General features: G+C 56.2%; 51 protein-coding genes (1 of these 51 only partly in view). 28 read left to right on the forward strand and 23 right to left on the reverse strand.

Annotation, left to right across the window (positions count from 1 at the left end):
• Positions 1 to 186, forward strand: partial view of a DNA-binding protein YbiB gene (ybiB, locus tag NR302_RS06385; protein ID WP_258144815.1) — the 3' end only. Its footprint begins 783 nt before the window's first position; 186 of the gene's 969 nt are visible here — the last part of the coding sequence; the start codon falls outside the window, past its left edge; the stop codon is at positions 184 to 186.
• A 56-nt stretch (positions 187 to 242) separates the two neighbouring features.
• Here the strand turns inward: ybiB and NR302_RS06390 are convergent, their stop codons facing one another.
• The 3 genes from NR302_RS06390 to hutH (NR302_RS06400) form a co-directional block, all read right to left on the reverse strand.
• Positions 243 to 1400: a M20 aminoacylase family protein gene (locus NR302_RS06390; protein WP_258144816.1), complete on the reverse strand. Its 1158-nt coding sequence runs from the start codon at positions 1398 to 1400 to the stop codon at positions 243 to 245.
• A gap of 189 nt (positions 1401 to 1589) precedes the next feature.
• Positions 1590 to 3275, reverse strand: a complete 1686-nt coding sequence (hutU, locus tag NR302_RS06395) for a urocanate hydratase (RefSeq protein WP_258145164.1) — start codon at positions 3273 to 3275, stop codon at positions 1590 to 1592.
• 10 nt (positions 3276 to 3285) lie between these two features.
• Positions 3286 to 4839 (reverse strand): histidine ammonia-lyase, encoded by a 1554-nt coding sequence (hutH, locus tag NR302_RS06400; RefSeq protein ID WP_154153185.1) that lies wholly within the window; start codon positions 4837 to 4839, stop codon positions 3286 to 3288.
• A 319-nt stretch (positions 4840 to 5158) separates the two neighbouring features.
• On the opposite strand from hutH (NR302_RS06400), the gene hutC reads away from it, so the two are divergent.
• Positions 5159 to 5914 (forward strand): histidine utilization repressor, encoded by a 756-nt coding sequence (gene hutC, locus NR302_RS06405; RefSeq protein WP_008102577.1) that lies wholly within the window; start codon positions 5159 to 5161, stop codon positions 5912 to 5914.
• Here hutC and NR302_RS06410 read toward each other — a convergent pair.
• Positions 5898 to 6437 (reverse strand): HutD family protein, encoded by a 540-nt coding sequence (locus tag NR302_RS06410; protein WP_258144817.1) that lies wholly within the window; start codon positions 6435 to 6437, stop codon positions 5898 to 5900. The genes hutC and NR302_RS06410 overlap by 17 nt on opposite strands.
• A complete protein-coding gene (locus NR302_RS06415) occupies positions 6434 to 7789 on the reverse strand; it encodes a formimidoylglutamate deiminase (protein ID WP_258144818.1) in 1356 nt (451 codons plus the stop codon). Before NR302_RS06415 ends, NR302_RS06410 begins: the two co-directional genes overlap by 4 nt.
• Positions 7790 to 7874: 85 nt before the next feature.
• On the opposite strand from NR302_RS06415, the gene hutI reads away from it, so the two are divergent.
• The 7 genes from hutI to hutH (NR302_RS06450) all read left to right on the forward strand — a co-directional run bounded on the left by hutI (position 7875) and on the right by hutH (NR302_RS06450) (position 14848).
• Positions 7875 to 9092: an imidazolonepropionase gene (gene hutI / locus NR302_RS06420; RefSeq protein ID WP_258144819.1), complete on the forward strand. Its 1218-nt coding sequence runs from the start codon at positions 7875 to 7877 to the stop codon at positions 9090 to 9092.
• The gene (gene hutG / locus NR302_RS06425) at positions 9089 to 9880 is read left to right on the forward strand and encodes an N-formylglutamate deformylase (RefSeq protein WP_258144820.1); all 792 of its coding nucleotides are present in this window, start codon (positions 9089 to 9091) and stop codon (positions 9878 to 9880) included. The genes hutI and hutG overlap by 4 nt, the downstream gene beginning before the upstream one ends.
• A gap of 370 nt (positions 9881 to 10250) precedes the next feature.
• A complete protein-coding gene (locus NR302_RS06430; protein WP_154192011.1) occupies positions 10251 to 11102 on the forward strand; it encodes a transporter substrate-binding domain-containing protein in 852 nt (283 codons plus the stop codon).
• A gap of 12 nt (positions 11103 to 11114) precedes the next feature.
• Entirely contained in the window at positions 11115 to 11834 is a 720-nt protein-coding gene (locus NR302_RS06435; protein ID WP_036647922.1) for an ABC transporter permease, read from the forward strand.
• 11 nt (positions 11835 to 11845) lie between these two features.
• A complete protein-coding gene (locus NR302_RS06440) occupies positions 11846 to 12574 on the forward strand; it encodes an ABC transporter permease (protein WP_008102563.1) in 729 nt (242 codons plus the stop codon).
• Position 12575: 1 nt separating this feature from the next.
• Positions 12576 to 13370, forward strand: a complete 795-nt coding sequence (locus NR302_RS06445) for an ABC transporter ATP-binding protein (RefSeq protein ID WP_258144821.1) — start codon at positions 12576 to 12578, stop codon at positions 13368 to 13370.
• Entirely contained in the window at positions 13367 to 14848 is a 1482-nt protein-coding gene (gene hutH, locus NR302_RS06450) for a histidine ammonia-lyase (RefSeq protein WP_258144822.1), read from the forward strand. Before NR302_RS06445 ends, hutH (NR302_RS06450) begins: the two co-directional genes overlap by 4 nt.
• Before the next feature lie 80 nt (positions 14849 to 14928).
• Here hutH (NR302_RS06450) and NR302_RS06455 read toward each other — a convergent pair whose 3' ends face one another.
• Entirely contained in the window at positions 14929 to 15558 is a 630-nt protein-coding gene (locus NR302_RS06455; RefSeq protein ID WP_258144823.1) for a flavin reductase family protein, read from the reverse strand.
• A gap of 127 nt (positions 15559 to 15685) precedes the next feature.
• Between NR302_RS06455 and rlmF the strand changes: the two genes are divergently transcribed.
• Positions 15686 to 16612 carry a 23S rRNA (adenine(1618)-N(6))-methyltransferase RlmF gene (gene rlmF / locus NR302_RS06460; protein WP_258144824.1) on the forward strand — a complete coding sequence of 309 codons (927 nt, stop codon included), beginning with the start codon at positions 15686 to 15688 and terminating at the stop codon, positions 16610 to 16612.
• A gap of 2 nt (positions 16613 to 16614) precedes the next feature.
• Here rlmF and ybiO read toward each other — a convergent pair whose 3' ends face one another.
• The 6 genes from ybiO to rhtA all read right to left on the reverse strand — a co-directional run bounded on the left by ybiO (position 16615) and on the right by rhtA (position 23270).
• Positions 16615 to 18891: a mechanosensitive channel protein gene (gene ybiO, locus NR302_RS06465; RefSeq protein ID WP_374990638.1), complete on the reverse strand. Its 2277-nt coding sequence runs from the start codon at positions 18889 to 18891 to the stop codon at positions 16615 to 16617.
• A gap of 137 nt (positions 18892 to 19028) precedes the next feature.
• Entirely contained in the window at positions 19029 to 19751 is a 723-nt protein-coding gene (glnQ, locus tag NR302_RS06470; RefSeq protein ID WP_258144826.1) for a glutamine ABC transporter ATP-binding protein GlnQ, read from the reverse strand.
• The gene (gene glnP, locus NR302_RS06475) at positions 19748 to 20407 is read right to left on the reverse strand and encodes a glutamine ABC transporter permease GlnP (RefSeq protein WP_007887744.1); all 660 of its coding nucleotides are present in this window, start codon (positions 20405 to 20407) and stop codon (positions 19748 to 19750) included. The genes glnQ and glnP overlap by 4 nt, the downstream gene beginning before the upstream one ends.
• A gap of 85 nt (positions 20408 to 20492) precedes the next feature.
• Complete coding sequence (glnH, locus tag NR302_RS06480; RefSeq protein ID WP_036647919.1) at positions 20493 to 21239, reverse strand: glutamine ABC transporter substrate-binding protein GlnH; 747 nt, start codon at positions 21237 to 21239, stop codon at positions 20493 to 20495.
• A gap of 321 nt (positions 21240 to 21560) precedes the next feature.
• Complete coding sequence (dps, locus tag NR302_RS06485; protein ID WP_036647916.1) at positions 21561 to 22064, reverse strand: DNA starvation/stationary phase protection protein Dps; 504 nt, start codon at positions 22062 to 22064, stop codon at positions 21561 to 21563.
• A 297-nt stretch (positions 22065 to 22361) separates the two neighbouring features.
• Positions 22362 to 23270: a threonine/homoserine exporter RhtA gene (gene rhtA, locus NR302_RS06490; protein ID WP_258144827.1), complete on the reverse strand. Its 909-nt coding sequence runs from the start codon at positions 23268 to 23270 to the stop codon at positions 22362 to 22364.
• Positions 23271 to 23648: 378 nt separating this feature from the next.
• Between rhtA and ompX the strand changes: the two genes are divergently transcribed.
• Entirely contained in the window at positions 23649 to 24161 is a 513-nt protein-coding gene (gene ompX / locus NR302_RS06495) for an outer membrane protein OmpX (protein WP_061717221.1), read from the forward strand.
• Between the two features lie 132 nt (positions 24162 to 24293).
• Here the strand turns inward: ompX and NR302_RS06500 are convergent, their stop codons facing one another.
• The gene (locus tag NR302_RS06500; protein ID WP_008102539.1) at positions 24294 to 24488 is read right to left on the reverse strand and encodes a hypothetical protein; all 195 of its coding nucleotides are present in this window, start codon (positions 24486 to 24488) and stop codon (positions 24294 to 24296) included.
• A 202-nt stretch (positions 24489 to 24690) separates the two neighbouring features.
• Between NR302_RS06500 and mntR the strand changes: the two genes are divergently transcribed.
• The 7 genes from mntR to NR302_RS06535 all read left to right on the forward strand — a co-directional run bounded on the left by mntR (position 24691) and on the right by NR302_RS06535 (position 33217).
• Entirely contained in the window at positions 24691 to 25149 is a 459-nt protein-coding gene (gene mntR / locus NR302_RS06505; protein ID WP_008102536.1) for a manganese-binding transcriptional regulator MntR, read from the forward strand.
• 20 nt (positions 25150 to 25169) lie between these two features.
• Positions 25170 to 26279 (forward strand): SLC13 family permease, encoded by a 1110-nt coding sequence (locus NR302_RS06510; protein WP_258144828.1) that lies wholly within the window; start codon positions 25170 to 25172, stop codon positions 26277 to 26279.
• A gap of 115 nt (positions 26280 to 26394) precedes the next feature.
• Positions 26395 to 27522: an HlyD family secretion protein gene (locus NR302_RS06515; RefSeq protein WP_061717217.1), complete on the forward strand. Its 1128-nt coding sequence runs from the start codon at positions 26395 to 26397 to the stop codon at positions 27520 to 27522.
• Positions 27519 to 29087 (forward strand): DHA2 family efflux MFS transporter permease subunit, encoded by a 1569-nt coding sequence (locus NR302_RS06520; RefSeq protein ID WP_154153149.1) that lies wholly within the window; start codon positions 27519 to 27521, stop codon positions 29085 to 29087. Before NR302_RS06515 ends, NR302_RS06520 begins: the two co-directional genes overlap by 4 nt.
• Before the next feature lies 1 nt (position 29088).
• Positions 29089 to 30618: an efflux transporter outer membrane subunit gene (locus tag NR302_RS06525; RefSeq protein ID WP_258144829.1), complete on the forward strand. Its 1530-nt coding sequence runs from the start codon at positions 29089 to 29091 to the stop codon at positions 30616 to 30618.
• 416 nt (positions 30619 to 31034) lie between these two features.
• A complete protein-coding gene (locus tag NR302_RS06530; RefSeq protein WP_008102525.1) occupies positions 31035 to 31436 on the forward strand; it encodes an H-NS family nucleoid-associated regulatory protein in 402 nt (133 codons plus the stop codon).
• 188 nt (positions 31437 to 31624) lie between these two features.
• The gene (locus tag NR302_RS06535; RefSeq protein ID WP_179451434.1) at positions 31625 to 33217 is read left to right on the forward strand and encodes an ABC-F family ATPase; all 1593 of its coding nucleotides are present in this window, start codon (positions 31625 to 31627) and stop codon (positions 33215 to 33217) included.
• A 312-nt stretch (positions 33218 to 33529) separates the two neighbouring features.
• Here the strand turns inward: NR302_RS06535 and NR302_RS06540 are convergent, their stop codons facing one another.
• Genes NR302_RS06540 through NR302_RS06555 form a run of 4 tightly spaced genes read right to left on the reverse strand, consistent with a single transcriptional unit; the run spans position 33530 to position 37906 of the window.
• Entirely contained in the window at positions 33530 to 34972 is a 1443-nt protein-coding gene (locus NR302_RS06540) for an NAD-dependent succinate-semialdehyde dehydrogenase (RefSeq protein WP_258144830.1), read from the reverse strand.
• Positions 34969 to 36015 (reverse strand): aldo/keto reductase, encoded by a 1047-nt coding sequence (locus NR302_RS06545; protein WP_258144831.1) that lies wholly within the window; start codon positions 36013 to 36015, stop codon positions 34969 to 34971. Before NR302_RS06545 ends, NR302_RS06540 begins: the two co-directional genes overlap by 4 nt.
• A gap of 13 nt (positions 36016 to 36028) precedes the next feature.
• Complete coding sequence (gene fae / locus NR302_RS06550; RefSeq protein WP_008102519.1) at positions 36029 to 36529, reverse strand: formaldehyde-activating enzyme; 501 nt, start codon at positions 36527 to 36529, stop codon at positions 36029 to 36031.
• A gap of 12 nt (positions 36530 to 36541) precedes the next feature.
• Positions 36542 to 37906, reverse strand: coding sequence for an MFS transporter (locus NR302_RS06555; protein ID WP_258144832.1), 1365 nt, complete (start codon positions 37904 to 37906; stop codon positions 36542 to 36544).
• 221 nt (positions 37907 to 38127) lie between these two features.
• Here NR302_RS06555 and NR302_RS06560 point away from each other — a divergent pair, with 221 nt between their 5' ends.
• Positions 38128 to 39045, forward strand: a complete 918-nt coding sequence (locus NR302_RS06560; protein ID WP_008102515.1) for a LysR substrate-binding domain-containing protein — start codon at positions 38128 to 38130, stop codon at positions 39043 to 39045.
• Between the two features lie 18 nt (positions 39046 to 39063).
• Positions 39064 to 39639 carry a glycerol-3-phosphate responsive antiterminator gene (locus tag NR302_RS06565; RefSeq protein WP_258144833.1) on the forward strand — a complete coding sequence of 192 codons (576 nt, stop codon included), beginning with the start codon at positions 39064 to 39066 and terminating at the stop codon, positions 39637 to 39639.
• A 26-nt stretch (positions 39640 to 39665) separates the two neighbouring features.
• Here NR302_RS06565 and NR302_RS06570 read toward each other — a convergent pair whose 3' ends face one another.
• Both NR302_RS06570 and NR302_RS06575 read right to left on the reverse strand, forming a co-directional pair.
• Positions 39666 to 41102: an FGGY-family carbohydrate kinase gene (locus NR302_RS06570; protein ID WP_258144834.1), complete on the reverse strand. Its 1437-nt coding sequence runs from the start codon at positions 41100 to 41102 to the stop codon at positions 39666 to 39668.
• A gap of 1 nt (position 41103) precedes the next feature.
• On the reverse strand, positions 41104 to 42375 hold the full coding sequence (locus NR302_RS06575) for a nitrate/nitrite transporter (protein ID WP_258144835.1): 1272 nt from the start codon (positions 42373 to 42375) through the stop codon (positions 41104 to 41106).
• Positions 42376 to 42768: 393 nt separating this feature from the next.
• Here NR302_RS06575 and NR302_RS06580 point away from each other — a divergent pair, with 393 nt between their 5' ends.
• Together NR302_RS06580 and NR302_RS06585 are read left to right on the forward strand one after the other, a co-directional pair.
• Positions 42769 to 43554, forward strand: coding sequence for an SDR family oxidoreductase (locus tag NR302_RS06580; protein WP_154192041.1), 786 nt, complete (start codon positions 42769 to 42771; stop codon positions 43552 to 43554).
• Between the two features lie 17 nt (positions 43555 to 43571).
• A complete protein-coding gene (locus NR302_RS06585) occupies positions 43572 to 45023 on the forward strand; it encodes an FAD-binding oxidoreductase (RefSeq protein ID WP_258144836.1) in 1452 nt (483 codons plus the stop codon).
• 61 nt (positions 45024 to 45084) lie between these two features.
• Here the strand turns inward: NR302_RS06585 and moeB are convergent, their stop codons facing one another.
• Both moeB and moeA read right to left on the reverse strand, forming a co-directional pair.
• Complete coding sequence (gene moeB / locus NR302_RS06590) at positions 45085 to 45837, reverse strand: molybdopterin-synthase adenylyltransferase MoeB (protein ID WP_258144837.1); 753 nt, start codon at positions 45835 to 45837, stop codon at positions 45085 to 45087.
• The gene (gene moeA, locus NR302_RS06595) at positions 45837 to 47072 is read right to left on the reverse strand and encodes a molybdopterin molybdotransferase MoeA (RefSeq protein WP_308713933.1); all 1236 of its coding nucleotides are present in this window, start codon (positions 47070 to 47072) and stop codon (positions 45837 to 45839) included. Before moeA ends, moeB begins: the two co-directional genes overlap by 1 nt.
• 355 nt (positions 47073 to 47427) lie before the next feature.
• On the opposite strand from moeA, the gene NR302_RS06600 reads away from it, so the two are divergent.
• The 5 genes from NR302_RS06600 to gsiD all read left to right on the forward strand — a co-directional run bounded on the left by NR302_RS06600 (position 47428) and on the right by gsiD (position 53744).
• Positions 47428 to 48393, forward strand: coding sequence for an isoaspartyl peptidase/L-asparaginase family protein (locus tag NR302_RS06600; protein ID WP_154153117.1), 966 nt, complete (start codon positions 47428 to 47430; stop codon positions 48391 to 48393).
• Positions 48394 to 48402: 9 nt separating this feature from the next.
• Positions 48403 to 50259: a glutathione ABC transporter ATP-binding protein GsiA gene (gene gsiA, locus NR302_RS06605; RefSeq protein WP_008102501.1), complete on the forward strand. Its 1857-nt coding sequence runs from the start codon at positions 48403 to 48405 to the stop codon at positions 50257 to 50259.
• A 63-nt stretch (positions 50260 to 50322) separates the two neighbouring features.
• Positions 50323 to 51858, forward strand: a complete 1536-nt coding sequence (gene gsiB / locus NR302_RS06610; protein WP_258144839.1) for a glutathione ABC transporter substrate-binding protein GsiB — start codon at positions 50323 to 50325, stop codon at positions 51856 to 51858.
• Positions 51859 to 51907: 49 nt separating this feature from the next.
• Positions 51908 to 52828, forward strand: a complete 921-nt coding sequence (gsiC, locus tag NR302_RS06615; RefSeq protein ID WP_258144840.1) for a glutathione ABC transporter permease GsiC — start codon at positions 51908 to 51910, stop codon at positions 52826 to 52828.
• A gap of 10 nt (positions 52829 to 52838) precedes the next feature.
• On the forward strand, positions 52839 to 53744 hold the full coding sequence (gene gsiD / locus NR302_RS06620; protein ID WP_258144841.1) for a glutathione ABC transporter permease GsiD: 906 nt from the start codon (positions 52839 to 52841) through the stop codon (positions 53742 to 53744).
• 128 nt (positions 53745 to 53872) lie between these two features.
• On the opposite strand, the gene NR302_RS06625 is transcribed toward gsiD, so the two are convergent.
• On the reverse strand, positions 53873 to 55534 hold the full coding sequence (locus NR302_RS06625; RefSeq protein WP_258144842.1) for a methyl-accepting chemotaxis protein: 1662 nt from the start codon (positions 55532 to 55534) through the stop codon (positions 53873 to 53875).
• A 115-nt stretch (positions 55535 to 55649) separates the two neighbouring features.
• On the opposite strand from NR302_RS06625, the gene NR302_RS06630 reads away from it, so the two are divergent.
• Positions 55650 to 56099, forward strand: a complete 450-nt coding sequence (locus NR302_RS06630; RefSeq protein ID WP_008102491.1) for a DUF4385 domain-containing protein — start codon at positions 55650 to 55652, stop codon at positions 56097 to 56099.
• On the opposite strand, the gene rimO is transcribed toward NR302_RS06630, so the two are convergent.
• Positions 56096 to 57421 carry a 30S ribosomal protein S12 methylthiotransferase RimO gene (gene rimO, locus NR302_RS06635; RefSeq protein ID WP_258144843.1) on the reverse strand — a complete coding sequence of 442 codons (1326 nt, stop codon included), beginning with the start codon at positions 57419 to 57421 and terminating at the stop codon, positions 56096 to 56098. The genes NR302_RS06630 and rimO overlap by 4 nt on opposite strands.
• Positions 57422 to 57671: the final 250 nt, after the last annotated feature.

A 57671-nucleotide genomic window follows, 5' to 3' on the forward strand; every position in this document is an offset into this window, starting at 1 on the left:
GTGAGTGTGGAACTGCCGGAAAGCAAAAGCGCGCAGGATACCGCTGTGTGGATCAATCAGGTGTTAGCCGGGGAGCGCGCGGTGCCGCAGGCGCTGCGTTTGCAGCTGGCGTGTTGTTTGGTGGCGACCGGGGAATCTGCCAGCATGGCGGACGCGGAAGGGCGGTTAAAACAGGCGGGAATCTGAGTTCTGCCAGGCGCATCGCAAGGTTTTCGTAGGGTCGCCATTCATGGCGACCGCCATCACGTTTTCGCTAACACGCTCTCCACCAACCGCTGCCAGAAGGTAATACCGATCGGCAGCAGCTCATCATTAAAGTCGTAATGGGCGTTATGCAGCGGGGCGGACGGCGTTGCGCCATCGGCACCGAGCCAGAAATAGGCGCCGGGACAGGCTTCCATCATGCAGGCAAAATCTTCCGAAGCCATTGAAGGGTTCACCTGCCAGTGCACCTGCGACTCGCCGAGCACATCAACCGCCACCGCACGCACCTGTTCAGCTTGCTCTGCATGGTTGGCGGTGACCGGATAACCGGGATACCAGTGAATCTCGCCGCTGACGCCAAACGGGCGCGGCAACGTAGTGACAAAATCCTCAATCAGACCGCGCACGCGATTGCGCACGTCGGTCTGCAAACATCGCACCGTGCCGCGCAACACAATCTGCTCAGGAATAACGTTAATCGCTTCACCGCCGTGAATCTGCGTCACGCTCACCACCGCCGAAGCCAGCGGCGACAGACGACGCGACGGAATGGTTTGCAGCGCCAGAATCAGCTCGGCAGCGACCACCATTGGATCGGCACCGCTTTCCGGCATCGCCGCATGGCAGCTTTTACCGTGCAGCGTAATTTCGAACGAGTCGAGTGACGCCATCATCGCATCCGGGTTCACCGCCAGCGTGCCCACCGGCATGCCCGGCCAGTTGTGCATGGCGTACACCGCATCCATCGGGAAGCGCTGGAACAGACCTTCTTCTACCATCTTGCGCGCGCCACCCAGATTCTCCTCGGCGGGCTGGAAGATGAAGTGAATGGTGCCGCTGAAGTTGCGCGTGGCCGCCAGCTGACAGGCCGCAGCCAGCAGAATAGAAGTGTGACCATCATGGCCGCAGGCGTGCATGACGCCGGCTTTTTGCGACTTCCACTGCGGTGCGCCTTTTTCGGTGATCGGTAACGCATCCATATCCGCGCGCAGGCCAATAACCGGTCCGGGACCGTTCTCTAAGGTGCCGATCACGCCGGTGCCGGCTAAGCCACGAAACACCTGTAATCCGGCATCGGTGAGTACCTTCGCGACGAGCTCGCTGGTCTGCTGCTCCTGGTAACCCAGTTCAGGATGTTGGTGTAACTGACGACGCCAGTCGAGGGCGTTTTCCAGCAGTGCTGCAGGCAGGCTCATAAAGTAAGGCTCTCCATTAGCAGCATTCGCTGCGAAATAATGCATTTACTGTAGTGGCAAGCGCATGGCGGCGTCTATCGCGGAACGGAATAATTTGGCTATAGGGTATAGCGGAATGGAATATGCGGGTTTTAATAAAAGAGGTCGCCATGAATGGCGACCCTAAGATGATACTGCGCGAGGTGAACGTTATTTCTGCATCGGCAGGTTTAAGCCGTGTTCCTGGGCGCAGTTTTGCGCTAATTCGTAACCGGCATCCGCGTGACGCATTACGCCGGTGGCCGGATCGTTCCACAACACGCGGCCCAGGCGCGCATCGGCTTCTTTAGTACCGTCACACACGATCACTACGCCGGAGTGCTGCGAGAAGCCCATACCGACGCCGCCGCCATGATGCAGACTCACCCAGGTCGCGCCGCCGGCGGTGTTCAGCAGGGCATTCAGCAGCGGCCAATCCGATACCGCATCCGAGCCATCCTTCATCGCTTCGGTTTCACGGTTCGGTGACGCCACGGAACCGCAATCCAGATGATCGCGACCAATGACGATCGGCGCTTTTAGCTCGCCGTTACGCACCATCTCGTTGAACGCCAGCGCCGCTTTGTGACGCTCGCCGAGACCCAGCCAGCAGATACGCGCCGGTAAGCCCTGGAAGGCGATGCGCTCCTGCGCCATGTCGAGCCAGCGGTGCAGATTCTGGTGATCCGGGAACAGCTCTTTCAGCTTGGCATCGGTTTTGTAGATATCTTCCGGATCGCCTGAAAGCGCCACCCAGCGGAACGGGCCTTTGCCTTCGCAGAACAGCGGACGAATATAGGCCGGCACAAAGCCAGGGAAATCAAAGGCATTTTTCACGCCTTCATCCAGCGCCACCTGACGGATGTTGTTGCCGTAATCCACGGTCGGCACGCCCATGTGATGGAAGTCCAGCATCGCCTGCACATGCACCGCCATTGAGGCGCGCGCGGCTTTCTCCACCGCTTTCGGGTTGCTGACACGCTCTGCTTCCCAGCGCGCCACATCCCAACCGACCGGCAGATAACCGTTAATCGGATCGTGCGCCGAAGTTTGATCGGTGACGATGTCCGGTTTCATGCCGCCCGCTTTGGCGCGTTTCACCAGCTCCGGCATGATTTCAGCGGCGTTACCCAGCAAGCCAACAGAAATGGCGCGCTTCTCTTTGTTTGCCTGGTCAATCAGCGCCAGCGCTTCGTCCAGCGTGTAGGCTTTGTGGTCAACGTAGCGAGTACGGATACGGAAATCGATGCGTGATTCCTGGCACTCAATCGCCAGCACGCTGGCACCGGCCAACACGCCAGCCAGCGGTTGTGCGCCGCCCATGCCGCCTAAACCGGCGGTGAGGATCCAGCGGCCGCTGAGGTTGCTGTCGTAATGCTGACGACCGGCTTCGGCGAAGGTTTCAAAAGTGCCTTGTACGATGCCCTGCGCACCGATGTAGATCCATGAACCGGCGGTCATCTGGCCGTACATCATCAGGCCCTTTTGATCCAGCTCGTGGAAGTGATCCCAGTTGGCCCAATGTGGCACCAGATTCGAGTTAGCCAGCAGCACGCGCGGTGCATCGGCATGAGTGCGGAACACACCCACCGGCTTGCCGGACTGGATCAACAGCGTCTCTTCCGGCTGCAACGCGCGCAATGAACGCAGAATTTGCTCGAAGCACTCCCAGTTACGTGCGGCTTTACCGATGCCGCCGTACACCACCAAATCCTCCGGGCGTTCCGCCACGTCAGGATCGAGGTTGTTCTGGATCATGCGGTAAGCCGCTTCAATCAACCAGTTGGCGCAGTGTAATTCATTACCGCGCGGCGCACGGATTTCACGGGCTACAGCCTGAGTCAAAGTTTCGCTCATCATCGATTCCTTAATTAACAGTCTTACGCTGGCTTGGCAGCAGCGCGGTAAGGGATTCAGGCCATGCGGATGCGCTGGCCCACAGACGCATGGATTCGATATCCGGCGCCAGTAAACGGTCGTGATCGAGGAAGGCCACGTTCTCGCGGATGCGGCTCATCTCCTGTTCCAGCGTCGGCGAGCTCTGCAGCGGACGATGGAAATCGATGCCTTGTGCAGCGGCCATCGCTTCAATACCCACTACAGCAGCGGTGTTGAAGCACATGCTGCCGAGGCGGCGGGCTGCGTAGGTCGCCATCGAAACGTGATCTTCCTGGTTAGCGGAGGTCGGCAAGCTATCCACGCTGCCCGGATGCGCCAGCGATTTGTTCTCAGATGCCAACGCCGCTGCGGTAACCTGGGCGATCATAAAGCCGGAGTTAACACCGCCATCATTGACGAGGAACGGCGGCAAACCGGAAAGACCGGTATCCAGCAGTAGCGCCAGACGACGCTCGGAGATCGCGCCGATTTCGGCAATCGCCAGCGCCAGAATATCGGCGGCGAAAGCCACCGGCTCGGCGTGGAAGTTACCGCCAGAAATCACATCGCCGCTGTCGCTGAACACCAGCGGATTATCGGAGGCGGCGTTGGCTTCAATCTGTAATACGCGCGCGGCGTGCGTCAGGTTATCCAGGCAGGCGCCCATCACCTGTGGCACGCAGCGAATCGAGTAGGGATCCTGCACGCGGCCACAGTTGGTGTGCGAGCCGAGGATTTCACTGCCGGATAATAAAGAGGAGACGGCAGCGGCAACGTTAATCTGTCCAACCTGACCACGCGCTTCGTGAATACGCGCATCGTAAGGTTTCACCGAACCTTTAATGGCTTCCAGCGACAGCGCGCCGGCCATCAGGCCCGCCGCGAACAGGTTTTCCGCTTCGAACAGACCGCGCAGCGCCAGCGCGTTAGAGACCTGCGTGCCGTTGAGCAACGCCAGGCCTTCTTTAGGGCCCAACACAATCGGCTGCAGGCCAACGCGCGCTAAGCCTTCAGTTGCAGGAATTAATTCGCCATCGACGCGTACCTGACCTTCGCCCAGCAGCATCAGCGACATATGCGCCAGCGGCGCCAGATCGCCTGACGCGCCAACCGATCCTTTCTCCGGAATGCACGGCATCACGCCCGCGTTGAACAGCGCCAGCAGCGCTTCAATCAGTTCGATGCGCACGCCAGAGTGACCGCGCGCCAGGCTGATAATTTTGGTGGCAACCACCAGCCGCGCCACGTTGTCCGGCAGCAAATCGCCCAGGCCAACGCTGTGCGACAGCACCAGATTGCGCTGCAGCTCTGCCAGCCGCGCCGAAGGGATCTGCGTCTGCGCCAGCTTGCCGAAACCGGTGTTGATGCCGTAAACCACTTTGCCGGATGCGACGATGGCATCAACGGTTTCATGGGCACGGGCAATCGCTGCGCGCGCTTCATCGGCCAACGTGAGCGTTACCTTGCTTTGATAAATGCAGCGCAAGGTCGCGAGGTCCACTTCACCGGGAACGAGGCGAATTTCCTGAACCGAACCTGACATAGTCTACTCCTGTCTATACAAGTGATCTGGCATGAATCGGACGCCGATATTTTGCGATGTGGCTGTCCGATTTGCCGTGGATTGCGATGAGTGAAGCATAAGTGTCTAATCTTGTCTATACAAGTAGCAAGCGCTATGCCAGATTGTTCTTGTTCTGTGAAATGCGGCGCAAAGCGGTGAAACAGGCGCAACCGCAGCGTGATTGCACCGCAATGGCACGAAAGCTGCACCAATGCTGGGCGGATTGCACAATTAGATGTATATACATTTACCGGCTGAGACAGTAAACTTTGGGCATTATTCTTTAAAGGAACAGGAAATGGCGGAGCAAACAGCAGTAGCACAGCTGGCTGCGGCGATGGGCGATGAGCCTGCGCCGATTTACCAGCGGGTGAAGCAGGCAATCGTTAGCCAGATCCGTGAAGGCCACTGGAAAGCCAATCAGCGCGTGCCGTCTGAAAGTGAACTGGTGAACGAGCTGGGCGTCAGTCGCATGACCATTAACCGCGCGCTGCGTGAGCTCACCAGCGAAGGTTTTCTGGTGCGCATGCAGGGCGTAGGCACCTTTGTCGCTGAGATGAAGGGCTACACCGCGATGCTGGAAGTGCACAACATCGCCGATGAAATTGCGCAGCGCGGTCATCGTCACAGCTGCAAGATTTTGTCGATTGGGCAGATGAAGGCCGATCCCGAACAGGCGGCGGTGTTGGGATTATCTACCGGGCAAACGCTGTTCCATTCGCTGATTGTGCATTACGAAAACGATCTGCCGGTGCAGCTGGAAGATCGTTTGGTCAATCCGCTGGTGGCACCGGATTATCTCAGTCAGGATTATCATCAGCTGACGCCGTACACCTATTTGATGCGCGTCGCCCCGCTGACCGCCGGTGAGCATATTGTTGAAGCGGTGCTGCCGGATCTGCGCCAGCGTAAGCATCTGGCACTGGATGAACATGAGCCGTGCTTGCTGATTCGTCGTCAGACGTGGAGCGACAACAAGATTGTGACCTACGCGCGCCTGCTTTATCCAGGATCGCGCTATAAGTTGCTGGGTCGCTTTAGAGGACACGGTTAAGCGTGACAAATAATAGTCTGGCATCCGACGTTTGTGGTGCCAGCTGTAGCTTTTCATCCAGCCACCACATCCCCTGATCCACCGCCAGCTTTTCTCCGGTCGATGTTTGCCATGTGCCCGCTACCACCCACGCCATGCCGTTTTCACTGCTGACCGTTTCCTGGGCGATGCTCACCGCAGAACGCCAGCTGTCGCGCCGCGTCATGATATTGAAATCCTGACAGCTGCCCGAAATTTTAGCTTCAATTGCCCATTCACCGGGAAACGCCCACGGCTGCAGCGGAGTTAAGTGCTGCTGAGCCTGTTCACTCTCAAGTAAAACGCTGTCGCCATGCAGCAAGGTAATCACCCGATCGATGCCGGGGAAGGGCGAAAACGGCCCGTCGGCGGAGATGGTGGCGATGCTGGCGCGCCAGGCAAACTGTGCGTCGCCCGGCGGATAGCTGACGATTTCCCGCGTTTCACCGCCGCCGTTGCGCCAGCGGCTGACCGGAAGCTGGTCATAGGCAAAACGGGTTCTCATTGTAATGCCCTCATCGCCTCAGCGAAGTGGATCGCTGCGTGCTCTTCTGCCGCATGATGGCCTGCGCTAATCACCTGTTTACCCGCCACGAACACGTCGCGGATCTGTTCGCGCTGTCCGCCAAACAGCCAGCGGTTTAACAGTGATGTGCTGCTGACGCTGCTGAGGAACGCGTCTTCTGCCAGCACCAGCCAGTCGCCACGTTTGCCAATCGCCAGTTCACCAGCCGATAAGCCACACGCCTGCGCACCACCCTGTGCGGCTTGCTGCCACAGCAGATCGCCGACGGAAGGTTGATTGGGCAAGGTGATGCGGTTGCGACGACGGTCGCGCAGTCGCTGACCGTACTCCAGCCAGCGCAGCTCTTCCAATGCGCTGAGCGACACGTGGCTGTCGGAGCCAATGCCCCAGCGGCCGCCACGCGCGATGTATTCCACCGCCGGGAAAATGCCGTCGCCGAGGTTGGCTTCGGTGGTCGGACACAAGCCCGCCACCGCGCCGCTCGCCGCCATGCGCTGAATTTCATCGTCATCAAGATGGGTAGCGTGAATCAAACACCAACGCTGATCGACCTTGAAGCGGTTGAGCAGCCAGGCCACCGGACGTTCGCCACTCCACGCCAGGCTGTCGTTAACCTCTTTCTCCTGCTCGGCGACGTGAATGTGCACCGGCACATCCTGCGGGCAGGCGGCTAAGACCTCATGCATCTGCGCTTCATTCACCGCGCGCAGCGAATGGAAGCAGATGCCATGATTAAGCAGCGGCTTATCCGCGCTCCAGCTTGCCACGCGCTGCTGCTGTTGCAGATAGGCGTCAGTTTGCTGGATGAAACGGCGCTGGCCGTCGCTGGCCGGTTGCGAACCAAAACCGCTGTAGCTGTAGAGCACCGGCAGCAAGGTTTGGCCGATGCCTGCGTTATCTGCCGCCGCCATCAGTGCTAACTGCATGGCATCATCGGCATAGGGTTTACCCTGCGCATCGTGGTGCAAATAGTGGAATTCCGCCACCTGGCTGTAGCCGCCTTTCAGCATATCGATGTAGAGATGCGTGGCGATGGCGCCAACCTGTTCGGGCGACAGGCGCTGCACCATGCGATACATCAGATCGCGCCATGTCCAGAAGCTGTCCTGCGGATCGCCCGCCACTTCGGCCAGTCCTGCCATCGCGCGCTGGAAGGCGTGTGAATGCAGATTCGCTATCGCTGGAATCACCGGTCCGGCAAGACGCGTGGCCTCGCCGGGCTCGCTGTTGGGCGCGAGTTGTGTAATCTGTCCGGCTGCGTTGGTGGTAATCAGCACGCGCTCATGCCAGCCGTCGGCCAGCAGCGCGCGTGGGGCAAAATAGGTTGTCATGGTTGATCCTGCATGGCGAAAGGTTGTATATACATATACATACTTTGAAGCCTGGTGTAAATCGCCGAACGCGAAGGGGAGTGGGATGGCAGAAGCAGAGCAGATCGACAGCCTATGGCTGGGGGCCGACATCGTTACGATGCGTGACGGACACTACAATCTGATTGCCGACGGCGCGCTGGCGGTCGATCAGGGAAAACTGATTTGGGTGGGGCCGCGCAGCGAATGCCCGGCTTTTGCCGCGCGTGAACAGCACCAATTTTCCGGCGGCATCATCACGCCTGGTTTGGTGGATTGCCATACGCATCTGGTGTTTGGCGGCGATCGCAGCCAGGAGTTTGAGCAGCGTCTCAATGGCGTGAGCTATGCAGAAATCGCTGCGCAGGGCGGCGGCATTCTCTCCACGGTGCGTGCCACCCGCGCCGCTTCCCAGCAAGAGCTGGTGGCGAGTGCGCGCTGGCGGCTGGAGCGCCTGCTGGCAGAAGGCGTCACCACGGTGGAGATAAAATCCGGTTACGGCCTTGATGAAGCCAGCGAGCTGACCATGCTGCGTGCCATTCGTGAGCTGGCGGAAACGGTACCCGCCGATGTGCAAGCTACTTGCCTGGCCGCGCACGGCTTCCCGCCGGAGTTTAAAGACAATCCGCAAGGCTGGATCGATATCATCTGCCAGCGCCTGCTGCCGCAGGTGAAAGCCGAAGGTTTGGCGGATGCGGTAGATGCGTTTTGCGAGCATTTGGCCTTTTCTCCTGAGCAAGTTCGCATGGTATTTGATGCAGCCGAAGCATTGGGCATGCCGGTGAAACTGCATGCCGAGCAGCTTTCGGCGCTCGGCGGCGCGGCGCTGGCGGCGGGTTACGGTGCGCTCTCCGCCGATCATCTGGAATACGCTACCGAAGCCGACGCGCAGGCGATGGCGCAGCACGGCACCGTTGCAGTGTTGCTGCCGGGCGCGTTTTATCTGCTGCGCGAAACTCAGCGTCCGCCGGTGGCGCTGTTCCGTGAACACGGCGTGCCGATGGCGCTGGCCAGCGATGCCAATCCGGGCACGTCACCGGCGCTTTCGCTGCGTCTGATGCTGAATATGGGCTGCACGCTATTTGGTTTGACGCCGGAAGAGGCGTTGGCGGGCGTGACCTTGTGGGGCGCCAAAGCGCTGGGATTACAGCACTCGCACGGTTCGCTGGAAGCGGGCAAGGTCGCGAATTTTGTTCACTGGCCGCTGGCGCGTCCGGCAGAGCTGGTTTACTGGCTGGGCGGCGAATTGCCGTGCCAGGTTATTTATCGTGGAGAAGCGCAATGACACCTTTTCATTTCACCGCCGGTAAGATTCCGCTGCTGGTCAGCATTCCGCACGCCGGTACGCAATTAACGCCGGAAGTGGATGCCGGTTTGAGCGACGCAGCGCGCGGCCTGCCGGATACCGATTGGCACTTGCCGCTGCTGTACGATTTTGTGCGCGATCTTGGTGCCAGCGTGTTGATTGGTCACTATTCGCGTTTTGTTATCGATCTCAATCGCCCGGCGGATAATCAGCCTCTCTACACCACGGCGACCACCGGTTTATATCCGGAAACCTTGTTCGACGGCAGCCCAACTTTTGCTGCGGGTAAAACGCCGAGCGCCGAGGTGCGTCAGGGTTATCTGGACACCATCTGGCAACCGTATCACCAGCAGCTGCAACAGGAGCTGGCGCGGCTGAAAGCGCAGCACGGTTACGCGCTGCTGTTTGATGCGCACTCAATCGCCTCGGTGATCCCACGCCTGTTTGAGGGACGATTGCCGGATCTCAACATCGGGACCAACGATGGTGCCAGCTGTTCAACGGCGGTGATCGAGGCGATTAAGCAAGTTTGCAGCGAGCAGCAAGATTACAGCTGGATCGCGAATGGGCGCTTTAAAGGTGGCTACATTACCCGCGCCTACGGCCAGCCGGAGCAGGGCGTGCAGGCGGTGCAGCTGGAGCTGGCGCAGCTCAATTATATGGATGAAACCCCGCCGTTTGCCTGGCAGCAGGATCGCGCTTCGCAGCTGCAGAAGGTGCTGAAACCGCTGATGCAGGCGTTTCTTGCAGCGGGTAAACCTCAATAAAAACCACATTCGTAGGGTCGCCATTCATGGCGACCAATTAACGCTGTGAGTACATTTAGGCGGTCGCCATGAATGGCGACCCTACTGCACCATCGCAATGCATTCTCTGCTGCATCACAGTGCAACATTACGTCCATCCCGTGACAATCCCCCTGATTTTGCGGCTTTGCCGATTTGGCATAGCGCTTGCTAGGTTGTATGTACAAGTAAAGACCACGCAGCGATTATCAATTTTTATACTGGCTGGCTCACAAAAAGCTTATGCCGACAATGATCTGCCGCACGCTAACTTGTATATACATGAAAGGTCATCTGCAAATATTGCACAAGCAGAGACTGACAAACTCGATTAATAGCCAGGAGAAGCCGCATGACGCACCGTGTTCAGATTCGCCGTTTTTGCCTCACGACCCTGTTTGCCAGCCTGATGATGAGCGGCATTGCCGTACAGGCGAAAGAGTGGAAATCGATCACCATCGCTACCGAAGGCAGCTATGAACCCTGGAACCTGACGCTGCCGGGCGGCAAGTTAGGCGGCTTTGAACCTGAACTGATGGAAGACCTGTGCAAGCGCATGGGCATTCAGTGCAAGCTGGTGGTGCAGAACTGGGACGGCATGATCGCTGGCCTCAACGCCGGTAAATATGACGTGATCATGGATGCGATTGTCATCACGCCGGACCGCAAAAAAGTGGTCAACTTCACCACGCCATACGCTTCAACGCCCGCCACCTTTATCACCACCAAAGACAATCCGCTGCTGCCGGCCGACCACAACATCATCAAGCTGCATGACGATGAGAAAGAGATCAACGCGGCAATTGCTCCGCTGAAGGCGGCGCTGAAGGGTAAAACCATTGGTATTGCTTCCGGCACGGTTTACACGCCATTTATCGATAAGTACTTCAAAGGCGATGCCGACGTACGCGAATACACCTCGTCGGCGGACGCGATGCTCGATCTGCAATCGGGCCGTATCGATGCGGTGTTCGATGACGTGACCTTTGCGCAATCGATGCTGGCGCGCAAAGAGAACAACAATCTGATCTTTAGCGGTCCACAGCTCGGCGGCCCAATTTGGGGCGAAGGCGAAGCGATGGGCGTGCGCATGGCGGATAACGACCTGAAGGCCAAGCTGGATGAGGCAATTCATGCCGCGCTGGCTGACGGCACGGTGAAAAAGCTCAGTGAGAAGTGGTTTAAAACTGACGTAACCCCGTAAGTGAGGTGAAAGATGATGAGCCTGCTGAGTTTTGGTGCTGATGGTTGGGGCCGCCTGATCCTGAGTGCCGCCTGCACCACGCTGCTGCTGTCGCTGGTGGCGCTGATGATTGGTGCGGTGGTCGGTTCCGGTGTGGCGGCCGCTAAATTATCGCCTCAGCGCTGGCTGCGCTGGTTGGGTGAAAGCTATTCGGTGGTGTTTCGCGGCATCCCGGAACTGCTGGTGATCTACCTGTTCTATTTCGGGGGATCAGGCCTGATTACGCTGGTTGGGCAGATGTTCGGCGCGGATGGCTTTATCGAAGCGCCGCCGTTCCTGATTGGTGCGCTGGCTATCGGGCTCATCTCTGGTTCCTATCAGGGTGAAGTGTATCGCGCGGCGCGCCTGGCGCTGTCGAAAGGCGAGGTGGAAGCCGCGGTGGCGATTGGCATGCCGCGCTGGCGTATCGCGCAACGCATTCTGCTGCCGCAGGTGGTGCGTTATGCGCTGCCGGGCATGTCGAACGTGTGGCAGATGAGCCTGAAAGATTCGGCGCTGGTGTCGGTCACCGGCATTGTCGAACTGATGCGCGCCAGCCAGGTTGCGGCGGGATCCACGCGCGATTACTTCACTTTCTATCTGATCGGCGGCGCCTGTTATCTGGTGCTGACGCTGGTGTCTAATCATGCGTTTCGTCGGGCGGAATCACGCCTTGGTCGTGCGTGGCAAAGTCGCACTGCGGCACAGCATTAAGGAGCAGCAGCATGATCGACTTCGCTTTTCTCTTTGATACCTTTCTCAAGCTGAGCGCCGCACTGCCGGTGACGCTTGGCCTGTTTATCAGCGCCTTTATCTGCGGCGGCCTACTGGCGATTGGTATTTTGTCCCTGCGCATGAGCCGCTGGCGCGTGCTGAGCGGTTTCGCGCGCGGCTACATTCTGGTGTTTCGCGGCTCGCCGCTGATGATCCAGCTGTTTCTCATCTATTACGGTCTTGGGCAGTTTGGCGTGATCCGCCACAGCTTCGTCTGGCCGTTCCTGCGCGAACCCTTTATCTGCGCGGTACTGGCGCTGTCACTCTGTACAGCAGCTTATACCGCCGAGATCTTGCGCGGGGCGCTGCTCGCGGTGCCAGCTGGACAAGTGGAAGCGGGCCTCGCCTGCGGCATGTCGCGCTGGCTGCTGCTGCGCCGCATTATCGCGCCAATCATGCTGCGCTATGCGCTGCCCGCGTACTCCACCGAAGCGATTTTGCTGGTGAAATCCACCGCGCTCGCCAGCCTCGTCACCGTTTGGGACGTGACCGGCGTGGCGCAGCAGATCATTCAGCGTACCTATCGCACCATGGAAGTGTTTGTCTGTGCGGCGGCGATCTACCTGATTCTCAACTTTATTATCGTCCAGCTGTACGCGCTGTTAGAGCGTCGTCTGACCCCGGCGCATCGTGTCGCAAAAAAGCCGTTGCCCGCCGTTAAACCGCTTGCCGGAGAGTAATATGCATTCCACATCACCCGTTACCTTATCCGCCACCGATATCCATAAATCCTTTGGCGCGATGGAAGTTCTGAAAGGCATTTCGCTGCAGGCGCATAAAGGCGATGTCATCTCGATTCTTGGTGCCAGCGGCTCGGGCAAAAGTACTTTGCTGCGCTGCATCAACCTGCTGGAAACGCCGGACGCTGGCGTAGTTAGCGTCGGCGGTGAAACCATTGAGATGAAACGCCATGCGCGCGGTCATCAGCTGGCGGCCAATCCGAAGCAGATTGAGCGTTTGCGTTCACGCCTCGGCATGGTGTTCCAGAGCTTTAATCTGTGGTCACACATGACGGTGCTGCAAAACGTCATTGAAGGGCCGCACTATGTGCTGAAGCGCGACAAGAAAAGCTGCATCGCCCAGGCGGAGCAGCTGCTGGGTCGCGTCGGCTTACTCAATCGCAAAGATTTCTACCCGGCGCAGCTGTCGGGCGGCCAGCAGCAGCGCGTGGCCATTGCCCGCGCGCTGGCGATGGATCCGGAAGTGATGCTGTTCGATGAACCGACCTCAGCGCTCGATCCGGAGCTGGTGGGCGAAGTGCTGAAAGTGATGCGCAGCCTGGCCGAAGAAGGGCGCACCATGCTGGTGGTGACGCACGAAATGGGCTTTGCGCGTAATGTCTCTAACCGCGTGGTGTTTATGCATCAGGGCACTATTGATTGTCAGGGCGCGCCAGAAGAGATGTTTGGCGACCAGGGATCGCAATGCTTTAAGCAGTTTATCTCCAGCCATCACGGCGCGGAGCAGCCAGCATGACCGTGGTGTGGGGCGATGGCCCATTAACCTGGCAAGAGCTGGTGCAGGTGGCGCGGCACGACGCGGAACTCAGTTTGAGCGTCAGCGCCTGGCAGCGCATTGCGCAAGGGCGCGCGATTGTCGATGAGATTGTCGCCAGCGGCCAGATTGCTTACGGCATCAATACCGGTTTGGGCGCGCTGTGCAATATCACGCTGCCGGAAGATCAGCTCAGCCAGCTGTCGCGCAACACATTGCTGAGCCACGCCTGTGGCGTCGGCCCGCTGCTGACGCGTGAGCAGGCGCGCGCCATTCTGTGTGCGGCAATCGCCAATTACAGCCACGGTAAATCGGGCGTGTCGGTGGCGCTGGTGCAGCATCTGCTGGCGCTGCTCAATCAGCAGATTACACCGCAGGTGCCGTCGCAAGGTTCGGTGGGCTATCTCAGCCATATGGCGCATATCGGTCTGGCGCTGATTGGTGTTGGCGACGTGGAGTATCAAAACCAGATTATGCCTGCCGCGCAGGCGTTAACGCTGGCGGGATTACAGCCCTATCGTCCGGGTGCCAAAGAGGGTTTAAGCCTGGTCAACGGCACGCCGTGCATGACCGGGTTATCCTGTCTGGCGCTGGATGATGCGGCGCGTTTGCTGGATTGGGCGGATGTCACCGGCGCGATGAGTTTCGAGGCGCTGCGCGGACAGCTGGTGGCCTTTGATGCCGAGGTGATCGCGCTGAAAGCCAGTCCGGGCATGCAATTGAGCGGTCAGCGTTTACGCGAACTTCTGAGTGATAGCCCGCTGCTGGCGACCAGCGTCGGCATTCGAACCCAGGATGCATTGAGTTTACGCTCAATGCCGCAGGTGCACGGCGCCAGCCGCGATCAGTTCGATCACGCGGCGCGCCAGATTGAAAACGAACTCAACGCCTGCACCGATAATCCGCTGGTGCTCGGCACGCCGGATAACTGGCGCGTGGTGTCGCAGGCTAATCCGCACGGCGAATCGGTGGCGATGGCGGCGGATCTGCTGGCGATTGCCATGGCGGAAGTCGGCAGCATCGCTGAGCGGCGGCTGGATCGGTTAGTCAATCCATTGGTGAGCGGCTTACCGGCGTTTCTGGTGGCGCAGCCGGGCGTCAATTCCGGCATGATGATTGCGCAGTATGTGGCGGCATCACTCTGTGCGGAGAATCGTCAGCTGGCGCAACCGGCGGTGCTGGATAATTATGTGACCTCGGGTTTGCAGGAGGATCATCTCAGCTTGGGTACCGGCGCGGCACTCAAGCTGCTGAAGCTGGTGGGCAACGTGTGGCAGATTCTGGCGATTGAGTATCTGCTGGCGGCGCAGGCGCTGGATTTCCACGGTGAAGAGCAGCTGGCGCAAGGGACGGCGCAGGCATTACGTCGCCTGCGCGCGGTGGTGGCTAACTGGCAGGAAGATCGCTGGCTGGCGCCAGAGATTGCGCGTGCGGTGCAGGTTTTGAAAAGCGGTTTGTAACGCGGTCGCCATAAATGGCGACCCTACAAAACCCGGTCGTAGGGGCGCCATTTATGGCGACCTGGCCGACGATTAGCTGATCAGCGGCGCGCATCCGGCCGCACCAAATCGAAACGCAGTTCTTCGCTGATGCCGTAATAGGCCGACGGGCCACCGGCACGCAGGATTGGCTGCGCTTTGGCGGTTTGATAGATACCTTCTTCCAGCAGTGATTCATCAATATGAATGGCGACCGCTTCGCCCATCACCAGCCAGCTATCAATCGGCTTGCCTTGCGCATCCTGCAGTTGAATCAGCTGCGTCAACTTACACTCAAAATTCACCGGGCTTTCCGCCACCATGCTGACATTGACGTGTGATGCGGCGAGCGGCGTTAATCCCGCCAGCGCAAACTCATCTTGATCAGACGGCACCGACGCGGAGCTCTCATTCATCGCCTCGGCCAGCGGACGCGTCGCCAGATTCCAGACAAACTCTTTGGTCTCGGAGATATTCCGCACGCTGTCTTTCCAGCCGCTGCTGGCGAAACCGATAATGGGCGGATGATAATTGAAGCAGTTAAAGAAGCTATAGGGCGCTAAATTGCGCACGCCGCTGGCGCTTTGTGAGCTAACCCAACCAATCGGACGTGGGCCCACAATCGCGTTCAACGGATCGTGCGGCAAACCGTGACCAGCGCGAGGCTGATAAGAGTAACGCTGACGAGTCATAACTATCCTTATAAGGGAACCTGAGTGTGGTGCACTAATCTCATCTAATACGGTGAATTCGATTAAGCGCATTGTGCGATGCCGCTAGCCAGAGTATCTTACGCCCGCGCTATTTTCCGGAGAAACTATGAACAAGCCAGCCGCCACGTCACCTTTCCATCCGCGTAACCGCCATCAAGGCCGTTATGATTTTGCTGCTCTGACCGCAGCCCATCCGCCGCTGGCGGTGAAAGTGCGTCCCAACGGCTACGGCGAGTTGTCGGTGGATTTCGCCGATCCTGAAGCGGTGATGCTGCTGAATCAGGCGCTGCTGAAGTTGTTCTATAACCTCAACTGGCAATTGCCTGCAGGTTATCTGACGCCGCCGGTGCCGGGCCGTGCTGATTATGTGCACGCGCTGGCCGATCTGCTGGCAAGCGATAACGGCGGCGTGGTGCCACGCGATCTGGATGTGATGGATATCGGCTGCGGCGCGAACTGCATCTATCCGCTGATTGGCAACGCCGAATATGGCTGGCGCTTCACCGGCACCGATATCACCGCCGAAGCGATTACCGTTGCGGGACAGATTGTGGCGAGCAATCCGGGCTTGCAGCGCGCCGTGCGTCTGCGTCGGCAAAAGGATACCTCGGCGATTTTCGCTGGCGTGGTGCATAAGAATGAGCGCTATCACGCGGTGCTGTGCAATCCGCCGTTCCACGCATCTGCGGAAGAGGCGACCACCGTAGGTCAGCGTAAAACGCGTAACCTCGGCCTGGGCAAAAACGCGCCGCTCAATTTTGGTGGTCATCATAATGAATTGTGGTGTGACGGTGGCGAGCGCAAGTTCGTCGGCCAGATGATCGCTGAAAGCGTGGCGCACTCCGACCATATTATCTGGTTCACCTCGCTGGTCTCGCGCAAAGAGAATTTACCGGCGCTGCGCGACCAGCTGCGCGATCTTGATGCCTATGAAGTACGCATCATCGAAATGGCGCAAGGGCAGAAGCAGAGCCGCTTTATCGCCTGGACGTTCCAGCCGCCGGCAACACGCGCCAAACGGCTGAAACGCTAAGCTTATTGCGCCGGCGGCAACGCCGGTAAGCTGGCAGCAGAGGCAATATCGCTGCCGGTTTGCATCACTTCCACCGTTTGGTGCGGCGCTTTAATGCCGGCCGCATCAAAATGCTTCTTCACCTTATCATCCAGCGCAAAACGTACCGTCCACTGCTTCAGCGGCTGGGTGGTGAATGACACGCGCACGGTAAAGGATTGGTTGGTTAATCCCACTAATCCGGCAAAGCTCGGCTCGCCAATCACCATGCCGCGAATCTCCGGGTTCTCCAGCAGCTCTTTCACTGCGCCCTGCAGCGTTTGGTTAACGCGTTCGGTATCTTCACTGCGATCCACATCGTAGTTCGCCACAAACGATCCGATGCCGCGCACAAAGTTGGCGAAGGTGGTGATCGATGACCACGGAATAATGTGATACGCGCCGGTATCCTGACGCACGCCCACCGAGCGAATCGACATGCGCTCCACCGTGCCGGTGATCGGGCCAATGGTGACTAAATCACCGGTGTTCATGCCGTTCTCAAACTGAATAAAGATGCCGGTGATGATGTCCTTCACCAGCGTTTGTGAACCGAACGACACCGCCAAACCAAGCGCACCGGCACCGGCCAGCAGCGGCGCAATATTCACACCCACTTCCGACAGCAAAATCATAATGGTGATGGTGCTGATCACCACCGCCAGCGCGTTGCGGAACAGCGTCAGCAGCGTGCGGGTGCGCGCACTCGGCATTGGGCGGCCGTGCGAATCCGAGGCGAGGCGGCTTTCGATCAGACTCGCCAGCAGCGTCCAGCCGATTGCCGACAGCAGCACAATCATCACGATGCGAATCAGGACATCCACCATTTTTTGGCCGGTACCAAGAGTAAGCCAGTGCCAGAGATCAAACAGATTCCATGCGTTGAGCAGCAGCAACAGCGTGGCAAATACCGTGACCACGCGCGCCAGTTTCAGCAGCGCTTTCACCCAATCGTTGACGCGCTTTTGCAGCTCGGGATAGTTGCGGCGCATATCGGGCGACAGCGTGACGGTTTTGCCAATCCAGCGCGTCAGCATGCCGGAAATCAGTGCGGCGATGACCACAATCGCCAGGCTGCGCACCGTGGCGGACATCATAAACTTCAGGCTGTCGCCGGGATTGAAGATCGAGAACAGGAACAGCGCGATAAAGTAGGCGCTGGCCAGCCAGTGCCACACCATGCCGAAGGCGCGGATGAACAGCGCAAAGAAGCTCATGCTGCGATCGGCGAGACGCGACAACTCCTGATGGATGTTGTTTTTGTTGCGGAAAATCAGCCACAGCGCCCAGCCGGTCATGATCCCCATAATCAGCATATTGACCAGCGCCGCCACCTGAATGTTGACCTGATTGGAGACAATCGGCACCACCACCAGTAAACCATAACCGATGATGCCGCTTAGCCAGCTCAAACGTGTGTTCCAGTAGCTGGCGCGCGCATCGGTTAAGTGGAAGAAGCGCAGCGTGGGGAAGCGCGGGCAGAAAATCAGACGCAGCACCGCTTTAAAGAATTCAATCAACGCAAAGGCGTTAAGGAACAAACCTTGCTGATAGGCGATGGTGCGGTTGTTGTTGTGATAGTTGTCGCTGATGATCTGCCCGACAAACAGCGTCAGCGCCAGCAGCACAATATCGAGTACAAAGGCCATCAAGATGGTAGCGGGCAGGTGCAGCCACTTGGTGCGCTCAAGGTTTTGATTGCGTCCCCAGCGGCCCATGCGTCGCCAGATCGGCCCCATCATACGGCGTGTCAGCCAGTAAAACGCAAACACCGAGGCGGCGAGGGCGGCAAAGTATTTCAGCGCGTTGAGGAAGGTTTGTTGGTTAAAGGCTTTGTGTGGCGCGTTGGTGATGTTGTCATGCAGTTGGATAAACTGCGCGGCTACCGCGCCGCCATATTCACGCGTCACGCTGGTGACGCTCTCCAGCACCGTGGGATCTTCTTCATTAGCCTGCGGCGGTGCCAGCACCGGCGGTTCGCTGGTGGATTGGCTGTTCGCCGCCTGACGTAACTGATCGATCAGCTCCTGACGCGAGGCATTGTTATCCAGAATATTCGCCAGCGCGGCATAGGCGGCTTTTTTCTCGTCTAAGCTGGGTTCGCTTTCAGCTGTGCTATTCGTTGCCGGGGTTTGTGACTGCTGAGCTGCAACGGCCGCCTGCGGCAGAGTAACCGCCTGCGCCGGGGGAATGAGAAACAGAGTGAACAAACTTAAGAGTAACCACATGGCTAAACGCCATGGTGGGCTGGCAGACGACATCGCTTTTCTCCTTTAGCTTCGCGCAGCGGCACAAGAGAGAAGTATAGTCAGTGATGGAAGGTTAGGATTCTGAAAGGAAAATTGCGTGGGGCAAGGTGGGATAGTAAAAAGGTCGCCATGAATGGCGACCCTACGGATTAGGAGACGTGCTGCAGGAATTCGCGCAGACGATCGCTTGGCGGGTTGGTGATCAGTTCGTCCGGGTTGCCATCTTCTGCAATGGTGCCTTTATCGATAAAGATCAGACGCGAAGCCACTTTCTGGGCGAATCCGACTTCGTGCGTCACGATGACCATCGTCATGCCTTCTTCCGCCAGATCCTGCATCACTTTCAACACTTCGTGACGCAGCTCGGGATCCAGCGCAGAGGTTGGCTCATCAAACAGCATCATCTTCGGCTTCACCGCCAGCGCACGGGCAATCGCCACGCGCTGTTGCTGACCGCCAGAAAGCTCAGACGGGAAGTGGTGTGCACGCTCGGCGAGGCCAACTTTACCCAGCAATTCACGCGCCAGCTTATGCGCTTCCTCTTTCTTCGCACCGCGCACGCGAATCGGGCCAAAGGCGACGTTGTCCAGCGCGCTCATCTGTGGGAACAGATGGAACTGCTGGAACACCATGCCCGCTTCCTGACGAATCAGGCGCTCATCCACTTTCGGATCATTAACCTTCATGCCATCGACAATCAGGTCACCGGTGGTGATCTCTTCCAGCTTGTTGATGCAACGCAGCAGCGTGGATTTACCGGAACCGGACGGCCCGATAATCACCACCACTTCGCCTTGATTAATCTTCAGGTTGATGTCGTGCAGAACCTGAGTCTGGCCGAAATTCTTCGAGACGTTTTTAAATTCAATCACAGAATTTTCATCCTTTTCTCAATACGGCGCAGCACAAAGCTCAACACCAACGTAATAACCAAATAGATAATGGCAACGGCGCTCCAGATCTCCAGCGCGCGGAAGTTACCGGCAATGATCTCCTGACCCTGACGCGTCAGTTCGGCCACGCCAATCACGATAAACAGCGACGTATCTTTGATGCTGACAATCCACTGGTTACCCAGTGGCGGCAGCATGCGGCGCAGCGCCAGCGGCATGATTACGTAACGCAGGGTTTCGCGGCGCGACAGACCCAGCGCCAGACCCGCTTCACGGAAGCCTTTGTTGATCGACAGCACCGCACCGCGGGTGATTTCTGCGATGTAGGCGCCGGAGTTGATCATGATGGTGACCACCGCCGCGCTGAACGGATCGATACGCAGATCCGGGAAAGCCATCGGCAGGGCGAAGTAGATAAACATCACCTGAACCACGATTGGCGTACCGCGAATCAGTTCGATAAACACTAAGGCGATGTTGTTGGTGATCCAGCCGCCGTAGGCGCGGGCAAAACCGGCAACTAAGCCGATAATTAAACCGCCGACCAGGCCGAGGACCGAGATCAGCAGGGTCATTTTGGCACCTTCGATTAAAATCGGCAGGGCAGGCCAAATGACGCTCCAGTCAAACTCCATGGTGTGACTCCAAAATCTGTTGCGTGGAAATGTAAAAAGCAGGGAGTGTTAGACTCCCTGCTGTAAAAATCGGCTTAAGCCGCAATTATTTTGGTTCAGTACCGAACCATTTTTTATAGATGGTGTTGTAAGTGCCGTTGTCGCGCAGGGTTTTCAGTGCGCCGTTCACTTTTTCACGCAGATCGTCGCTGCCTTTCGGGAACGCGATGCCATACTGCTGCGCTTCAATCGACTCGCCAACCGCTTTGAAGCGGCCTTTACCAGCGGTGTTGATGAAGTACAGGATGTTCGGGGTATCGTGCAGCACAGCGTCAGCACGGTTAGTGCCTAACTCCATGTAAGCGTTATCGATGTTCGGGAACTGACGCAGATCTTTCGATTTGATGTGCGCTTTCGCGTAATCAACCGAACCGGTGCCGCTCTTCACCGCGACCACTTTGCCGTTCAGATCGTCAATGCTCTTCACGTCTTTTTCGTTCTCGCGCACCATCACCAGCAGGCCGCTTTTGTAGTAGCCGTCAGAGAACTCAATGGCTTTTTTACGTTCTTCGGTGATGGTGATACCCGCCAGCGCCAGGTCAATGTTTTTGGTTTGCAGCGCAGGAATGATGCCGCTGAAATCCATTGGCTTGAAGGCGTAATCGAGTTTCAATTCTTTCGCGATGGCATCCCACAGATCGATATCAAAACCGACGTATTTATCGCCTTGTTTGAACTCGAAGGGAACGAATGCGGTGTCGGTCGCGACGATCAGTTTTTTGTCTGCTGCGGTGGAAGAAAGCGAGAAGGCCAGCGCTAACGCGGCCACGGAGACTTTAATCAATGACTTCATCATTTTTTTCCTTATTACCCTTCAGGCCTTGTGGCCTGCTGTACGGCGTATCATATGAAAAAATTATGCCAACTTTTCATTTTGCAGGAAATCAGTAGTTTTAAGCACTTGCTGACACGATTTTGCGCAGAAGAAAAGTTTTGCACCTTATTGGTGCTTCATTTTGGTGCATGGTGCTGTTGTGGTGCAGGCACAGTGTGCACCAAGGGCGGGGAGAGCGAAAGAAGGGATTAAGGAATTGTTAACGACGTCAAAAAAAGCACCACAATGTTACAGACGTAAAAAAGGCGGGAATTCCCGCCTTCGTTATAACACTGAAATTTATTCAATATTCGATTCGATAAACCACAGGAATTTATCCAGATCGCGCGATGCCGCAGTGAAGATATCAGCGGTGTCTTCATCGCTCACTTCAGTAATGGCTTTACGCGTGTCATTCGCCACAATCGCATAACGATCAGCCAGCGCTTTCAGGTGATCCTGCACGCTGTGAATGTTCAACGGATAGCTTTTCAGTGGTGTTTTATCGTTAACGATCTGAGTGGTACCCAGCGCTACGCCGCCTAGCTGAACCACACGTTCAGCGATAGTGTCCTGGTGATCAGTAATGGCCGCACGGAAACCATCCAGCATCTCATGTACGCCAATAAAGTTAGCGCCACGCATATTCCAGTGCGCCTGCTTGGTGATCAGCGACAGGTCAATAAACTCCACTACCAGACGGTTGAGCACCTCGATGGTCGCTTTTTTATCGCTGTCAGCGACGTCATTACGGGTGTAAATCAGATCAGACGATTTAGTTTTAACCAGTTTTGCGGTACTCATCATTAATGTCCTCTTATTGATGGTTGTCCTAATCAAGCACGGAAATAAGTATAGCAGCAGTTTTTTAATCTGCAGGATTGATTAAATCAATGACAGGAATAGATAAACCTTAATGTTGCTCAGGGATTGTGCGGTTTAAGTTTTAGTTGAAGTAAAACAGAAGGTTGCGGGTTTTGTTAATTATTTATTAATCGTGTTGCAAAATAATAACGGAGAAATCCTAACGCCACATTAAAAATGAAAATGAGAATGCTTCTATATTTAGCCTGCAGCAAAGCAGGCTAACGTGTTGAATATTTATTGCGGATGATTGATATCCACTTCGCTTATTTTTGCGCTCTTTTGTTTCATGGTCAGCGTTGATCCTGCCGAGGCGATGATGATCGCCAGCAGCGCCATCCACTGCTTCAACGTTAACAGTTCGCCGAGGAACAACATGCCTGAAAGCGCAGCCATCGCCGGTTCCAGACTCATTAAGGTGCCGAAAATGCGCGCCGGCAGTCGCGTCAGCGCCATCATCTCTAAAGAATAGGGAATGGCGCTCGAGAGCAGGGCGATCAGCAGCGCTAACGGCAGCACTTCCCAATGCCAGATGCCCGGCGCGGCGAATGTCAGGCCGAGCGGCACAAAGATCACTGAGGCAATCAGCGAGCCCATCGCCACGGTTGCCGGGCCATGTTCCGCACCCGCCCGCTGACCCGCAAGAATATAGACTGCCCAGCAGGCACCCGCGCCTACCGCTAACAGCGCACCGAGCGGATCGATATGACTCATCCCTTCACCGATTGGCAACAGGAACCACAAACCTACCACCGCCAGCAGCACCCAAATAAAATCAAGCGGACGACGCGCGCCGATCAAGGCCAGCGTCAGTGGACCCAGAAACTCCAATCCAACCGCAACGCCCAGCGGCACGGTGCGAATCGCTAAATAGAAGAGATAGTTCATGCAGCCAAGCGCTAAACCGTACATCAGCAGCGGTTTGCGCTGCTCGCGCGTAAAGCGCAAACGCCAGGGTTTGAAGATGATGCAGAGAATCAGCGTGCCAAGACCAAGACGCAGCGCGGTAATGCCGGGCGCGCCAACGGTGGAAAACAGTGATTTTGCCAACGAAGCGCCGCCTTGCAGCGAAAGCATGGCAATCAGCAGCACGGCAATAGGGAACAACACCGGGGCCATATTTTTGGTCGTTTGAGGCGCAGACATCCTGTAATCCAGTCCTTTATTTATTAACAGCAGGGTAACAAGCGCTCAGTGTAAAGGAATCTTCAGCAAATAAGGAGACGCGAATCGGGGAATTAAAAAGCGCTAACAGGTCAGAATTTGGCCATTTTTAGGGCCATTTCCGTAAAGAAACGTCAGGTTAGTTTAGGAATTTACTTAAAGGCATTTTTTGTGATCGGAATTTATGTTGCAGGAATATGATGGTTTTTATAAGTAAAATGAATGACATAGGAAACTTCATTAACTTTCTGTTACACCAAACAATCTGTTAGACAACAAAATGCGGGCAGAGTTTCTTGCTGTTTTTTGTTATATTTACAGCGTTGTCAGGAGAGAAGTATATTCACATTTGAGGTGGTTATGAAAAAAATTGCATGTCTTTCAGCATTGGCTTGTGTACTTGCAGTTTCTGCAGGTTCTGCCATGGCACAAAGCACCGTTACCGGTGGTTACGCTCAGAGCGATTATCAAGGCGTTGCTAACAAAGCAAACGGCTTCAACCTGAAATATCGTTACGAAGACGGTTCTAACCCACTGGGTTGGATCGGTTCTTTCACCTACACCGAGAAAGATCGTACTGATGCTGGCGCTTATAACAAAGCTCAGTACTACGGCATCACCGGTGGTCCAGCTTACCGTCTGAACGACTGGGCAAGCATCTACGGTGTTGTTGGTGTGGGCTACGGCAAATTCCAGCAGAACGATACCGCAGTACGTTCTAAGTCTGATTCAAGCGACTACGGTTTCTCTTACGGTGCGGGTATGCAGTTCAACCCAATCGAGAACATCGCAGTTGACGTAGGTTACGAGCAGAGCCGTATCCGCAACGTCGACGTTGGCACCTGGATTGCTGGCGTAGGTTACAGCTTCTAAGTTCTTGCTTAGACCAGTTGCACAATAAACGGTCCTTCGGGGCCGTTTTTTTATGGGCGCAAAATATGGTTTACCGGCTACCAGAAACACAAAACCCGCTACGTGAGCGGGTTTTATTGGAAGTCGGGAACGTTAGCCGCGCCAGATCAGGTTTGGGCACGGACGTTCAACCAGCTGTTTGCCGGTGAGCTTTTCAATCAGCATCAAACGCAGCGCAAACGGCGAGCGGGTAAACAGGCACAGCAGTGATTTCAGCTCAAAAGCCGGTTTGCTCTGTTCAGCCTGGAAACATTTGCCACAGTCGAGGCAGTTTTTCATGGTAGTCATGTTCACCTCCCGAGTGAATGACGACAATTTCTTTGTAGCCTTTATAAGCTATTCGCTTACATTATCAACAAAGATAGCACTGGCTATACTCTTTAGCCAACACTATTTAGGAAAAATTTGTGCTTATTTGTGCCTGGTTTACAATGGGCGCAGCCAGCCCGCACCGCAGGTAAAGTGCGGCAGATAATAAAGAGGAAGTTAGATGAGTCGTCGTGCAAAAATCGCCACCAACATGCCCCAGGGCCCGCTAAAAGAGATAGAGGAGCATGTCGAAGGATTTCGTCAGGTGCGCGAGGCGCATCGTCGTGAGCTGATCGATGACTACGTAGAATTAATCTCTGATTTGATTCGCGAATTTGGCGAAGCGCGTCAGGTGGATATGGCCGCACGTTTGGGCGTATCCCAGCCGACCGTGGCGAAAATGTTGAAGCGTCTTGGCACCACCGGCTTAGTTGAGCAAGTGCCGTATCGCGGCGTGTTCCTCACCGCCGAAGGAGAGAAGCTGGCGGAAGCGAGCCGCGTTCGCCACCATATTGTTGAAACCTTCCTGTTGGCGCTGGGCGTTAGCCCGGAAACCGCGCGCCGTGATTCAGAAGGCCTGGAGCATCACGTCAGTGATGAAACCCTGGCCGTGTTCCAGAAATTCTACGAGAGTCGCTAACTACAAGGCCTTCCGCCATCATGCCCAATCTGCTTCGTTCCTTAATGCGCGATCGTATTTTGCATTTGTTATTGCTGTTGGGTGTGATCATGTTGCCGTTGGCGAATTTCCGCTGGTCGCAACTGCCTGCTGCGGTGGACTGGCACACCATCATGACGCTCACCGGCTTATTGATGTTGACCAAAGGGCTAGAGAACAGCGGCTATTTTGATGTGCTCGGTGCGCGCCTGATTCAGCGCTTTCAGCATGAACGCGCACTCGCGCTATTCATGGTGTGCGCCGCCGCGTTGCTCTCTACTTTTCTCACCAACGATGTTGCGCTGTTTATTCTGGTGCCGCTGACGCTAACGTTGCGCAAATTTTCGCGCTTGCCGATTTCCCGCCTGATCATTTTCGAAGCGCTGGCGGTGAACGCAGGTTCCTTACTGACGCCGGTTGGCAACCCGCAAAACATTCTGTTGTGGAGTCACGGTACGCTCAGCGTGCCAGGCTTCATTGCGCAAATGGCGCCGCTGGCGGCATTTTTAATGCTCACGCTAATGGCGCTGACGTGGTGGAGTTTCCCGGCGCGCGTAATCCAGAAACATGACCAAACCGAAAGCCAAACATGGCAGAAGCCGCTCTTCATGATCAGCGTGCTGCTGTACATCGTGTTTATCGTGGCGCTCGAGCTGAAAATGACCGGCTGGGCGTTGCTGCTGGTGGCCGCCTGTTTCCTGATTATGGCGCGCAGCGTGTTGATCAGCATCGACTGGAGTTTGCTGCTGGTGTTCGTGGCGATGTTTATCGATGTCTTCCTGTTGATGCATTTGTCCTGGCTGCAGCCGCATTTTGCCGCTATTGGTCAGCTAGGCGAGGGCGGACTCTATCTACTGGCCATTGGCCTGTCGCAATTCATCAGTAACGTTCCCGCCACCATTCTGCTTTTGCAGAAAGTGCCACCGTCCGACGTGCTGGCGTGGGCGGTGAATATCGGCGGGTTTGGCTTATTACCAGGATCGCTCGCCAACCTGATTGCCTTGCGTATGGCACAGGACGCGCGTGTTTGGTGGCGTTTCCACTTGTTTTCCATCCCGATGCTGGGCTGGTCGATGTTGGGTGGATGGCTGCTGTTACACCTCATACGTTAGCGCCATGCCAATGTCGGCTTGTGTAAAGTTGCATTGGCATTTGTCAGTTTCCCATCTAAGGTTATGTTGACCGTTTTTGCCCGGGAATCGGGACAACCGCCTACGATGAAAAATTATGGAAAACCAGAATCAACCGTCTGAACGCGATCAGCAGGATCCGCAAAACACCTCGAATACCCATCAAGATAACAACGAACCAGAACGTAAACGCCCCGGAAAGAAGCCACTGATTTTTCTCGCCATTGTGGTGGTGATCATGATCGTGGTGGGATTATGGTTCTGGCTCACCACGCGCAATATTGAAAGCACTGACGATGCCTTTACCGAAGGCAATGCGGTGACTATCGCGCCGAAAGCGGCCGGTTACGTGGTCAAGCTGCTGGTGCGCGATAACCAGCGCGTGAAGCAGGGCGATTTGCTGGTGGAGATCGATGCGCGCGACAGCGAAGCGCAGCGCGATCAGGCCAAAGCTCAGCTTGGTCTGGCACAGGCGCAGCTGCATCAGGCGCAGGCGCAGTTAGCCTTATCTCGCGTACAATATCCGGCGCAGCGCGATCAAGCGCTCGCCGATCAGGCCAAAGCGCAGGCCAACTTGCTCAACGCTCAAGCCGATTATCGTCGCCAGCGCGGCGTTGATCCGCGAGCCACTTCACAGCGCAATATTGATACTGCCGCCGCGCAGCTGCGTTCGGCTGAAGCGCAACTGCAAAGCGCTAAAGCGCAGGTTGAAGTGGCTTCTCAGGTGAAGCTGCAAATTCGCCAACAGGAAACCAATGTTGAAGCGCGTGAGCAACAAGTTGAGCAGGCGCAGGCGCAGCTCAACACCGCCGAATTGAATCTCTCTTATACTCAGGTTCGCGCGCCATACGATGGCTTCGTCACCAAGCGTAACGTGCACCTCGGCACGCTGGTGCAGGCCGGCAGCGCGCTATTCTCGCTGGTTTCACCTGAAATCTGGATCAATGCCAACTTCAAAGAGTCGCAGCTGGCGCGCATGAAGCCGGGCGACAAAGTGGAAATCAGTGTCGATGCCTGGCCGGATATGAAGCTGGAAGGGCATGTGGATAGCGTGCAGATGGGATCCGGTTCGCGCTTCTCCACCTTCCCGGCGGAAAACGCCACCGGCAACTACGTGAAAATCGTGCAGCGCGTGCCAGTGAAAATCGTCATCGATAAAGGATTGGATCCTAACCATCCGCTGCCGCTGGGCTTGTCGGTTGAGCCGAAGGTCACAGTGGAATGAGTGCGAGCGAAAGCTGGCGTCCGGCCAGCAATCCGTGGCTGGTCGCTATTACGGTGACGCTGGCGGTGTTTATGGAGATCCTCGACACCACCATCGTTAACGTCGCGCTGCCGCACATTGCCGGCTCGCTCTCCTCCAGTTACGACGAATCGACCTGGGTTCTGACTTCTTATCTGGTCGCCAACGGCATCGTACTGCCGATCTCGGCGTTCTTCAGCCGCCTGTTTGGCCGCAAACAATTCTTCCTGATCTGCATCGTGATGTTCACCATCTGCTCCTTCTTGTGCGGCATCGCCACGGAACTGTGGCAGATCATTCTGTTCCGCGTGCTGCAGGGCTTTTTTGGCGGCGGATTGCAGCCGGTGCAGCAATCGGTGCTGCTCGATTACTTCAAAGCGGAAGATCGCGGCAAAGCTTTTGGCCTGTCGTCGATTGCGATTATCGTCGCGCCGGTAATTGGTCCGACGCTTGGCGGCTGGATCACCGACAACTACAGCTGGCGCTGGGTGTTCTTCATTAATATTCCGGTTGGCATTTTGACGGTGATGGCGATTTATCAGTTGCTGGAAGATCCGCCGTGGGAACGCAAGTGGGATAAAGGCCGCCTGAAGATCGATTACATCGGCATCAGCCTGATCACGCTGGGGCTGGGCTGTTTGCAGGTGTTCCTCGATCGTGGCGAAGATGAAGATTGGTTCGCCTCGCACTTTATCCGCCTGTTCGCCATGCTGGCGGTGATCGGCATTATTGGCGCCATTTATTGGCTGCTGTATGCCCGCAAACCAGTGGTTGATCTCACCGTAATGAAAGATCGCAACTTCTGGGTGGCGGGCTTGCTGATGGCGGGCATGGCGATGATTCTGTACGGCAGTTCGGTGGTGCTTCCCCAACTGGCGCAGCAGGATCTCGGCTACACCGCAACCTGGTCGGGGCTGGTGCTGTCGCCCGGCGCGATATTGATTGTGCTGACGATACCCATCGTGCTGAAGCTGATGCCGATCGTGCAAACGCGCTACATTATTGCGTTCGGCTTCACTTGTCTTGCCAGCGCCTTCTTCTATTCCACCACGTTAACGCCTAACGTCGATTTCACCACGCTGGTGATGATGCGCAGCGCGCAGTCGATCGGCCTTGGCTTCCTGTTTGTGCCGCTGACTACTATTGCGTTTATCACCGTGCCGCAGCGATTAAACGCCGATGCTTCGGCGCTGTTCACCATGTTCCGTAACGTTGCGGGCTCGATCGGCATTTCGCTGTCGACGGCGGGGATTACCGAACGTATGCAGACGCGTTCGGCCAGCATGGTGCACAACATGTCGCCGCTCAACGAGCCTTACAATCTCACGCTGCAACACTGGGCTGATTCGATCCGCAATTTCACCACCGCCGTGGGCGATCCGTTGGTGCTGGCGAGCGGGCAGCTCTATCAGGAGATGATCGCCCAGGCGCGTATTCTGGCGTACATCGACGTATTTATGGGCCTCAGTATTGTGGCGCTGCTATTGATTCCATTCTGTTGGTTGCTTTCGCCGATTAAGAGCGAAGGCGGTGCAGGAGCACATTAAAATGAAAATGATTTCGCGATCTCAGCCGTCACTGACGTTGCTGGCGCTGTCACTGATGCTGGCCGGATGCGCCGTAGGACCTGATTATCAGCCGCCGCAGGCGCACACGCCGGGCGGCTACCACGATTTGCCTTCACAGCAAGCGTCTAAGCCGCTGGCGGCGGCGACCAATCCGCTGTGGTGGAAAAGCTTTAACGACCCGCAGCTCGATAGCCTGATTGAGCGCGCCATTGCCGGCAACTTAACGCTGCAACAATCGGTACTGCGTATTGCCGGTGCGCGTGAGCAGCTGGCGCAGGCGCGCGGTGGCTTATTCCCGTCGCTTAACGGCTCGGCAAAGGTCACGCGTCAGCAGCTGGGTTTGAAAGGCTTGCTGAAATCCAACGGCGTTTATGATCAGGTTGATAGCGATGTCGCCAGCCAGCTCAACGGTTTAGATCATTCCGTTACTCTTTATCAGGGCAGCTTTGACGCCAGTTGGGAGCTGGATCTGTGGGGCAAAGTACGCCGCCAGATGGAAGCCGCGGATGCGCAGCAGCAGGCGGCTATTGAGCAGCGCAACGATGCACTGGTCTCGCTGGAAGCTGAAGTCGCGCGTGCCTACCTGCAACTGCGCGGTTCGCAGGCGGTGCTGGCGACCTTACAGCAGCAGATCGAGGTGGCTCAGCAAACCTGGGAACTGACCAAAAGCCAGCAGCAAAACGGTTTAGCGCCGACCACGGATGTCGAAAACGCCCGCGCGCAGTTGGCCTCACTGAATGCGCAGCTGCCGCAATATCAGGCGCAGCAGCAGCAGGCGATGAACGGTTTGGCGGTGCTGCTGGGTAAAACGCCGGGCGCGCTGGATAATGAACTGATGAACATCAAACCACTGCCCGATTTGCCGAAACTGGTGCCGGTGGGCATTCCGTCCACGCTGGCGCGGCGACGTCCGGATATTCGTCAGGCCGAAGCGACCTTGCATGCGGAAACCGCGAACATTGGCGTTTCGGTTGCCGATCTGTTCCCTAGCTTGTCGCTCACCGGGCAACTGGGTGTGCGAAATACCGATGCCAGCTATCTGGATGACTGGAGCAGCCACTTCTTCAGCGTTGGGCCGTCGCTGTCGATTCCTATTTTTCAGGGCGGCCGTTTAGTCTCCAGCGTAAAACTGGCGCGCGCGCAGCAAGCCAGCGCGGCGCTTGATTATCGTCAAACGGTATTAACCGCGCTGCAGGATGTGGAGAACGCGCTGGTTAGTTATCGCGCCGATCAACAGCAGGTTATTGCACTGGATGAAACCACCGGCGCACTGCAACGCGCATTTGATTTAGCCAGCGACAGTTATCGTCAGGGTATTTCTACTTTCCTCGATGTATTAGATGCGCAGCGACAACTGGCGCAAGCTAAAGCGCAATCGACGCAGGCGCGCATGCAAAGTGCACTCGATTTAGTGGCGTTATATAAAGCGCTGGGCGGTGGCTGGGAACCTTATCAAAATGTCAATCTGCCAGACTATTCAGTGTTTGGTCCCGCGACGGAAGTGCATTAATTTCCCTTAGTAGCCGGTTAACCACCGGCTTTTTTATCGGCACGATAAGAAAAAATGAGATTCTTCTCTCATCCTCAGCAATATATTACTCCACAATGAAAATAGGTTTTTCGTTACACCATTAATCCTTGCTTACCTTTATGCTCACTAATGCTGCAGCACGCAATAGCGCCTAAATGGTTGTTTATTACCTGAGAATATCGGACTGAAATCGATTCCAGTTCCTCCATAAGGAACAACCTTGAGTTGTTAATTCAGGGTTAATTAAAGCAACCTTACCCGTTTTAAAGCTCAATGTAAGAATTAGGTAAGCAAGTTCAGATAAATCCGGACAATAAAATTAATTTATTTTTTTATTTGAATTAGGTAATCTTGCCACTACAGTTTATTTAACCCCCTTAAGCAAGGACATTGTGATGAGTGACGCATTTAAAGTTCTGAACAACATTCGCACATTACGTGCGCAGGCTCGTGAACTGCCATTGACCGATCTGGAAGAAATTCTGGAAAAATTAACTGTTGTTGTGACTGAACGTCGTGACGAAGTAAACGCAGAAGAAGCGCAGAACCGCGAAAAAGAAGAGAAGCTGTCTAAATATCGCGAAATGCTGCTGGCTGACGGTATTGACCCGAACGAATTACTGGGTGCTCTGGAAGTTGGTAAAAAACGCGCTAAGCGTGCACCACGTCCAGCAAAATATTCTTACACCGACGAAAACGGTGAAGTAAAATCATGGACCGGTCAGGGCCGTACCCCAGCTGCGATTAAAAAAGCGCTGGATTCAGGTAAAAGCCTCGATACTTTCCTGATCAAATAATCCGCACAATCCTTGTAAGTGGGAGCCGAAGGCCAACGCCTTCGGCTTTTTTATTTATTTTTTTGTATTAGCTCAAGACGTTCAGCCGATTACCCTCTCTGCCTCTGGCGCAGAGGTGGCGTACGGGTGCCCGCTTCTGGCATAATGCCCGCTGTTTTTTCCTCCACTGCGTAACAAAGGTCAATGCCGTGTTAGTTTCCAGCAATATCACCATGCAGTTCGGCAGTAAGCCGCTGTTCGAAAATATCTCCGTTAAATTTGGCGGCGGTAATCGTTACGGTTTAATCGGTGCGAACGGCAGCGGTAAATCTACCTTTATGAAAATACTGGGCGGCGACCTGGTGCCGACGGGTGGAAATGTTTCCCTCGACCCTAATGAGCGTATCGGTAAGTTACGTCAGGACCAATTTGCCTTTGAGCAATATAGTGTGCTGGACACCGTGATCATGGGCCACAATGAATTGTGGGCAGTGAAGCAAGAGCGTGACCGTATATATGCTTTGCCGGAAATGAGCGAAGAGGAAGGCTATAAAGTCGCCGATCTCGAAGTCGAATACGGCGAGATGGACGGTTACAGTTCAGAATCACGTGCCGGTGAATTATTACTGGGCGTTGGCATTCCGGTGGAGCAGCACTACGGTCCGATGAGCGAAATTGCGCCGGGCTGGAAATTGCGTGTGCTTTTAGCGCAGGCATTATTTGCTAATCCGGATATTTTGTTGCTCGATGAACCGACCAACAACCTGGATATCGATACCATTCGTTGGTTGGAGCAAGTGCTCAACGAACGTAACAGCACCATGATCATCATTTCGCATGACCGTCACTTCCTGAATATGGTGTGTACGCATATGGCGGATCTGGATTACGGCGAACTGCGCGTTTATCCAGGTAATTATGACGAATATATGACCGCGGCTACTCAATCACGCGAACGTTTATTATCGGATAACGCCAAGAAGAAAGCGCAAATTGCCGATCTGCAATCGTTCGTTAGCCGTTTTAGCGCCAATGCCTCTAAATCACGTCAGGCGACTTCGCGTGCCAAGCAGATTGATAAAATTAAGCTGGAAGAAGTTAAAGCCTCCAGCCGTCAAAACCCGTTTATCCGTTTTGACCAGGATAAGAAACTGTTCCGTAATGCGCTGGAAGTTGAAGCGCTGACCAAAGGTTTTGATAACGGTCCGCTGTTTAATAAACTCAACCTGATGTTAGAAGTCGGCGAGAAATTGGCGATCCTCGGTGCCAACGGTATCGGTAAAACCACGCTGCTGAAAACGCTGATCGGTGAACATACGCCGGATAGCGGCACAGTGAAATGGTCCGAGAATGCGCGTATTGGTTATTACGGCCAGGATCACGCGGAAGACTTCGCTGAAGACCTGACGGTATTCGACTGGATGAGCCAATGGAAGCAGGAAGGCGATGACGAACAAGCGGTGCGCAGTATTCTTGGCCGCCTGCTGTTTGGTCACGACGAGATCAATAAGCCAGCCAAAGTGCTGTCGGGTGGTGAGAAGGGCCGCATGCTGTTTGGCAAGCTGATGATGCAGAAGCCGAACATCCTGATCATGGATGAGCCGACTAACCACCTTGATATGGAATCGATCGAGTCGCTCAACATGGCGCTGGAGATGTACGAAGGTACCCTGATTTTCGTCTCGCACGACCGTGAATTTGTCAGCTCGCTGGCTACCCGCGTGATGGAGATGAAAGCCGATCGTATTATCGACTTCACCGGTAACTATGAAGATTACCTGCGCAGCCAGGGGATTGTTTAAGGCTGGTGAGGTTTCGGCGCTGATCAGGCGAAAATACCGGGTCGCTGCGTAAAGACGGCGTAAATACATCCCTGTAGCCTCGTCCGCCGCATCCCTGCGGCGGACGCTTTACTCCGGACCCGGCATTCACGCCTTTATGCTCGTCAGGTGCGGTATTTCAACAACCGCACCTCTGCTTGATGGGTGAGGGTGTGACGCCCGAAGAGCAAAGCGTCCGAGCCATGGATGGCGAGGCCGATCAGCATGGATGCGGTTATCCTTTGCGATCGGGCGTCATTCCCTCAACCTTACTCGGGAGAGCAGCAAATCCTCCTATCCCCCAATCTGCCCAATATTCACATACTGCGTTTCCAGATATTCGTCCAACCCAACATCCGCGCCTTCACGCCCCAAACCTGATGCCTTCACGCCGCCAAACGGTGCCACTTCGGTGGAAATGATCCCTTCGTTCACGCCCACCATGCCGCTTTCAAGCTGTGGCGTGACGCGCAGCGCGCGCGCTAAATCACGCGTCCACAGATAAGCCGCCAATCCATATGGCGTGGCGTTGGCGCGGGCGATCACCTCATCTTCAGTGGTGAAGCGGAAGCAGGCGGCTACCGGGCCGAACGTTTCCTCATGCGCCAGCAGCATCTGCTCATTGGCATCGGCGAGCACTGTAGGCTGATAGAAACTGCCGCCCAGGGCATGACGCTCACCGCCGCACAGCAAACGTGCACCACGCTGCACCGCATCCTTAACATGGGTTTCGACTTTCTCCATGGCGCGCCGATGGATCAGCGGTCCTTGCTGTGCGCCAGGCGTCAAACCCGGCGCCACTTTAAGTGCCCGCGCCGCATCGGCCAGTTTATTGACGAAACGATCGTAAACGCCGTCCTGCACGTAAAAGCGATTCACGCAAATACAGGTTTGCCCGCTGTTACGGAATTTTGCCGCCATTGCGTTTTCTACCGCTGCATCAATATCCGCATCGTCGAACACGATAAAGGGCGCGTTGCCGCCTAATTCCAGCGATAACTTTTTCACCGAGCTGGCGGCATCACGCATCAACAATTTTCCCACCGCCGTTGAGCCGGTGAAGGAGATTTTGCGCACGCGATCGTCGTGCGTCAGCGTATGACCAATCTCCACGGTCGCGCCGCTGACGGCATTCAGCACGCCCGCAGGCACGCCGGCTTGCTCCGCCAGCACCAGCAAGGCAAAAGCCGACAGCGGCGTTTCATTGGCGGGTTTAACGATGGCGGTACAACCCGCCGCCAGTGCTGGGCCCAGTTTGCGCGTCAACATTGCCAGCGGAAAATTCCACGGCGTGATGGCGGCGACCACACCAACCGGCTGTTTCAGCGTCAGGATCAGATTGCCCGCTTTGGTGGACGGAATGGTTTTGCCGTTGGCGCGCTTGCCTTCTTCGGCGAACCATTCAATAAAGCTGGCGGCGTACAGCACTTCGCCACGCGCTTCGGCCAGCACTTTGCCCTGTTCCTGCACCACCAATTGCGCCAGCGCTTCCTGGTTTTCTACTATCAATTGATACCAGCGCTGCAAAATCACCGCGCGCGCTTTGGCGGTCAGGGCGCGCCAGGCGGGCAGGGCAGCAGTAGCCGCCTCAATCGCCCGCGTGGTTTCGGCTTCACCCACGTGAGCAACGCGCGCCACCACGCTATCATCGGCCGGATTATTCACCTCATAGGTGTGTTCACTCTCCAGCCATTGTCCATCGCAGTACCAGCCGGTCCGTAGCAGTGAAGTTGTCATGCAATATTCCTCGCAGGTTGAATCTGATCGGCAAACACCGTGCGTGCCGCGCGGCTGTGGCGGGTAATGCGTTTACCGGCGGTGTAGTCGTTAATTACATCGCATGGCGTGTAATTGCGTTCCAGCTCGAAACGCTCTTCGCTATCCAGCGGTGTATCCAATGCGGCGATCGCGCTATCCAGCTGCGCTACGCTGTCGGCCCCGACCAGCATCGCATCCACGCCTGGATGGGACAGCACCCAGGCTTGCGCGATTTGCGCGCTGGAAAGTCCTCGCGCCGATGCCACGCGGCCCACCGATTCGGCGATCTGCAATGAGGCTTCATCGCCATACATTTCGCGGGTAAAGAAGTCGGTTTGATTGCGCACCGACTGCACATCGCCACTCAGCAAACCGCGCGCTAACGGACTGAACACCGAGACGCCCAAACCCTGATCGCGGCAGAACGGCAGCATTTCACGCTCCTCTTCGCGATAGGCGCAGTTAAGCTGCAACTGCATGTTGATGGGCTTAACAAAACCGTTGCGTTCGCAGCACCACAAAATTTTCGCCAGCTGCCAGCAATACATGGTGGAAACGCCGACATAGCGCGCTTTGCCGCTGCGCACGATGCTGTTCATCGTTTCCCACGTCTCTTCGATCGGCGTATTCACATCGAAATAGTGCAGCATATACATATCGACATAATCGGTGCCGAGGCGGCGCAAGCTGCCGTCAATGCTGTCGAGGATGTGCTTACGCGAATGGCCCTGATTGTTGTGCCCGCCGCCAAGCGGATAACCGACTTTGGTAGTCAGCACCAGTTCGTCACGCTGTGCCACGCGCTTAAGCACGCGGCCTACCACCTCTTCACCGGCTCCGCTGGAGTAGAAATCAGCCAGATCGATAAAGTTAATGCCGTTTTCCAGCGCGTGACGAATGATCGGCTCGCTCTGCGCCTCATCAAAAATCCACGGTTTCCAGCTTTTGCTGCCCATGTTCATGGTGCCGAGACAAAGACGGGATACGCGTAAACCGCTGTGGCCGAGATTGATGTATTCCATGCTGCAACTCCTGTTACTTCGGGGTATAGAACGGATTGCCCAACTGCGACAGCGCCTGCTGCAACTGCTGACGGCCCGGTAATTTTTCCATTGCCGCCTCAATGGCCACCGTGCAGGCGCGATAGTTATTGGCGAACACCTCATCCACATCGGTACAGCCGGGATTCACCCAGTTGGCCGTGACGATGCACCACTCATCTTCGGCTTCGGCGGGCAGCGTACCTTTCAGCAGCGCCTCGGTGACCGCTTTGGCAATCGCCGCTTGCGAAGCGCCCCAGGTGGCGTTGCCGTGCAGTTCGCCATCAATTGCGGCTTTATTCACATACAAGGTCATAGGTTTGGCCGGCACATTGGGTTTAATCACCACCATAAAGGGACAGTGCCCTTGCGATGGCGTGGCCAGGCTGGTGGAGAACGCCTGTCCCACCACGCCGTCACGCGGTCCAATCATGATATTGATGTGCGAGGCATTCACGCCGTCGCCTGCAAAACCTTCACCGATATACATTTCCATTATTGCCTCCCGTTACAGCTGTTGCGTTGAAGTTGAAGCGTGCGGGCTGAGCGATTTGTCAGCCGGCGGTGTGTCTTGTGACGCGTCGGTTAGCGTCAATCCTTTGGTCTCTGGTGCCCAGGCGATGGAAACCAATGCACCCAGCACCAGAATCGCGGCCAGTAACGCCATGGTGCCGCCGATGCCGTAATTCACAATCGCCAGCGGCAGCAATAACGTGCCGACCGCCGATCCAAGGCGGCTCATTGAGGTGGCGAAACCCACGCCGCGTGAGCGCACATCGGTTGGGAAACTTTCGGCGGGGAACACGCCCACCAGGTTGCTCACTGCCGACATCACTAAGGTGAAAGCCGCGAACAGCACAATCAGCCAGACGCCCGCGCTGTTGTGCAGCAGACTCAGCAGTAATAAGCAGGCGGCGAGGAAGATGAACGAGCCAATCAGGAAGCCGCGACGTGAACACATGGCGGTAAGCACAATGCCCAACACCGCACCAACCAATAACAGGCCGCTCAACAGCAAATCGGTGGCGAATCCCTGATCCAAACCCATCTGACGCAGAATCGCCGGCAGGAAGGTGTAAATGGCGAAGTAGGGGATCACCAGACAGACAAAGAACAAGCAGTTAAAGGCGGTGCGACGACGATAGCGTGGGCTGAACAGCGCGCTCAGGCCGCCATCGGGTGCTTGCTGGCGCTCTTCCGGCAAGGTCACATTCGGGCCAAACAGACGCGCGACAATCGCCAGCGCTTCTTCCCTTCGCCCACGACGCAGCAGCCAGCGCGGGGATTCCGGCGTGCCGATGCGCAGCAGCAGAATCGCCAGCGCCGGTAACGCCGAAGAGGCGAGCAGCCAGCGCCAGCCGTCGGCATGTGCGTTGAGCGCCAGATGTCCGGCAAAACTCGCCGCCACGTAGCCAACCGTCCACAACACGCTGAATGCGCCAAGTAGCACGCCGCGATGCTTACGCGGCGCGAACTCCGCCAGAATGGTGTGACCGACCGCGAAGTCGCCGCCGAGGCCGAAGCCAATCAGCACGCGCAGCAGGAACAACTGCTCTGCCGACTGTGCAAAGAACTGCATGCCGGAGGCGAGGGTGATGAGAATAAAGCTGAAGCAGAAGATCTTCTGGCGGCCAACGGAATCGGCGATCCAGCCAAGAATCAAGCTGCCAAGAAACAGGCCGATTAAGGCGGAGCTGCCGATCATCCCCTGCCAGAACGGTGACAGGTTCATCTGCGGCGTCATTTGTGTCAGCGCAAAACCAACGGAGCCGAGAATGTAGCCATCCGTAAGGTGCGCGCCGAAGGTTAAACCGGTGATTTTGAGGTGAAAGCGATTTAAGGGTACGTCATCCATCAGAGTGGTTTGCTTCATATTCCTTCCTTCTGGTTGGAGAGATGATTGTTATTTTATTGTTATCTGGATGCGAAATTACTGTGACATTTGAACCGGGCGCAGGCGAGTGCGAAAAACTCATACCCCTATTCCGCAATTTCCTGTGATTGCTCTCATAAAATTGGCGTTTGATTCTCCCTGGCTGAAAGGGCTGTGGTTACATTGGCGCAACATTTCACCCATGTCTGCCGGAGGCAGAGATGAGAAAGTTACCTTCTCTCAATATGTTGCGGCTGTTCGAAGAGACCTGTCGCACCCTGAGTTTTAGCAAAGCCGCCGATGCGTTATTCATGACGCAGAGCGCCGCCAGTCGTCAGATGCGTCAGCTGGAAACCTTCCTCGGCAAAGATCTGTTCGTGCGTAGCCATAGCGGTTTACTGCTTACACCGGAAGCGATCCAGCTGCTGCCGGTGGTGCGGCAGTCGCTGGATTTGCTGGAAGAGGGCGTGCGCGGCGTGCAACAACACAATCCGCGCCAGCACCTGCGTTTGCAGGTTGCGCCTACTTTTGCCACGCGCTGGTTAGCACCACGGCTGGTCACGCTGCGTCAGCAGCATCGCCATCTGCAAATCATGCTGATCAGTGAAGCGCGCCAGAAATACAGCGACTTTGACTGCGCTATCCGCTTTGGATCGCAGGAAGAGGCGCAGGCGGCGGGCGGCGAAGGGGAATGGCTGTGCCATGAAACCCTGGTGCTGGTGGCCAGTCCGCTGCTGATGCTGGATGGGGCCTGGCCGGATATCAATTTGATGCCGCAGTTGCATATCCTCAATGGCGACAGCCGGCTGGATAACTGGGCGCGCTGGTGTCAGGCTTGCGGTGAAGCTCCGGCGCTGGAAGATAACGGGCTGGCCTTCAGTACTCAGGATCAGGTGATTAACGCCTGTGTGACCGGTGCGGGTTATGCGGTGCTGGATCGTGCGATGGTACGTAATGAACTGAACAATGGCGTGCTGGTGCAGGTGTCATCACAGATGCTCGCCAGCGCGAACGGCTATTGGCTGGAAGTACCGGGCGGCAAACAGACGCTGCCACGTGTTACCGTATTTCGCGATTGGCTGTTGACGGAGATGCAGCGTTTTAACGCTGCCGCGCCGATTGCCACGATGACGCTTTAATGGAAAAGGTGGTGTGCAGTGGATTTAGTTGAGTTGTTAAAGAACGCGCCGGTAGTGGCGGCGGTGAAAGATGCGCAAAGTCTGCAACAGGCGCTGGATTCACCTTGTCAGGTGGTGTCGGTGCTTTACGGCAACATTTGCAACATCGGGCGTATCGTTGGGCAGATCAAACAGGCCGGGAAAATGGCCTTCGTCCATGTCGATCTGCTGGAAGGCAGCTCGCGTCAGGAAGTGGTGATTCAGTTTCTGAAAATCGTCACCCAGGCGGATGGCATCATCAGCACCAAACCGGCGATGCTGAAAGCCGCGCGCCAGCACGGTTTCTGGGCGATTCACCGGCTCTTCGTGCTTGACTCCATCTCCTTCAACAACATTGAGAAGCAAGTAGCGCAGTCAGCGCCGGATATTGTTGAAATCCTGCCGGGCTGTATGCCGAAAGTGCTGGGCTGGATCACCGAACGCATCAGCCAGCCGATCATTGCCGGCGGGCTGGTGTGCGATGAAGAGGATGCGCGTCTGGCGCTGGCAGCCGGCGCGCTGGCGGTGTCCACGACCAATGCGGGAGTCTGGCCATTGGCTGCCGCTATTCCGTAGGGTGCGCATTCATGCGCACCTGGATATCAGGCCAGCGGACTCAAACGCTGTAACAGCGGATCCAGCGCCGCATGCAACTGCTGATAAACCTGCTGGTTGAGCTGCTGATAGTGCGCATGATGCGTGGCGTTGGGCATAAAGGTCTCGCCCGGCTGCACCAGCGCTGCCACCGCATCGGCGTAATCTTTCCACACGCCAACCGCCATGCCCGCGCTGATGGCACAGCCGATCGCCGCTGAACTGCGCATGGCATTACGTCGTGCTGGCACGCCAAAGATGTCGGCAAACAGTTGCATAAACAGATCGCTATTGGCACCGCCACCCGAAATCACCAGCTGCGCCAGCGGGCGCTCCAGCGCCTGCATCATCGGATCCAGATGATTCTTCATCGTGAACACGATGCCCTCCAGCAGCGAGCGGAACAGATGCGCGCGCGTATGGCGGCCATCGAATCCGATGATTGCCCCTTTGCGCCAAGGTGCGTGCGCCGGTGCTGCCCAATCGTGCAGTGTGATCAGCCCGTCGCTGCCTGCGGGTACGCGACTGGCTTCGGCACTCAGCAAGCTCTCAATGTCGATGCCGCGATCCTGCGCATCCTGGACCGCGGCGGCGCCAAACTGATCGCGGAACCAGCTGATGGTCCACATGCCGCGACGCACGCCCATGCATTCATAGAGAAAACGTTGTGGCAGCGCGGCCTGAAACGGCCAGAAGTGATCGCTACTGCGCGGAGTTTCATCACCGTGCACCATCGCACCGATATACGTGCCGAGTGAGATCAGCGCTTCATCGTCGGCTAACGCACCCGCGCCCAAGGCTTCCACCGCTTTATCATGCGCGGTGGCCACAATCGGCAAGCCTTGCGGCAGGCCGCTGGCTTTGGCGGCGGCAGACGTTACCTGACCGAGTACGTCGCCGGGCCGCACCACATCAAACAGCTGTTCGCGGCGCAGATTGCAGGCTGGCATCTGCGCGTTATCCCAATCCTGATGCACATCATCCATCGGCCAGCAGCCAATATAGTTGGCGCTGGTATCACGCGTTTCCCCGGTAAGACGATGGGTGATATAGCCGGATGTAGTGGTGATCCAGCGCACGTCGCCATAAGCCGTTTCGTGCTGATAAGGCTGATTAAGACGCACATCCATCCAGTTGATCACTGGCCATGCCAGTTCACCGTCGGCGCGCATCAGCACACGGCAGCAGCGGATCACGCACAACCCGGCGGCCAGCAGCTGATGCGGTTGCCCGCCCAACTGATGAAAACGCAGCATTGCCGCGCGGCAGGTTTGTTGCACCGATGTCCAGAGATCGTCGTCAGGATGTTCAGCACGGTTTGGCTGCGGAATAGCCAGCGCGCGCAGCGGTTGCTGAGCACTGCACAGCACCTTGCCATCCGTTTGGAAGATCACCACTTTGGCACTTTGCGTGCCCACATCGATGCCCATCAAATAGCCAGACATATCAGACTCCTTTTGCCAGCGCTGTCGCAGCCGCGACGCGCTTGATTTGTCCCATTAATAATGCGGTAAACACCAGCACCAAGACGCTGGCCGTGGCGCCCATCATCCACATATTGCGATAGGCGAGGGCGGGCGGCAGCGTATCCTGCCAGTGGCCAATGATCGGGTAGACGAATACATCCGGCAGAAAACCGATCACCGAGCAGATGCCGATGGTGGTGCCCAGAATTTGTTTTGGCGTATTCACTTCGCCGATGCAGGCAAAGTAGAGCCCGCGCGAGGCGTAGCAGGTAAAGGCCATCAACAGAATCAGGCCAATCGCCAGCACTAAACTCACCGGCTGCCGTGTGACCAGCCACAGCAGAATCAGCGTGGTGAAACTCACGAAAGCAAATACCTGAATCACGCGCGTTGGCGAACGCCAGCGGCTGTAGCTGGTGAGCATGCCGCCCATTGGACCACAAATGGCGCGAAACACTTTGTTGATGATGATGCCCATATAGCTGGCGGCGACCAGCGACATGCCGTAAATCTCGGAGAGATAGTTGGTGGAGTAGCTGAGAATGGCGTAAAGCGTATAGACGCCGAAGATGATCATGCTGCAATACCAGGTGGTGGGCATTTTCAGCACGCGTAGCGCATGCTTCAGACTAAAGGCAGATTGTGCCTCGTCGCCGCTCTGGGCAAAGCCATCGCTGACCAGAAACCAGCAGGCGATCCCCAGCGCAATATAGGTGCCGCTGTAAATCAGGATCACCGCTTTAAGACTGTTGGGATCGTCCGGATGAAAGCGTGAAAACACCCACACGGTAAACAGCGCCAGGCCCATCACGCCGACACCGCGCAGGCCTTCCATCCAGCCCATGATTTTGCCTTGCTCCTCACGTGTGCCGAGCAGCGATGCGGCTTTGATCGATACGGCCCACAGCAGCAAAATAGTGGTGATGGCGAAGGCAACCTGAATCAGCAACATTGCCCACAGCGGCGGATAAGTTGCCATCATCATGCCCAATAAGCCGGTGGCGATCATCGCGCCGGACATCACTTTGCGGTGCGAGAATTTGTCAGAAATGATGCCGCCAGGCGCGTAAAGTAAAATCGCTGTAATACCGAAGGTGCTCATAATGACACCAATTTCGGTATTGGAAAAACCCATAAATTTCGCCATGGGAATTTGATAGATATAGCGTAAATAGGCGAGATCGAAACTAATGCCCCCGCTGATGCTTATTACCGCCAGGGTTAGCCAGCGCGTGGTATTTTTAGCGTGCATCTCAAATCCCCAAAATTAGAAACAAAAAAAAGAGAAAAGCATCCTCTCCGCAATTGCGGAAAGTTACTTTTCTCTTCGTCTCAGACAGTAACGGACGCCATTTTTAACACGCAGCCAGGAGTTTGCGTTGTGAAGAAAATCACAAAAGCCAGTTTCACTGTGCTCTCGGTTTTATCCTATTTAATTTGTGCGCAGTAAATTATATGGCGTGATTAGCGCATACTTTTGTTGCAATAACTTTTGTGATTACGATCGCTTTTTATTTTTAATTCGCCATGCTAGCGTAATTGGCAGTTACTCGAGATTAGGAGAAAAGTAACTTCTTCGCTTCACCGCGAAGGAGCTTGCTTTTCTCCTTTTTTATTGCCCGTTATTTAGCCAGGAGGTGAAATCATGACGACGGAAGCGCTGGAGAGTTTTTCTCTCGACTTCTTTGGGTTGCATGGCAAAAGCGCCATTGTCACCGGCGGCAACAGCGGTCTCGGCCAGGCCTTTGCCGTGGCGTTAGCCAAAGCGGGTGCCAACGTGTTTATTCCGGATCTGGCACCTGCCAATGCCGAAACGCGCCAACTGATTGAAAGCTGTGGCGTTCGGGCGGAGTTCATGCAAGCCGATATCACGCAAGCGGGCGAACCGGCACGCATTATTGCCGAATGTCTGGAACGCTTTGGTCGGCTGGATATTCTGGTGAATAACGCCGGAATCTGTAAGTTAAATGCGGTGCTGGAATTTGATCGACAGGATTGGGATCCGATGATTCAGGTGAATCTCACCGCAGCATTTGAAATGAGTCATCAGGCGGCAAAAATAATGGTGCCGCAAAAGTCGGGCAAGATAATTAATATTTGCTCGCTCTTCTCCTGGCTAGGAGGACAAGGATCGCCCGCCTATGCCGCCACCAAACATGCGATTGCCGGTTTAACCAAAGCCTATTGTGACGAGTTAGGTCAACACAATATTCAGGTCAATGGCATTGCGCCGGGTTATTACGCGACGCCGATTACATTAAATACCCGTAGCAATCCTGAAACCAATCAACGCGTGCTGGATCATATTCCCGCTAATCGCTGGGGAAATACGCAGGATTTAATGGGCGCGATGGTCTATTTAGCCAGCCGCGCATCAGATTATGTTAACGGTCATTTGTTAGTCGTCGATGGCGGCTACCGCGTTCGCTAAAAATTGAGGAATAAATTATGACGCTTTCACGCGAAGCTATTGTTGAACAATTAAAAGAGATCGCCGGTCCGCAGCAGGTGATTACCGATGAAGCAGAATTAAAGCGCAGCAGCCACGATCGGTTCCGTAAATATGCCGATATTCACGGCGTGTATACTATGCCCATTCCGGCAGCGGTGGTGAAATTACAAAACACCCAGCAGGTTTCCGAGGTGCTGGCCTTAATGAATCGCCACCAGATTAACGGCGTGCCGCGTACCGGCGCATCGGCCACCGAAGGCGGGCTGGAAACCGCTGCGCCGAATTCGGTGGTGCTGGATGGTTCTGGCATGAATAAGGTCATTAACATCGATATCGAGAACATGCAGGTTACCGCGCAGTGTGGCGTAACGCTGGAAGTGCTGGAAAATCAGCTGCGCGCCCAGGGTTACACCACCGGCCATTCACCGCAGTCGAAGCCGTTAGCGCAGATGGGCGGCTTGGTCGCCACGCGCAGTATCGGCCAGTTCTCCACGCTGTATGGCGCCATCGAAGATATGGTGGTAGGACTGGAAGCGGTGTTCCCGAACGGTGACATCACCCGCATCAAAAACGTTCCGCGTCGTGCGGCAGGTCCGGATATTCGCCATGTGATTATCGGTAACGAAGGTGCGCTCTGTTACATCACCGAAGTCACGGTGAAAATGTTTAAATATCAGCCAGAAAATAACCGTTTTTATGGCTATCTGCTTGATTCGATGAAAACCGGCTTCGCCATCCTGCGTGAAGTGATGGTTGATGGTTATCGCCCGTCGATTGCGCGTCTCTACGATCCTGAGGATGCTAATCAGCACTTCAGTCACTTCTCGAAAGGCAAATGCGTACTGATTTTCATGGCGGAAGGGACGCGCGGGATCAGCGAAGCCACCGGGAAAGGCATTGAGGCGATTGTGGCGCAGCACCGCGAGTGTCAGCCGGTTGACAATAAGCTGATCCAAAACTGGTTCGAAAACCTTAATTGGGGACCGGAGAAAGTGCAGGCCGAGCGCGACTTTATTATGCGCACCGGCAACATGGGCTTCACCACCGAAGTGTCGGGCGACTGGTCAACCATTAATGCCATCTACGAAAACGTGCTGAAGCGCATTCGCAACGAATTTCCGCATGCGCAAGACATCACCATGCTCGGCGGACACTCGTCGCACAGCTACATCAACGGCACCAATATGTATTTCGTGTATGACTACAACGTGGTGGATTGCCGCCCGGAAGAGGAGATGGCGAAATACCATGTGCCGCTTAACGGCATGATTGTGGAAGAGACGCTGAAGCTGGGCGGTTCGATGGTACATCACCACGGCATTGGGAAGCATCGCGTGCAGTGGGCGCAACAGGAGCACGGCAGCGCCTGGCCGATTTTACAGGCGCTGAAGACCGCGTTTGATCCGCATGGGATTATGAATAAAGGCACCATTTTCCCGCAAGAGTAGTGCTGCTCGTTACCAGGTCGCCATGAATGGCGACCCTACGGGGCGCGCAGGGATGCGCGCGTTATTTACCACACACTTCGCAGTGCGCGTCTTGCGCCACCTTCATCGTGCGGAATTCCGCGCTCATCGCGTCGTACATCAATAAGCGCGCGCTAGCGGGTTGACCGAAAGCCGTCAGCACTTTTAAGGTTTCTATCGCCTGCATCGCGCCAACCACGCCAACCAGCGGTGCCATCACGCCCGCTTCGACACAACTTAACACCTGATCGCCAAACAAACGGCTGATGCAGCGATAACACGGCTCGCCGGGCTGCCAGGTGAAGACGCTGAGCTGGCCTTCCATGCGAATCGCTGCGCCGGAGATCAGTGGCACCTTGTGCTGAAAACAGAGACGATTGATCTGCTCGCGGGTATCGACGTTATCGGTGCAATCCACCACCGCGTCGTGACGTGCAATCAATGCGCTGAGCTGCGCGTCGTCCAGCTGTGCATCAATTGGCTCCAACTGACAATGCGGATTAATTGCGGCTAACTGCTGCTGCGCCGAGGCGACTTTTGCCATGCCAATCTTCGCATCGCTGTGCAGGATCTGGCGCTGCAGATTGCTCAGGCTAACGGTATCGAAATCGAGCAAGGTGAGATGCCCCACGCCCGCCGATGCCAGATAGGGCGCTGCTGCACAGCCGAGTCCGCCGAGGCCGATCACCAACACGCGTGATGCTTTCAGCTTCTCCTGGCCATCAAAATCAAAACCGCGCAGTACGATCTGGCGGTTATAGCGCAGCATCTCTTCATCGCTCAACTCAACGCTCATTAGCCCTCCAGCAGCGTATTAAAGGCTTCGATCTCCACCCATTCGCCGGGTTCGACATCGCCACGATCGCGCTCGAGCACCACAAAGCAGTTGGCGAGCGCAAACGAGCTGAACACATGCGAACCTTGCGCACCGGTGCTGCGGACTTCCAGCACGCCATCATCACCGCGGCTGAGAATCGCACGCTGGAAGTCGAGACGCCCCGGCGATTTCTTCAAACGCTGGGTGGCGCGTGCGCGTTGGCGCAGCGGCATGATGCGCGTGGTTTGCCCGGTTAAGGTGGCCAGCAGCGGCTGGACTAATTGATAGAAGGTCACCGCCGCAGAAACCGGATTGCCCGGTAAACCGCAGAACCAGCTGTTTGCCAGACGCCCAAAAGCAAAAGGTTTACCCGGCTTAATCGCCAGTTTCCAGAAGGTGATAGCGCCAAGCTCTTCCAGCATCGCACGCGTGAAGTCGGCCTCGCCAACCGACACGCCGCCGGTGCTGATCACCACATCAGCCTGACGATCGGCTTCGGTAAAGGCGGTACGCAGCGCCACCTGATCGTCGGCAATGACGCCAAGATCAATCACTTCGCAGCCGAGCTTGTCGAGCATTAACGCCACGGTAAAGCGGTTGGTGTCGTAAATCTGGCCTTCCGCCAGCGGCTGGCCGACCGCTTGCAGTTCATCTCCGGTGGAGAAAATTGCCACACGCAGTTTGCGCAGCACGCTCACTTCAGCAATGCCCAGCGACGCCAGCAGCGGCAGCTCGGCCGCGCCGAGACGCACACCGGCGTCCAGCACCTGTTTGCCCGCCTGAATGTCTTCGCCGATGCGACGAATGTTCTGCGCGGCCTGCACCGGCGCGGTAATCACAATGCCGCCGTCGCGCTGCTCCGTTTGCTCCTGCATCACCACGGCATCACAACCGGCCGGGATTGGCGCGCCGGTCATGATGCGGATCACGCTGCCCGCTGGCCAGGCACCGTTAAACGGCGCGCCAGCAAACGCTTTACCGGCCACCGGTAACACGCGGTCAGGCGCGATATCGGCCAAACGCAGCGCGTAACCGTCCATCGCCGAGTTATCAAACGAGGGCACATCGAGCGGCGAGTTAATGGGTTTCGCGGTGATACGTCCGGCGGCTTCAAACAGCGAGACGTTAAGCGAATCGCTGATCGGCGTCAGCTGTAGCAGCATCTTTTGCTGCGCGTCTTCGAGGGAGATTAATCCTGCGGTAAAAGGTTCCATGTCCATCTCTGCCTGGTTAATTTCAGATGCGGTCTATTATGGGTAATGCGTGGCCGTTAAGCGAGAGTTGGTGGTCAGGAAGGGGTATTTCACGTTACGGCTTATTGAATTTTCGGTCACCATAAATGGCGACCCTACAATATTGCGCGTGTATTAGTAGGGTCGCCATTTATGGCGACCGGAAAAACCACTCACAACCAAAAAAGCATAATCCACAATAAAAGGTTATGACCGCGCAGGCAGTTTCTGCTTTACAAGATGAGGGTGCCTTTCTATAGTCGAAAATTGCCAAAAAAAGATGAAAACCATTCTAAATCAGTGTTTTTGGTTCTGATTCCTTCACAGGGTACCGGTTATGGCTAAAGCAGTTATCGCAATTCACGGCGGTGCGGGCGCGATTACGCGTGCGGCAATGAGCGCCGAAAAAGAGCAGCACTATCGTCAGCAACTCAGCGCAATCGTTACCGCCGGCCAGCAAATTCTGGCCGCCGGCGGCAGTGCGCTGGATGCCGTTACCGAGGCCGTGCGCCTGCTGGAAGAGTGTCCGCTGTTTAACGCAGGCAAGGGCGCGGTATTCACTCATCAGGGCACGCATGAACTCGATGCCAGCATTATGGATGGCCGCACGCTGGACGTCGGCGCGGTCGCGGGCGTCAGCCACATCCGCAATCCGATTCTGGCGGCGCGTAAAGTGCTGGAAAACAGTCCGCACGTGCTGTTTATCGGTGCGGGCGCAGAAGCCTTTGCCGCCGAGCAAGGCTTAGCGCCGGTCGAGGCAGATTTCTTCTCCACGCCGGAACGCTGGGAACAGCTGCAGCGCGCGCTGCACAGCCAGCAGATGGTGCTGGACCACGACGGTGAAGCAAACAGTCACAGCAACGATCCGCTGGACCCGGATCGCAAATTCGGCACTGTCGGTGCGGTGGCGCTCGATCTTCAGGGTAATCTGGCGGCCGCCACCTCAACCGGCGGCATGACCAACAAACAGGCCGGACGCGTGGGCGATTCACCGTTGGTCGGCGCGGGCTGCTACGCCAGCAACGACACAGTGGCGGTTTCCTGTACCGGCACCGGCGAAGTGTTTATCCGTACGCTAGCCGCCTATGACGTAGCGGCGCAGATGCATTACGCCGGACGCTCGCTGCAACAGGCCACTGCCAACGTCATTCATGACAAAGTGCAGGAGCTTGAGGGTAGCGGCGGGCTGATTGCGATTGACGCCGCAGGCAATGTGGCGCTGCCGTTTAACAGCGAAGGCATGTATCGCGGATTCGCCTATGTGGATGGCGACGTTGAGGTAGCGATTTACCGCGACAGCTAAGGAGCAGGCATGACGGACCAACAGCTGCAGTTTGCGCCGGAGCAGGTTCTGGCGGTGCGCGATCTTAACGTGCGCTTTGAGCATGAAGGGCGCATTACCGAAGCGGTACGCAACCTGTCGCTCGACCTGCATCGCGGTGAAACGTTGGCGCTGGTGGGCGAATCGGGCTCGGGAAAATCTGTCACCTCGCTGGCGCTGATGCGTTTGATTCAGCAGGCCGGCGGCGAGGTGAGCGGTGAAATCCAGCTGCGTCGTCGCAATGGCGAGGTGCTGGATGTGATGCGCGCGTCGAACGGTCAGATGCGCAAAGTGCGCGGCGCCGATATGGCGATGATTTTTCAGGAGCCGATGACCTCGCTCAATCCGGTATTCACCGTTGGCGAGCAGATTGCGGAATCCATCCGTCTGCATCAGGGCAAAAGTCATCAGCAGGCGTTGGCGGAAGCGCGGCGCATGCTCGATCTGGTGCGCATTCCCGAAGCAAACAACGTGTTATCACGCTATCCGCATCAACTCTCAGGCGGCATGCGTCAGCGCGTGATGATTGCCATGGCGCTGTCGTGCAAACCGGCGCTGCTGATTGCCGATGAACCCACCACCGCACTCGACGTCACCATTCAGGCGCAAATTCTGCAATTGATCCGCGTGCTGCAAAAAGAGATGCAGATGGGGGTGATTTTTATCACCCACGATATGGGCGTGGTGGCGGAGATGGCCGATCGCGTGCAGGTGATGTATCGCGGTGATGTGGTGGAACGCGCGCCGGTGCAGCAGCTGTTTGCCGAACCGCAACAGCCTTATACCCGCGCGTTACTGGCGGCGGTGCCCAAACTGGGCGCGATGCACGGCCAGCCGTTACCGGCCAAATTTCCGTTACTGCACAGCAACGGCCGCGAAGAGAAAGCCGAGCCGCAGGACACGGTGCGTCACGATCGACCGCCAATTTTGCAGGTGCGTGATTTAGTCACGCGCTTTGATATTCGCGGCGGCTTACTCAATCGCGTCAAGCGTCGCGTGCACGCGGTGGAGAAAGTCAGTTTCGATCTCCATGCCGGTGAAACGCTGGCGCTGGTAGGCGAATCCGGCTGCGGAAAATCCACCACCGGACGTTCACTGCTGCGGCTGGTGGCTAGCCAGGGCGGCACCATCACCTTTGACGGCCAACGCATCGATGCGCTGCAGGGCAATGCGCTGGCGTCGCTGCGCCGCGATATCCAGTTTATTTTCCAGGATCCTTACGCCTCGCTCGATCCACGTTTAACAGTGGGTTTCTCGATCATGGAACCGCTGCTGGTGCATAAAACGCTGGATCGCCGTCAGGCGGAGAAACGCGTTGCCTGGCTGCTGGAGCGCGTGGGTCTGCTGCCGGAACATGCGCAGCGTTATCCGCACGAATTTTCCGGCGGCCAGCGCCAGCGTATTTGTATTGCACGCGCGCTGGCGCTCAATCCCAAAGTGGTGATCGCCGATGAGTCGGTGTCGGCGCTGGACGTGTCGATTCAGGCGCAAATTATCAACCTGATGCTCGATTTGCAGCGTGAATTTGGTATCGCCTTCTTATTTATCTCGCACGATATGGCGGTAGTGGAACGCATCAGCCATCGCGTGGCGGTGATGTATCTCGGACAGATCGTGGAGATGGGGCCGCGCCAGGCAGTATTTGAGCAGCCGCGCCATCCGTACACCAAAAAACTGATGGCCGCAGTGCCGGTGGCCGATCCGGCGCATCGGCATCGTGAGCGGGCGCTGATGGTGGATGAGATCCCCAGCCCGATTCGCCCGTTGGGCGATGAGCCGGAAGTGGCGCCTTTACTGGAAGTGGCACCGGGCCATTTTGTCGCCCGACACGCAATTAGTGGCGCCTGAGCAGCAAACAACCGCACATCTTTGGATGTCGCGCATGACAGGGATTACAGGAGAACGATAACGATGCACCATATTATGCGAAAAGGGGTTATCACTGCCGGTTTGTTGAGTTCGGCGCTGGCGCTGCCCGCGTGGGCGGCGAAAGATGCGGTGATTGCGGTGGCCTCGACCTTTACCACGCTCGATCCATATGACGCGAACGATACGCTGTCGCAGGCGGTGGCGAAGTCCTTCTATCAGGGCTTGTTTGGCTTCGATAAAGACATGAAGCTGATCAACGTGCTGGCGGAAAGCTATCAGGCGAGCAGCGACGGTCTGACGTACACCATCAAGCTGCGTCCCGGCGTGAAATTCCAGGATGGCACCGACTTCAATGCCGAAGCGGTAAAAGTAAACCTCGATCGCGCCAGCAATCCGGATAACCATCTCAAGCGCTATAACCTGTTTAAATATATCGCCACCACCGAAGTGGTCGATCCGAGCACGGTGAAAATCACTCTGAAGCAGCCGTTCTCGGCCTTCATTAATAATCTCGCGCACCCGGCGGCGGTGATGATTTCGCCAACCGCGCTGAAAAAATATGGCAAGGATATCGGCTTCCATCCGGTGGGAACCGGCCCGTTTGCCTTTGATACCTGGAACCAGACCGACTTCGTGAAAGTGAAGAAGTGGGATGGCTACTGGAAAAAAGGCTATCCCAAGCTGGATAGCATTACCTGGCGTCCGGTAGTGGATAACAACACCCGCGCGGCGATGCTGCAAACCGGCGAAGCGAGCTTTGCTTTCCCGGTGCCGTTCGAGCAGGCCAAACTGCTGGAAGGCAACAGCAAGCTCGATGTGGTCACCACGCCATCGATCATGCAGCGCTACATCAGCCTCAACGTGACGCAAAAGCCGTTTGATAACCCGAAAGTACGTGAAGCGCTGGAGTATGCGATCAACCGTCAAGCGCTGGCGAAAGTCGCCTTTGCCGGATACGCCACGCCAGCTACCGGCATCGTGCCGCCGAGCATCGACTTTGCGCAGAGTTATCCGGCGATCAAATACGATCCGGCCAAAGCGCGCGAATTGCTGAAGGAAGCGGGCTTCCCGAACGGTTTCGAAACCACCTTGTGGTCGTCGCATAACCACAGCACTGCGCAGAAAGTGCTGCAGTTCACCCAGCAGCAGCTGGCGCAGGTGGGCGTGAAGGTGAAAGTGACGGCGATGGATGCCGGTCAACGCGCCGCTGAAGTGGAGAGCAAAGGGCAGAAAGAGAGCGGTGTGCGCATGTTCTACACCGGCTGGTCAGCTTCAACCGGTGAAGCCGACTGGGCGCTGACGCCGCTGTTCGCCACCACCTCATGGCCGCCAGCGATCTTCAACACCGCGTTCTACAGCAATCCGCAGGTGGATAAAGATCTCGCCGACGCGCTGAAAACCACCGATCGCGACCAGAAAGCGAAGCTGTACAAAGACGCGCAGGATCGCATCTGGAACGACCATCCGTGGATCCCGCTGGTGGTGGAACAACTGCTGTCAGCCAACAATAAAAACCTCAGCGGTTTTTATGTCATGCCCGATACCTCATTCAATTTTGATGAGGCCGATCTGAAGTAACAGACGCGGCCAGCCTTAGCGGGCTGGCCGATGCTGCGCAGGACTTCGCATGCTCAACTATTTTCTCAAACGATTACTGGGACTGATTCCCACGCTGCTGATTGTGGCGGTGCTGGTGTTCCTGTTCGTCCATTTGCTGCCGGGCGATCCGGCGCGCCTGATTGCCGGCTCGGAAGCGGATGCTTCGGTGGTGGCGCTGGTGCGTCAGGATCTCGGCCTCGATCAGCCGCTGATCAAGCAGTTCTGGCACTTTATGATTAATGCGGTGCAAGGCGATTTCGGCCATTCGCTGGTCTCGAAACGTCCGGTGATTGATGAAATTGCCGCGCGCTTTTTCCCGACGCTGTGGCTGACACTGAGCAGCATGGTGTGGGCGGTGATTTTCGGTATGGCGATTGGCATCACCTCGGCGGTGTGGCGCAATCGCTGGCCGGATCGCATCGGCATGACGCTGGCGGTGTCGGGCATCTCGTTCCCGGCGTTTGCGCTCGGCATGCTGCTGATGCAGGTGTTTTCCGTCGAGCTCGGCTGGTTGCCGACCGTCGGCGCGGATAGCTGGAAACACTACATTTTGCCGTCGATCACCTTGGGTGCGGCGGTGGCGGCGGTGATGGCGCGCTTCACCCGCGCCTCGTTCGTGGAGGTGATGCAGGAAGATTACATGCGCACCGCACGCGCCAAAGGGGTACGCGAATCGCTGGTGGTGGTGAAACACGGCCTGCGTAACGCCATGATCCCAGTGGTTACCATGATGGGCCTGCAGTTTGGTTTCCTGCTCGGCGGCTCGATTGTGGTGGAAGTGGTGTTCAACTGGCCAGGCTTAGGCCGCTTGCTGGTGGATTCGGTCGAGATGCGCGATTACCCGGTGATTCAGGCCGAAGTGCTGCTGTTCTCGCTGGAATTCATTCTGATTAACCTGATTGTCGACGTGCTGTACGCGGCAATCAACCCGGCAATTCGCTACAAGTAAGGAGTCGCAATTGAAGAACTGGCGACGAGCCGCGGCATTGAAAACCATGCCGACTATCACGGAAAACCGGGTACGCACGCCGTGGCGCGAATTCTGGCGGCGCTTTCGCCGTCAGCATGTGGCGCTGCTGGCCGGATTGTTTGTGCTGCTGCTGATTGTGGTGGCGTTTATCGCGCCGCTGATTGCGCCTTTTGATGCGGAAAACTATTTCGATTACGACCGGCTGAACGAAGGGCCGTCGCTGATGCACTGGTTTGGCGTTGATTCACTGGGGCGCGATATCTTCAGCCGCGTGCTGGTGGGCACGCGCATTTCGCTGATTGCCGGTTTCTTCTCGGTGGCGATTGGCGCGCTGATCGGCACCGTGTTAGGTCTGCTGGCGGGCTATTACGAAGGCTGGTGGGATCGCATCACCATGCGCATCTGCGATGTATTGTTCGCGTTCCCCGGCATTCTGCTGGCGATTGCGGTGGTGGCAATTATGGGCAGCGGCATGAGCAACGTGATTATCGCGGTGGCGATCTTCAGCATTCCGGCGTTTGCCCGTTTGGTGCGCGGCAATACGCTGGTGCTGAAACATCAAACCTATATTGAATCGGCGCGCAGCATTGGTGCGTCGGACTGGACCATTATCATGCGTCACATCCTGCCCGGCACGGTGTCGTCGATTGTGGTCTATTTCACCATGCGCATTGGTACATCGATTATTACGGCGGCGAGTTTGTCCTTTCTTGGCCTCGGCGCGCAGCCGCCCACGCCGGAGTGGGGCGCAATGCTGAATGAAGCGCGCGCCGATATGGTGATTGCGCCGCATGTCGCCATCTTCCCAAGCCTGGCGATTTTCCTTACCGTGCTGGCGTTTAACCTGCTAGGTGATGGTTTGCGTGATGCGCTGGATCCGAAATTGAAGACCTGATGGTGGTTCGGTCGCCATAAATGGCGACCCTACAAAAACGTGCTCGTTTCCGCCGTGCAAAACCTTCATCGATCATTCGTAGGGTCGCCATTCATGGCGACCTTTTCACCGACCGCACAATCCCGCCCTTAAAACGTTTCCCAATTGTCATTACTGTGCGCGGCGGCAGGTGCGGCGCGGGTTGGCGTCATCACCGGTTTCACCACTTTCGCCTGCGGCGCAGCGGCCTGGCGCGTGCCGGTTTTGAAGCGGGCCACCGCAGAAGAGAGGCTGCTGGCCTGCTGTTCCAGCGACGCCGACGCATTAGCGGATTCCTGCACCAGCGTGGCGTTCTGCTGCGTGACGCGATCCATCTCGTTCACCGCCTGCCCAATCTGGTCGATGCCGCGACTCTGCTCATCGGATGCCGAAGCAATCTCGCCCATGATATCGGTGACGCGGGTGACGGCGCTGACGATCTCCTGCATGGTTTCACCGGCACTGCTCACCTGTTGTGAACCGGTGTTGACGCGCTGCACGGAATTCTCAATCAGCAGTTTGATCTCTTTCGCCGCCTGGGCGCTGCGCTGTGCCAGATTGCGCACTTCGCCTGCCACCACGGCAAAACCGCGCCCTTGTTCACCGGCACGCGCCGCTTCTACCGCTGCGTTAAGCGCGAGGATGTTGGTCTGGAATGCAATGCCATCAATTACGCTGGTGATATCGGCGATTTTCTTTGAGCTGTCGGCGATATCGCGCATGGTTTTCACCACGCCATCCACCACGTTGCCGCCTTTATCGGCGGTTTCCGAAGCGGTTTTCGCCAACTGGGTCGCCTGACGCGCGTTATCGGCGTTCTGTTTCACCGTCGCGGTCAGCTCTTCCATGCTCGCCGCAGTCTCTTCCAGTGATGCCGCTTGTTGTTCGGTGCGTGAAGAGAGATCGTTATTGCCGGTGGCAATTTCGCTGGCGCTGCCAAAAATTGCATCCGCGCTATCACGCACATTGTTGATGGTGCTGAGCAACGACTGCTGCATGTGGTTGAGGCTGGCGGCAATCGATGCCATTTCGCTGCGGCCTTCCACCTGCAAACTGCCAGAGAGATCGCCGTCGGCGAAGCGCTCCATCTGCTGCTGTACCTGCTTCATCGGTGCCAGCAGGATACGACGCACCAGAATCCACACGGCAACCAGTAACAGCACCACAACCACCGCCATCACGGCCATCATCACAAGCATCTGATGATAGGTGCTGACGTTTTCTGCGCTGCGCTCCGCTAACAGTTGCACGTTCTGCTCGCGCCACTGTTTGTAGGCTACTTCCAGCGCGTCTTGCGCCTCTTGCGCGTCGAGTTCACCGTATGCGGCGTAATCATTCGCTTTCAGGAATTTAACCGACTGGTTCAACAGGTCAGCATACGCGACAAATCGACCTTCAACTAAACTTGCAGAGTCCGCACTTTGTCCTGTAAGACGCGGAAAGCCTTTATAGAGATCGAAATGGCTTTTAGCTTCATCAAGCGAAATGCTGGCTGCTGTGAGAAGTTTGTCGATGGCCGCGCGCGAAGCCTCATCCGTTTGATTTTTTAACATACGAATTGCAACACGGTTGATAGTGACACGTGTTTTCACCAGCGTTTGCCAGCCATCCGCTAATTCGCGTTGTTGGTGTGAAAGTTGGTCGCTGGTAGTGAAATTATGTTGTCCTGTTATTAAAGAAGATAAGAACAGAGAGCCTGAGATCGCCTGCATTGCAGTGAAAACCACCAGAATTATCATAATGGCGGTCACAATTTTCATTCGTTTTAACATATGTGAATCTCGGTGAAAGTAGGCTGATAGTTATGTTATCGGTGTAAAACGAAATCGCTTAAGTGCCAGCGGGAAATAATTACGTCACGGGATGATGAGAGGCGGGAAAAAACAGATGAAAGCGTTTAATTACGAGCAGGATTTCAAGCACATCGATTTTCGCCAGCAGCCAGAGCTGTATCAGGTGGGGCGCGGCGAGCAGGGCGTGTTGATGGTCGAACCTTACAAAAGTGAGATTCTGCCGCACTGGCGTTTTCGCACCGTCGAGCTGGCAAAACAATCTTCACAGCAGATTATGCAGTTATTTGAAGCGTATCGCGCGCAGGACGATTTTGTCGGCATGGACATGGCGCGCAAATATATTCAGATGGGGTACACGCGTGCGCGCCGCTATAGCAATCATCAGGGCGGACGAAAATATGACGAGGCCGGCAACGAATTGCCGCGTACCACAGAAAAAGAAAAGGCCGCTGCGGCGGCCGTTTTCAAAGCATGCTGGGATAAACTGCGCGCGGATACTGACTATCTGGCGCGCAAACGTGCGCACCAGCAGAAGTATGGTTAAACGCGGGTGCCCCACAGATCGTATTCGTCGGCGTGTTCGACTTTAACGCGTACCACGTCGCCGACTTTCACCTGACGATCGCCGTTCAGATAGACCGCGCCATCAATTTCCGGCGCGTCAGCCATGCTGCGGCCGACCGCGCCTTCTTCATCGACTTCATCAATCAGCACGAGCACTTCGCGGCCGATTTTTTCCTGCAGACGTTCGCTGGAGATCCTCTGCTGCAGCTGCATGAAGCGATCAAAACGATCCTGCTTCACGTCATCCGGTACCTGATCCGGCAGCTGGTTGGCGGTTGCGCCATCTACTGGGCTGTACTGGAAGCAGCCAACGCGATCGAGGCGCGCTTCCTGCAGGAAGTCGAGCAGCATCTGGAAATCTTCTTCGGTTTCGCCAGGGAAGCCGACGATAAAGGTTGAACGCAGCGTCAGCTCTGGGCAGATTTCACGCCAGCGCTTAATGCGCTCCAGCGTACGCTCTACCGCGCCTGGACGCTTCATCAGCTTGAGGATGCGCGGGCTGGCGTGCTGCAGCGGGATATCGAGGTACGGCAGAATTTTGCCTTCAGCCATCAGCGGAATAACGTCATCCACATGCGGATACGGATAAACGTAGTGCAGACGCACCCACACGCCGAGTTTGGCTAACTGCTCGCACAGGCTCACCATGCTGGTTTTCACTGGCGATCCGTTCCAGAAACCGGTGCGATGTTTGACATCCACGCCGTAAGCGGAGGTGTCTTGTGAGATCACCAGCAGCTCTTTCACGCCGGCTTCGACCAAACGTTTGGCTTCGTCGAGTACCGAACCGATTGGACGGCTATCCAGATCGCCACGCATCGATGGAATGATGCAGAAGGTGCAGCGATGGTTGCAGCCTTCGGAAATTTTCAGGTAGGCGTAATGGCGCGGCGTCAGTTTGACGCCTTGCTCTGGCACCAGGCTGAGGAACGGGTTGTGCTCCGGCTTAGGCACATAGGTGTGCACGTGCGACAGAACCTGCTCGTAGCTGTGCGGGCCGGTGATCTCCAGCACCTTCGGATGCACTTCGCGGATCTGATCCACTTTGGCACCGAGGCAGCCAGTGACGATAACTTTGCCGTTCTCGTTCAGCGCTTCACCAATCGCTTCCAGAGATTCCTGTACGGCGCTATCAATAAATCCACAGGTGTTAACGATGACGATCTCCGCATCATCGTAGCGTGGCACCACGTCATAGCCTTCAGTACGCAGCTCCGTCAGGATGCGTTCAGAGTCGACGAGGTTTTTCGGACAGCCGAGGGAGACGAACCCCACGCGCGGTGGATTTTTGACTTGGCTCATAAGGTTAAAAATTCATCATAATTAGTGTGGATAGGGGGGCGATTGTACAGAGGTTGCAGAGGAAAATGTATAGGCTGTGTAAGAATCTCCTTATCGACAACCATTGTGCTGTAGATATGCTTAACTCAGTGAGCGACGCGCGCTCTCATTAAGCGCCGTGCCTGAGTTGCTCGTCTGCGAACGTGATCCGAGTTGTGTAAGCTGACGTGTTTTGCTTAAATGTTGGGTCGGTAAAGGTAAGTACTTATCT

It is taken from the genome of Pantoea sp. SOD02 (assembly GCF_024707505.1).
In the GTDB taxonomy this organism is placed as follows: domain Bacteria; phylum Pseudomonadota; class Gammaproteobacteria; order Enterobacterales; family Enterobacteriaceae; genus Pantoea; species Pantoea symbiotica.

Excerpts from the sequence above, each read along its gene's own strand:
- NR302_RS06390 (WP_258144816.1), bottom strand. The coding sequence starts at position 1,400 with ATGAGCCTGCCTGCAGCACTGCTGGAAAACGCCCTCGACTGGCGTCGT.
- hutU (WP_258145164.1), bottom strand. The coding sequence starts at position 3,275 with ATGAGCGAAACTTTGACTCAGGCTGTAGCCCGTGAAATCCGTGCGCCG.
- hutH (WP_154153185.1), bottom strand. The coding sequence starts at position 4,839 with ATGTCAGGTTCGGTTCAGGAAATTCGCCTCGTTCCCGGTGAAGTGGAC.
- hutC (WP_008102577.1), top strand. The coding sequence starts at position 5,159 with ATGGCGGAGCAAACAGCAGTAGCACAGCTGGCTGCGGCGATGGGCGAT.
- NR302_RS06410 (WP_258144817.1), bottom strand. The coding sequence starts at position 6,437 with ATGAGAACCCGTTTTGCCTATGACCAGCTTCCGGTCAGCCGCTGGCGC.
- NR302_RS06415 (WP_258144818.1), bottom strand. The coding sequence starts at position 7,789 with ATGACAACCTATTTTGCCCCACGCGCGCTGCTGGCCGACGGCTGGCAT.
- hutI (WP_258144819.1), top strand. The coding sequence starts at position 7,875 with ATGGCAGAAGCAGAGCAGATCGACAGCCTATGGCTGGGGGCCGACATC.
- hutG (WP_258144820.1), top strand. The coding sequence starts at position 9,089 with ATGACACCTTTTCATTTCACCGCCGGTAAGATTCCGCTGCTGGTCAGC.
- NR302_RS06430 (WP_154192011.1), top strand. The coding sequence starts at position 10,251 with ATGACGCACCGTGTTCAGATTCGCCGTTTTTGCCTCACGACCCTGTTT.
- NR302_RS06435 (WP_036647922.1), top strand. The coding sequence starts at position 11,115 with ATGATGAGCCTGCTGAGTTTTGGTGCTGATGGTTGGGGCCGCCTGATC.
- NR302_RS06440 (WP_008102563.1), top strand. The coding sequence starts at position 11,846 with ATGATCGACTTCGCTTTTCTCTTTGATACCTTTCTCAAGCTGAGCGCC.
- NR302_RS06445 (WP_258144821.1), top strand. The coding sequence starts at position 12,576 with ATGCATTCCACATCACCCGTTACCTTATCCGCCACCGATATCCATAAA.
- hutH (WP_258144822.1), top strand. The coding sequence starts at position 13,367 with ATGACCGTGGTGTGGGGCGATGGCCCATTAACCTGGCAAGAGCTGGTG.
- NR302_RS06455 (WP_258144823.1), bottom strand. The coding sequence starts at position 15,558 with ATGACTCGTCAGCGTTACTCTTATCAGCCTCGCGCTGGTCACGGTTTG.
- rlmF (WP_258144824.1), top strand. The coding sequence starts at position 15,686 with ATGAACAAGCCAGCCGCCACGTCACCTTTCCATCCGCGTAACCGCCAT.
- ybiO (WP_374990638.1), bottom strand. The coding sequence starts at position 18,891 with ATGTCGTCTGCCAGCCCACCATGGCGTTTAGCCATGTGGTTACTCTTA.
- glnP (WP_007887744.1), bottom strand. The coding sequence starts at position 20,407 with ATGGAGTTTGACTGGAGCGTCATTTGGCCTGCCCTGCCGATTTTAATC.
- glnH (WP_036647919.1), bottom strand. The coding sequence starts at position 21,239 with ATGAAGTCATTGATTAAAGTCTCCGTGGCCGCGTTAGCGCTGGCCTTC.
- dps (WP_036647916.1), bottom strand. The coding sequence starts at position 22,064 with ATGAGTACCGCAAAACTGGTTAAAACTAAATCGTCTGATCTGATTTAC.
- rhtA (WP_258144827.1), bottom strand. The coding sequence starts at position 23,270 with ATGTCTGCGCCTCAAACGACCAAAAATATGGCCCCGGTGTTGTTCCCT.
- ompX (WP_061717221.1), top strand. The coding sequence starts at position 23,649 with ATGAAAAAAATTGCATGTCTTTCAGCATTGGCTTGTGTACTTGCAGTT.
- NR302_RS06500 (WP_008102539.1), bottom strand. The coding sequence starts at position 24,488 with ATGACTACCATGAAAAACTGCCTCGACTGTGGCAAATGTTTCCAGGCT.
- mntR (WP_008102536.1), top strand. The coding sequence starts at position 24,691 with ATGAGTCGTCGTGCAAAAATCGCCACCAACATGCCCCAGGGCCCGCTA.
- NR302_RS06510 (WP_258144828.1), top strand. The coding sequence starts at position 25,170 with ATGCCCAATCTGCTTCGTTCCTTAATGCGCGATCGTATTTTGCATTTG.
- NR302_RS06515 (WP_061717217.1), top strand. The coding sequence starts at position 26,395 with ATGGAAAACCAGAATCAACCGTCTGAACGCGATCAGCAGGATCCGCAA.
- NR302_RS06520 (WP_154153149.1), top strand. The coding sequence starts at position 27,519 with ATGAGTGCGAGCGAAAGCTGGCGTCCGGCCAGCAATCCGTGGCTGGTC.
- NR302_RS06525 (WP_258144829.1), top strand. The coding sequence starts at position 29,089 with ATGAAAATGATTTCGCGATCTCAGCCGTCACTGACGTTGCTGGCGCTG.
- NR302_RS06530 (WP_008102525.1), top strand. The coding sequence starts at position 31,035 with ATGAGTGACGCATTTAAAGTTCTGAACAACATTCGCACATTACGTGCG.
- NR302_RS06540 (WP_258144830.1), bottom strand. The coding sequence starts at position 34,972 with ATGACAACTTCACTGCTACGGACCGGCTGGTACTGCGATGGACAATGG.
- NR302_RS06545 (WP_258144831.1), bottom strand. The coding sequence starts at position 36,015 with ATGGAATACATCAATCTCGGCCACAGCGGTTTACGCGTATCCCGTCTT.
- fae (WP_008102519.1), bottom strand. The coding sequence starts at position 36,529 with ATGGAAATGTATATCGGTGAAGGTTTTGCAGGCGACGGCGTGAATGCC.
- NR302_RS06555 (WP_258144832.1), bottom strand. The coding sequence starts at position 37,906 with ATGAAGCAAACCACTCTGATGGATGACGTACCCTTAAATCGCTTTCAC.
- NR302_RS06560 (WP_008102515.1), top strand. The coding sequence starts at position 38,128 with ATGAGAAAGTTACCTTCTCTCAATATGTTGCGGCTGTTCGAAGAGACC.
- NR302_RS06570 (WP_258144834.1), bottom strand. The coding sequence starts at position 41,102 with ATGTCTGGCTATTTGATGGGCATCGATGTGGGCACGCAAAGTGCCAAA.
- NR302_RS06575 (WP_258144835.1), bottom strand. The coding sequence starts at position 42,375 with ATGCACGCTAAAAATACCACGCGCTGGCTAACCCTGGCGGTAATAAGC.
- NR302_RS06580 (WP_154192041.1), top strand. The coding sequence starts at position 42,769 with ATGACGACGGAAGCGCTGGAGAGTTTTTCTCTCGACTTCTTTGGGTTG.
- NR302_RS06585 (WP_258144836.1), top strand. The coding sequence starts at position 43,572 with ATGACGCTTTCACGCGAAGCTATTGTTGAACAATTAAAAGAGATCGCC.
- moeB (WP_258144837.1), bottom strand. The coding sequence starts at position 45,837 with ATGAGCGTTGAGTTGAGCGATGAAGAGATGCTGCGCTATAACCGCCAG.
- moeA (WP_308713933.1), bottom strand. The coding sequence starts at position 47,072 with ATGGAACCTTTTACCGCAGGATTAATCTCCCTCGAAGACGCGCAGCAA.
- NR302_RS06600 (WP_154153117.1), top strand. The coding sequence starts at position 47,428 with ATGGCTAAAGCAGTTATCGCAATTCACGGCGGTGCGGGCGCGATTACG.
- gsiA (WP_008102501.1), top strand. The coding sequence starts at position 48,403 with ATGACGGACCAACAGCTGCAGTTTGCGCCGGAGCAGGTTCTGGCGGTG.
- gsiB (WP_258144839.1), top strand. The coding sequence starts at position 50,323 with ATGCACCATATTATGCGAAAAGGGGTTATCACTGCCGGTTTGTTGAGT.
- gsiC (WP_258144840.1), top strand. The coding sequence starts at position 51,908 with ATGCTCAACTATTTTCTCAAACGATTACTGGGACTGATTCCCACGCTG.
- NR302_RS06625 (WP_258144842.1), bottom strand. The coding sequence starts at position 55,534 with ATGTTAAAACGAATGAAAATTGTGACCGCCATTATGATAATTCTGGTG.
- NR302_RS06630 (WP_008102491.1), top strand. The coding sequence starts at position 55,650 with ATGAAAGCGTTTAATTACGAGCAGGATTTCAAGCACATCGATTTTCGC.
- rimO (WP_258144843.1), bottom strand. The coding sequence starts at position 57,421 with ATGAGCCAAGTCAAAAATCCACCGCGCGTGGGGTTCGTCTCCCTCGGC.